Source organism: Streptomyces sp. NPDC058637 (assembly GCF_042717325.1).
In the GTDB taxonomy this organism is placed as follows: domain Bacteria; phylum Actinomycetota; class Actinomycetes; order Streptomycetales; family Streptomycetaceae; genus Streptomyces.
The window spans coordinates 1-56,283 of sequence record NZ_JBHXRD010000019.1; the positions used below are offsets into that span (position 1 = coordinate 1).

General features: G+C 70.0%; 51 protein-coding genes and 1 tRNA gene (1 of these 52 only partly in view). 29 read left to right on the top strand and 23 right to left on the bottom strand.

Annotated features, from left to right (window positions below):
- Positions 1-74 precede the first annotated feature (74 nt).
- A complete protein-coding gene (locus tag ACFWVP_RS20175) occupies positions 75-854 on the bottom strand; it encodes an SURF1 family protein (RefSeq protein WP_384498394.1) in 780 nt (259 codons plus the stop codon).
- Between the two features lie 62 nt (positions 855-916).
- A complete protein-coding gene (locus ACFWVP_RS20180) occupies positions 917-2,731 on the bottom strand; it encodes a S9 family peptidase (protein ID WP_384498395.1) in 1,815 nt (604 codons plus the stop codon).
- A gap of 90 nt (positions 2,732-2,821) precedes the next feature.
- Between ACFWVP_RS20180 and ACFWVP_RS20185 the strand changes: the two genes are divergently transcribed.
- Complete coding sequence (locus ACFWVP_RS20185) at positions 2,822-3,658, top strand: class I SAM-dependent methyltransferase (RefSeq protein WP_384498396.1); 837 nt, start codon at positions 2,822-2,824, stop codon at positions 3,656-3,658.
- Between the two features lie 71 nt (positions 3,659-3,729).
- Positions 3,730-4,158, top strand: coding sequence for a nuclear transport factor 2 family protein (locus ACFWVP_RS20190; protein WP_384498603.1), 429 nt, complete (start codon positions 3,730-3,732; stop codon positions 4,156-4,158).
- Between the two features lie 82 nt (positions 4,159-4,240).
- Here the strand turns inward: ACFWVP_RS20190 and ACFWVP_RS20195 are convergent, their stop codons facing one another.
- The 3 genes from ACFWVP_RS20195 to ACFWVP_RS20205 all read right to left on the bottom strand — a co-directional run bounded on the left by ACFWVP_RS20195 (position 4,241) and on the right by ACFWVP_RS20205 (position 8,097).
- Positions 4,241-5,035, bottom strand: coding sequence for an SGNH/GDSL hydrolase family protein (locus tag ACFWVP_RS20195; protein ID WP_384498397.1), 795 nt, complete (start codon positions 5,033-5,035; stop codon positions 4,241-4,243).
- Positions 5,036-5,393: 358 nt separating this feature from the next.
- The gene (gene htpG, locus ACFWVP_RS20200) at positions 5,394-7,310 is read right to left on the bottom strand and encodes a molecular chaperone HtpG (RefSeq protein ID WP_384498399.1); all 1,917 of its coding nucleotides are present in this window, start codon (positions 7,308-7,310) and stop codon (positions 5,394-5,396) included.
- 61 nt (positions 7,311-7,371) lie between these two features.
- Complete coding sequence (locus tag ACFWVP_RS20205) at positions 7,372-8,097, bottom strand: TetR/AcrR family transcriptional regulator (RefSeq protein WP_384498401.1); 726 nt, start codon at positions 8,095-8,097, stop codon at positions 7,372-7,374.
- 116 nt (positions 8,098-8,213) lie between these two features.
- Here ACFWVP_RS20205 and ACFWVP_RS20210 point away from each other — a divergent pair, with 116 nt between their 5' ends.
- Positions 8,214-8,771 (top strand): NAD(P)H-dependent oxidoreductase, encoded by a 558-nt coding sequence (locus ACFWVP_RS20210; protein ID WP_384498402.1) that lies wholly within the window; start codon positions 8,214-8,216, stop codon positions 8,769-8,771.
- A gap of 152 nt (positions 8,772-8,923) precedes the next feature.
- On the opposite strand, the gene ACFWVP_RS20215 is transcribed toward ACFWVP_RS20210, so the two are convergent.
- Both ACFWVP_RS20215 and ACFWVP_RS20220 read right to left on the bottom strand, forming a co-directional pair.
- A complete protein-coding gene (locus ACFWVP_RS20215) occupies positions 8,924-9,073 on the bottom strand; it encodes a hypothetical protein (protein ID WP_384498403.1) in 150 nt (49 codons plus the stop codon).
- A 75-nt stretch (positions 9,074-9,148) separates the two neighbouring features.
- On the bottom strand, positions 9,149-9,367 hold the full coding sequence (locus ACFWVP_RS20220) for a CYTH domain-containing protein (protein ID WP_384498405.1): 219 nt from the start codon (positions 9,365-9,367) through the stop codon (positions 9,149-9,151).
- A gap of 378 nt (positions 9,368-9,745) precedes the next feature.
- Here ACFWVP_RS20220 and ACFWVP_RS20225 point away from each other — a divergent pair, with 378 nt between their 5' ends.
- Positions 9,746-10,417 carry a hypothetical protein gene (locus ACFWVP_RS20225; protein WP_384498407.1) on the top strand — a complete coding sequence of 224 codons (672 nt, stop codon included), beginning with the start codon at positions 9,746-9,748 and terminating at the stop codon, positions 10,415-10,417.
- A 191-nt stretch (positions 10,418-10,608) separates the two neighbouring features.
- Here the strand turns inward: ACFWVP_RS20225 and ACFWVP_RS20230 are convergent.
- Positions 10,609-10,682: transfer RNA gene (locus ACFWVP_RS20230), tRNA-Pro, on the bottom strand.
- A 108-nt stretch (positions 10,683-10,790) separates the two neighbouring features.
- Entirely contained in the window at positions 10,791-11,729 is a 939-nt protein-coding gene (locus ACFWVP_RS20235) for a metallophosphoesterase (RefSeq protein WP_384498409.1), read from the bottom strand.
- Positions 11,730-11,808: 79 nt separating this feature from the next.
- On the opposite strand from ACFWVP_RS20235, the gene ACFWVP_RS20240 reads away from it, so the two are divergent.
- On the top strand, positions 11,809-12,273 hold the full coding sequence (locus tag ACFWVP_RS20240; protein WP_384498410.1) for a GatB/YqeY domain-containing protein: 465 nt from the start codon (positions 11,809-11,811) through the stop codon (positions 12,271-12,273).
- Positions 12,274-12,445: 172 nt separating this feature from the next.
- On the opposite strand, the gene ACFWVP_RS20245 is transcribed toward ACFWVP_RS20240, so the two are convergent.
- Positions 12,446-14,674 carry a transglycosylase domain-containing protein gene (locus ACFWVP_RS20245; protein ID WP_384498411.1) on the bottom strand — a complete coding sequence of 743 codons (2,229 nt, stop codon included), beginning with the start codon at positions 14,672-14,674 and terminating at the stop codon, positions 12,446-12,448.
- Between the two features lie 398 nt (positions 14,675-15,072).
- Here ACFWVP_RS20245 and ACFWVP_RS20250 point away from each other — a divergent pair, with 398 nt between their 5' ends.
- Entirely contained in the window at positions 15,073-15,420 is a 348-nt protein-coding gene (locus ACFWVP_RS20250) for a WhiB family transcriptional regulator (protein ID WP_384498412.1), read from the top strand.
- Between the two features lie 44 nt (positions 15,421-15,464).
- On the opposite strand, the gene ACFWVP_RS20255 is transcribed toward ACFWVP_RS20250, so the two are convergent.
- Positions 15,465-16,955: an ArsA-related P-loop ATPase gene (locus tag ACFWVP_RS20255; RefSeq protein WP_384498413.1), complete on the bottom strand. Its 1,491-nt coding sequence runs from the start codon at positions 16,953-16,955 to the stop codon at positions 15,465-15,467.
- Entirely contained in the window at positions 16,952-17,983 is a 1,032-nt protein-coding gene (locus ACFWVP_RS20260) for an ArsA family ATPase (protein ID WP_384498415.1), read from the bottom strand. The genes ACFWVP_RS20255 and ACFWVP_RS20260 overlap by 4 nt, the downstream gene beginning before the upstream one ends.
- A gap of 71 nt (positions 17,984-18,054) precedes the next feature.
- Here ACFWVP_RS20260 and ACFWVP_RS20265 point away from each other — a divergent pair, with 71 nt between their 5' ends.
- The 4 genes from ACFWVP_RS20265 (at position 18,055) to ACFWVP_RS20280 (ending at position 20,583) form a co-directional block, all read left to right on the top strand.
- Positions 18,055-18,213, top strand: a complete 159-nt coding sequence (locus ACFWVP_RS20265) for a DUF4177 domain-containing protein (RefSeq protein WP_014155446.1) — start codon at positions 18,055-18,057, stop codon at positions 18,211-18,213.
- Entirely contained in the window at positions 18,213-18,683 is a 471-nt protein-coding gene (locus ACFWVP_RS20270) for a RidA family protein (protein ID WP_384498417.1), read from the top strand. Before ACFWVP_RS20265 ends, ACFWVP_RS20270 begins: the two co-directional genes overlap by 1 nt.
- Before the next feature lie 158 nt (positions 18,684-18,841).
- A complete protein-coding gene (locus ACFWVP_RS20275; RefSeq protein ID WP_384498418.1) occupies positions 18,842-19,756 on the top strand; it encodes an NUDIX hydrolase in 915 nt (304 codons plus the stop codon).
- Positions 19,753-20,583, top strand: coding sequence for an MBL fold metallo-hydrolase (locus ACFWVP_RS20280; RefSeq protein ID WP_384498419.1), 831 nt, complete (start codon positions 19,753-19,755; stop codon positions 20,581-20,583). Before ACFWVP_RS20275 ends, ACFWVP_RS20280 begins: the two co-directional genes overlap by 4 nt.
- A gap of 83 nt (positions 20,584-20,666) precedes the next feature.
- Here the strand turns inward: ACFWVP_RS20280 and ACFWVP_RS20285 are convergent, their stop codons facing one another.
- Positions 20,667-21,341, bottom strand: a complete 675-nt coding sequence (locus ACFWVP_RS20285; RefSeq protein WP_014046869.1) for a Crp/Fnr family transcriptional regulator — start codon at positions 21,339-21,341, stop codon at positions 20,667-20,669.
- Positions 21,342-21,744: 403 nt separating this feature from the next.
- Between ACFWVP_RS20285 and nth the strand changes: the two genes are divergently transcribed.
- The 3 genes from nth to ACFWVP_RS20300 all read left to right on the top strand — a co-directional run bounded on the left by nth (position 21,745) and on the right by ACFWVP_RS20300 (position 24,859).
- Positions 21,745-22,743, top strand: a complete 999-nt coding sequence (nth, locus tag ACFWVP_RS20290; RefSeq protein WP_384498421.1) for an endonuclease III — start codon at positions 21,745-21,747, stop codon at positions 22,741-22,743.
- Between the two features lie 81 nt (positions 22,744-22,824).
- The gene (locus ACFWVP_RS20295; RefSeq protein WP_384498422.1) at positions 22,825-23,562 is read left to right on the top strand and encodes an NUDIX hydrolase; all 738 of its coding nucleotides are present in this window, start codon (positions 22,825-22,827) and stop codon (positions 23,560-23,562) included.
- Between the two features lie 91 nt (positions 23,563-23,653).
- Entirely contained in the window at positions 23,654-24,859 is a 1,206-nt protein-coding gene (locus tag ACFWVP_RS20300) for a MarP family serine protease (protein ID WP_384498424.1), read from the top strand.
- A gap of 249 nt (positions 24,860-25,108) precedes the next feature.
- Here ACFWVP_RS20300 and ACFWVP_RS20305 read toward each other — a convergent pair whose 3' ends face one another.
- The 7 genes from ACFWVP_RS20305 to ACFWVP_RS20335 all read right to left on the bottom strand — a co-directional run bounded on the left by ACFWVP_RS20305 (position 25,109) and on the right by ACFWVP_RS20335 (position 34,390).
- Positions 25,109-25,312 carry a hypothetical protein gene (locus ACFWVP_RS20305; protein ID WP_384498426.1) on the bottom strand — a complete coding sequence of 68 codons (204 nt, stop codon included), beginning with the start codon at positions 25,310-25,312 and terminating at the stop codon, positions 25,109-25,111.
- A 104-nt stretch (positions 25,313-25,416) separates the two neighbouring features.
- Positions 25,417-26,394 (bottom strand): alpha/beta fold hydrolase, encoded by a 978-nt coding sequence (locus tag ACFWVP_RS20310; protein WP_384498428.1) that lies wholly within the window; start codon positions 26,392-26,394, stop codon positions 25,417-25,419.
- Positions 26,391-26,921, bottom strand: coding sequence for a phage holin family protein (locus tag ACFWVP_RS20315; RefSeq protein ID WP_384498430.1), 531 nt, complete (start codon positions 26,919-26,921; stop codon positions 26,391-26,393). Before ACFWVP_RS20315 ends, ACFWVP_RS20310 begins: the two co-directional genes overlap by 4 nt.
- Positions 26,922-26,960: 39 nt before the next feature.
- Positions 26,961-28,361 (bottom strand): Na+/H+ antiporter NhaA, encoded by a 1,401-nt coding sequence (gene nhaA / locus ACFWVP_RS20320; protein ID WP_384498431.1) that lies wholly within the window; start codon positions 28,359-28,361, stop codon positions 26,961-26,963.
- Between the two features lie 308 nt (positions 28,362-28,669).
- A complete protein-coding gene (locus ACFWVP_RS20325; RefSeq protein ID WP_384498433.1) occupies positions 28,670-29,521 on the bottom strand; it encodes a hypothetical protein in 852 nt (283 codons plus the stop codon).
- Between the two features lie 140 nt (positions 29,522-29,661).
- Entirely contained in the window at positions 29,662-31,656 is a 1,995-nt protein-coding gene (gene acs, locus ACFWVP_RS20330; protein ID WP_384498435.1) for an acetate--CoA ligase, read from the bottom strand.
- A gap of 154 nt (positions 31,657-31,810) precedes the next feature.
- Complete coding sequence (locus tag ACFWVP_RS20335; protein ID WP_384498437.1) at positions 31,811-34,390, bottom strand: SulP family inorganic anion transporter; 2,580 nt, start codon at positions 34,388-34,390, stop codon at positions 31,811-31,813.
- 284 nt (positions 34,391-34,674) lie between these two features.
- On the opposite strand from ACFWVP_RS20335, the gene ACFWVP_RS20340 reads away from it, so the two are divergent.
- The gene (locus ACFWVP_RS20340) at positions 34,675-35,970 is read left to right on the top strand and encodes a hypothetical protein (RefSeq protein WP_384498439.1); all 1,296 of its coding nucleotides are present in this window, start codon (positions 34,675-34,677) and stop codon (positions 35,968-35,970) included.
- A gap of 78 nt (positions 35,971-36,048) precedes the next feature.
- Here the strand turns inward: ACFWVP_RS20340 and ACFWVP_RS20345 are convergent, their stop codons facing one another.
- Positions 36,049-37,050: an ATP-binding protein gene (locus ACFWVP_RS20345; RefSeq protein ID WP_384498441.1), complete on the bottom strand. Its 1,002-nt coding sequence runs from the start codon at positions 37,048-37,050 to the stop codon at positions 36,049-36,051.
- 102 nt (positions 37,051-37,152) lie between these two features.
- Here ACFWVP_RS20345 and ACFWVP_RS20350 point away from each other — a divergent pair, with 102 nt between their 5' ends.
- A complete protein-coding gene (locus ACFWVP_RS20350) occupies positions 37,153-37,977 on the top strand; it encodes an oxidoreductase (RefSeq protein WP_384498443.1) in 825 nt (274 codons plus the stop codon).
- 431 nt (positions 37,978-38,408) lie between these two features.
- On the opposite strand, the gene ACFWVP_RS20355 is transcribed toward ACFWVP_RS20350, so the two are convergent.
- Positions 38,409-39,248, bottom strand: coding sequence for an HAD family hydrolase (locus tag ACFWVP_RS20355; RefSeq protein WP_384498445.1), 840 nt, complete (start codon positions 39,246-39,248; stop codon positions 38,409-38,411).
- A 497-nt stretch (positions 39,249-39,745) separates the two neighbouring features.
- On the opposite strand from ACFWVP_RS20355, the gene ssd reads away from it, so the two are divergent.
- From ssd to ACFWVP_RS20390, 7 genes are all read left to right on the top strand, one after another.
- A complete protein-coding gene (gene ssd / locus ACFWVP_RS20360; RefSeq protein WP_384498447.1) occupies positions 39,746-40,885 on the top strand; it encodes a septum site-determining protein Ssd in 1,140 nt (379 codons plus the stop codon).
- Positions 40,882-42,030: a TadA family conjugal transfer-associated ATPase gene (locus ACFWVP_RS20365; RefSeq protein WP_384498449.1), complete on the top strand. Its 1,149-nt coding sequence runs from the start codon at positions 40,882-40,884 to the stop codon at positions 42,028-42,030. Before ssd ends, ACFWVP_RS20365 begins: the two co-directional genes overlap by 4 nt.
- A gap of 44 nt (positions 42,031-42,074) precedes the next feature.
- Positions 42,075-42,899, top strand: coding sequence for a type II secretion system F family protein (locus ACFWVP_RS20370; protein WP_384498604.1), 825 nt, complete (start codon positions 42,075-42,077; stop codon positions 42,897-42,899).
- The gene (locus ACFWVP_RS20375; RefSeq protein ID WP_384498451.1) at positions 42,896-43,699 is read left to right on the top strand and encodes a type II secretion system F family protein; all 804 of its coding nucleotides are present in this window, start codon (positions 42,896-42,898) and stop codon (positions 43,697-43,699) included. The genes ACFWVP_RS20370 and ACFWVP_RS20375 overlap by 4 nt, the downstream gene beginning before the upstream one ends.
- 162 nt (positions 43,700-43,861) lie before the next feature.
- Complete coding sequence (locus ACFWVP_RS20380; protein WP_384498605.1) at positions 43,862-44,062, top strand: DUF4244 domain-containing protein; 201 nt, start codon at positions 43,862-43,864, stop codon at positions 44,060-44,062.
- The gene (locus ACFWVP_RS20385) at positions 44,049-44,501 is read left to right on the top strand and encodes a TadE family type IV pilus minor pilin (protein WP_384498453.1); all 453 of its coding nucleotides are present in this window, start codon (positions 44,049-44,051) and stop codon (positions 44,499-44,501) included. Before ACFWVP_RS20380 ends, ACFWVP_RS20385 begins: the two co-directional genes overlap by 14 nt.
- A 59-nt stretch (positions 44,502-44,560) precedes the next feature.
- A complete protein-coding gene (locus ACFWVP_RS20390) occupies positions 44,561-45,091 on the top strand; it encodes an Rv3654c family TadE-like protein (RefSeq protein ID WP_384498455.1) in 531 nt (176 codons plus the stop codon).
- Between the two features lie 95 nt (positions 45,092-45,186).
- On the opposite strand, the gene ACFWVP_RS20395 is transcribed toward ACFWVP_RS20390, so the two are convergent.
- Positions 45,187-47,676, bottom strand: a complete 2,490-nt coding sequence (locus ACFWVP_RS20395) for a DEAD/DEAH box helicase (protein WP_384498457.1) — start codon at positions 47,674-47,676, stop codon at positions 45,187-45,189.
- Positions 47,677-47,755: 79 nt separating this feature from the next.
- On the opposite strand from ACFWVP_RS20395, the gene ACFWVP_RS20400 reads away from it, so the two are divergent.
- The 7 genes from ACFWVP_RS20400 to topA form a co-directional block, all read left to right on the top strand.
- Positions 47,756-48,109 carry an STAS domain-containing protein gene (locus tag ACFWVP_RS20400; RefSeq protein ID WP_003967428.1) on the top strand — a complete coding sequence of 118 codons (354 nt, stop codon included), beginning with the start codon at positions 47,756-47,758 and terminating at the stop codon, positions 48,107-48,109.
- A gap of 201 nt (positions 48,110-48,310) precedes the next feature.
- Positions 48,311-48,766: an ATP-binding protein gene (locus tag ACFWVP_RS20405; RefSeq protein ID WP_384498459.1), complete on the top strand. Its 456-nt coding sequence runs from the start codon at positions 48,311-48,313 to the stop codon at positions 48,764-48,766.
- A gap of 305 nt (positions 48,767-49,071) precedes the next feature.
- The gene (locus ACFWVP_RS20410; protein WP_384498461.1) at positions 49,072-51,495 is read left to right on the top strand and encodes a sodium-translocating pyrophosphatase; all 2,424 of its coding nucleotides are present in this window, start codon (positions 49,072-49,074) and stop codon (positions 51,493-51,495) included.
- A gap of 284 nt (positions 51,496-51,779) precedes the next feature.
- Positions 51,780-52,418 carry a small secreted protein gene (locus ACFWVP_RS20415; RefSeq protein ID WP_384498462.1) on the top strand — a complete coding sequence of 213 codons (639 nt, stop codon included), beginning with the start codon at positions 51,780-51,782 and terminating at the stop codon, positions 52,416-52,418.
- Between the two features lie 94 nt (positions 52,419-52,512).
- Positions 52,513-54,036, top strand: coding sequence for a methyltransferase (locus tag ACFWVP_RS20420; RefSeq protein WP_384498464.1), 1,524 nt, complete (start codon positions 52,513-52,515; stop codon positions 54,034-54,036).
- A 459-nt stretch (positions 54,037-54,495) separates the two neighbouring features.
- Positions 54,496-54,693: a hypothetical protein gene (locus tag ACFWVP_RS20425; protein ID WP_384498465.1), complete on the top strand. Its 198-nt coding sequence runs from the start codon at positions 54,496-54,498 to the stop codon at positions 54,691-54,693.
- Positions 54,694-54,961: 268 nt separating this feature from the next.
- On the top strand, positions 54,962-56,283 hold the beginning of the coding sequence (topA, locus tag ACFWVP_RS20430) for a type I DNA topoisomerase (RefSeq protein WP_384498467.1). It continues 1,543 nt past the right edge of the window; 1,322 of the gene's 2,865 nt are visible here — the first part of the coding sequence; it begins with the start codon at positions 54,962-54,964; its stop codon lies off the right edge, out of view.

Consider the following 56,283-nt stretch of genomic DNA (forward strand, 5'->3'; position numbering starts at 1 on the left):
CCCGCCGGATCCGGCGGGCCTCTTCGCGTCGTCGTCCGGGTCGTCCGGTGTCCCGGGCCGGCCGGCGTCCCGTGTCAGTCGGCGTCGGCCGCGAGTCCGAGCTCCACGTCGCGTGCCGCCTCCGCCTCACGGCGCATCAGCCGGAACCACATGAAGAGCACGAAGCCGCCGAAGACGAACCACTCGCCCGTGTAGCCGAGGTTCTGGAAGGCCTTCAGGTCCAGCCCGCTGCCCTGTGCCGCCGCGGCGGGCACGGGCTCCATCGCCCCGCCCGTGCCGCCCGCCTCGGGCTCGGTCAGCGTCACCCAGGCGTCGTACATGTCGTACGGGACGAGGTTCACCAGCGATGCCGCGCTGATCATGCCGAGCTGGCCCTCGGGCAGCCCGCCCCGGAGGTCGACGCCGTCGCTGCCGGTGTTCTCGGAGGCCTGCAGATCGCCGGTCACCGTGACCTCGCCGGCCGGTGCCGCGGGCGCCTCGGCGGTGTCCGGGGTGCCGGGCAGCCAGCCCCGTACGACCGGCAGCGCCTTGCCGCCGTCGGTACGCAGCAGGTTCAGCACGTAGAAGCCGTCACGGTCGTCCAGTGTGCGTCCGGGGACCAGGAACTGGTCGGCGTACGTGCCCGTGGCCACGGCTGGACGGCCCGAGGTCTCCGTGCTCACCGGCAGCAGCTCGTCGAGCGGCTTCGCGGTCCGGGTGCCCGGACCGGGCCTCTCCTCCGCCTCCTCGTGCGACCGCACACGGTCCTCGAAACGGCCGAGCTGCCAGGTGCCCATGAACACGCAGAACGGGATGGCCAGCACGACGAAGAGGTTGATCCCCCACCATCGCGGGGTCAGCAGGAACCTGTACACCCCTCCACGGTACGGTTCCCCGCTCCGGCCGGACGGAGCGGGGTGCACCGTTTATCCGGTCCTTACGCCTGTCCCAGGTGCCGCAGGGCGAAGTCCAGCTCCAGCCGGACCTGCTTGATCCGCTCCTCCACGACGAGCGAACCGTGGCCCGCGTCGTAGCGGTACACCTCGTGGACCGCGCCGCGCGCCGCGAGGCGGTCCACGTAGTTGTCGACCTGACGGATCGGGCAGCGTGGATCGTTGACGCCGGCGGAGATGTAGACCGGGGCGCGCACCGCGTCCACGTACGTCAGCGGGGACGAGGCCTCGAACCGCTCCGGCACCTCCTCCGGAGTCCCGCCCAGCAGGGTCCGGTCCATCGCCTTCAGGGCCTCCATCTCGTCGTGGTACGCCGTCACGTAGTCCGCGACCGGGACGGCCGCGAGCCCCAGCGCCCAGGAGTCCGGCTGCGTGCCGAGGCCGAGGAGGGTCAGATAGCCGCCCCACGAGCCACCGGCCAGGACCAGCCGTGCCGGATCCGCGAGACCCGACTCCACCGCCCAGTCCCGGACCGCCGCGATGTCCTCCAGCTCGATCAGCCCGACCCGGTGCTTGAGCGCGTCCGTCCACGCGCGGCCGTAGCCCGTCGACCCGCGGTAGTTGACCCGCACGACGGCGAATCCGTGGTCCACCCAGGCGGCGGGACCGGAGGCGAAGGCGTCGCTGTCGTGCCAGGTGGGCCCGCCGTGTATCTCGAAGACGGTGGGGAACGGGCCGTCACCCGTCAACGGCGTCTGCACCAGGGCGTGGACACGGCCCCCCGGACCGTCCACCCACGCGTCCCGCACCGGCACGGATGCGGGAGCCTTCGCCCCCGGCGGATCGAGGACGACGCCACCCGTGGTGGACCGCACGACGGGCGGCCGCGCGGCCGACGACCACAGGTACTCCACGGTGCCGTCGGGGCGGGCCGTGGCGCCCGACACCGTCCCGGCGGGCGTGTCGACCCGCACCGGCCCCTCGGCACCCGGCTCGTACCGCCACAGCTCGCTGCGGGCCTCGAAGCCGTGCTCGATCAGCAGCGCCGACCCGTCCGGATACCACTCGGCACCCGCGTCGCCGGGCAGGTCGACCGGCAGGTCGGTCTGCGTCCCCGCGACCGGATCCCAGATCATCGGCTCCCAGCGCCCACGGCGCTGGTGCCCGACGAGCAGCCGGGTGTCACCGGCCACCGGTGCGAAACCCAGCACCGACAGTCCCAGCTCCTTCGTGCCGCCCTCGGTGTCGTCCAGCTCGGCGACCGTCGAACCGTCCGGCCGCACCACCCGCACCGCGGAGTGCATCGCGTCGCCGTGTTCGGTGTGCTCCAGGGCGATCAGCGTGCCGTCGTGGGACAGATCGCCGACTCCGGCGGACTCCCGGTGCCGGTAGATCTCGCGCACCGCGCCGTCGCGGACGACGTGCACCGTCGTGCCGTCCTCGTCCGTCGACCGGCCGACCACCGCGGTCCCGTCGCGTCCGATGGCCAGCCCGGCGGGATACGAGGGCTCCAGACCGGGCACGGCCGGCTCGTCCGGGCCGCCGCCGAAGGGCTGCCGCATCCACACACCGAACTCGTCGCCGTCGGTGTCCGCGAACCACCACACGGCCTCGCCGTCCGGAGTCAGCACCCCGTCGGTCGTCCCGTTGGGACGGTCCGTGACCTGGCGCTGCCCCCCGGTCGACCGGTCCCACGCGTACAGCTCGTACGTACCCGTGGCGTTGGAGACGAACAGCGAACGGTCGGGAGCGTCCTCCGCCCAGTCGGGCAGGGACACACGGGCCGCGCGGAAACGCTGCTCCCACTCGGGCAACCGCTCCCGCTCCGGTACGGACGCTTCGTTCTGTGTGTCGCTCATGCCCCCATCAAACCCGATGCGGCGACGGCACCGGGCGGCCTGTGGACAACTGTTCGCGCGCACCCACGGCCTGTGGGTAACTTTTCCGGCATGTACGCACCGACGCCCGACGACTGGCACGCCGCCAACCGCGCACGCTGGGACGAACGCGTGGCCATCCACGCCGCCAGTGACTTCTACGACCTCGACGGCTTCCGCGCGGGCAAGGACGCGCTGCGCGGCTTCGAGCTCGCCGAGGTCGGTGACGTGACCGGCCTGACCCTGCTGCACCTGCAGTGCCACATCGGCCTCGACACCCTCTCCTGGGCCCGGCACGGCGCCGCGCAGGTCGTCGGCCTGGACTTCTCCGAGCCGGCCGTCGAGACGGCCCGCGGCCTGGCCCGCTCGCTGGGCCTGCCGCCCGGGCGCGCGGCGTTCGTCGCCGCCGATGTGTACGACGCGGCCCAGGCCGTGCCGGACTCCTCGTACGACATCGTCTACACCGGGCTCGGCGCGCTGAACTGGCTTCCCGACCTCGACCGTTGGGCCGAGACCGCGGCCTCGCTGGTCGCACCCGGCGGCTTCCTCTACCTCGCCGAGTTCCACCCGCTGACCGAATGCCTGGACGACACGACCGGCTCGACGGTCACCTACGACTACTTCAGCCGTGACCCCTGGGTCGACGAGACGCCCGGGACGTACGCCGACTTCGACACCGCGACCGTGCACAACCGCAGCGTGGAATGGCAGCACCCGGTGGGCGAGGTGGTCTCGGCGCTGGCGGCGGCCGGGCTGCGGATCGAGTTCCTGCACGAGCACGACACCACCCTCTTCGCGCGCTACCCCGCGCTTCGGCGGCACGCGGACGGCTCCTACCGCTTCCCGGCGGACCGTCCGCGCATCCCGATGATGTACTCGGTCAAGGCGTCACGTCCGGCCGGCGGCTGACGGGCCCGGCGGCCCACGGCCGATTGTCAGTGGCGGGGGCCACACTCGGTCCCATGACTGACAGGGCCGACATGGCCGGCAGGACAGAGCAGGGCGGCAGGGCCGCCACCCCGTACGGAACGGCCGAGGTGCGGACCGCCGTGGAGGCCTACTGGGCCGCGGCGGACACCCGCGACTGGGACGCGTTCGCCGCCACCCTCGCCGACGACGTGGTCTACGACCTCCCGCAGAGCCGGGAGCGGATCCGCGGCAAGGAGCGGTACGTGCGCTTCAACCGTGAGCACCCGGGCGACCGGCACGTCCGGGTCGAACAGCTCGTGGCGGACGGGGAGGGGCGGCAGGCCGCCGCCCGGACACTGGTCACGGTCGGCCCCGACCGGATGGACGCCATCCATTTCTTCACCTTCGACGCCGAGGGACGGATCGCCACGGTCACGGACTTCTGGCCCGATCCGTACGAACCCCCGGCGGGCCGGGACCACCTGGTCGAGCGGTACTGACCGCTCCCGGCAGGGGTGCGGCGGCACCGCCGGAACCCTCCCGGTGGCACCGCCGCGTGTGCGCCTGGATGATCTACGCGCGTTACGCCGCAGAGCGGAAGGCGGGCAGATAGCCGCCCGACTGCCCGACGGCCTTGGGGTGGTACGAGTTGGTGATCGGGATCGTCACGCTGTGGAGCCAGGCGTCACCCGAGCAGAGCTCGTGCCCGGTGAACTCGTCCGCCACACCGGAGAAGGTGAACCCGGCGTCCGCCGCCCGCTTGGCCAGCACGTCGTTCAGGATGTCCGAGGCGTTGTTGATCGCACCGCGCTCGGTCTCGGTGAGCCCGGCGATGCAGCTGCCCGAGAGCTTGTAGAAGCGCGGGTACCCCAGCACCACCACCCGGGCCTGAGGTGCCCGTGAGGTGATGCCGCCGTAGAGCGAGTCGAGCTTGCCCGGCAGCGTGGTCCGCACCTGTGAGATCGCCGTGTTCACCCGGTTCACACAGGCGGCCTCGCTCTGCAGCACGCAGGTCTGCATGACGTCCACGAACCCGACGTCGTTGCCGCCGGCCGTGACGCTGACGAGCGTGGTCGACGAACTCAGCGCGCTCAGCTGGCCGCTGGACACGCTGGTGGTGGTGGCACCCGAGCAGGCGACGAACTTGAACGACGACGGCGCGTTCGCGGCGGCCCAGAGGTAGGGGTAGGCCTTGGTGCTCCGCTTGCAGTCACCGCTCTCCGAGGTGTAGTTGCCCGCGCCGACCCCCGAGGAGTAGGAGTCACCGAGAGCGACGTAGTTGGCGCCCGCGGCGGAGGCGGGCTGTGCGACGCCGAGTGCGGCCACGGCGGCGATGGCGAGAGTGGAGAGGGATGCCCAGAAGGTACGTACTGACATGGGGCTGCCAGCCCTTCGAAGTGTGGGGGACGGGTGGGGAGTTCATGGAGCGAGCTCGTTTTTAGCAGCCCGCGGTACCCGTCGGTAATAGCCGCGGAAAAAGTCGTCTGATATGCCCGAATGATCGTTCGGTGGCCGATGCTCCGCGCGTAGATAAACCTCCGACGGGCCCTCGAAAAGTTGAAGTCACGGATTCTCCGCGCCACCCCCGTGACTTTTCTGAGTCACCGTCAGGGGTGTGCCGTGTCCGGTCCGCGGCCCTGTCCGGCAGCCGAGGAGTGCCTCCGCATCCGCCCCTCCGGGCACGCGGAAGCGGCCGCCGGGAATCCCCGGCGGCCGCTTCGGTGGTGCGGGTCGGCTACAGCGTGCGTTCCAGGCGGTCCGCCATCAGCCTGCTGAATCGGGCGGGATCGGTCAGTTCGCCGCCGTCCGAGAGGACGGCCAGCCCGTGGACGAGCTCGGCCGCCTCGGCCAGGCCGTCGTCGGCGCCCTGCTCCGTGCCCCGTTCGGTGTAGGCCTTCTTCAGGCCGCCGATCAGGGCGTGCGAGGGGTTGAGTTCGAGGATGCGCTTGATCTGCGGCACTTCCTGGCCCATGGCGCGGTACATGTTCTCCAGCGCCGGGGTGACATCGTGCGTGTCCGAGACGATGCAGGCCGGCGAGACGGTGAGGCGCGAGGAGAGCCGCACCTCCTTCACGCTCTCACCCAGCTGCCCGGTCATCCAGGTCAGCAGACCGGCGTAGTCCTGCTGCTGCTTCTCGCGCTCGGCCTCGACCTCCTTCTTCTCCTCGTCGGTGTCCAGGTCGACTTCGCCCTTCGCGATGGACTGCAGCTGCCTGCCGTCGAACTCCGGCACGGACTGCACCCAGACCTCGTCGACCGGATCGGTCAGGAGAAGGACCTCGAAGCCCTTGGCGCGGAAGGCCTCCATGTGGGGCGAGCTCTCCATGGCGGCGCGCGACTCGCCCGTCATGAAGTAGATCTGCTCCTGCCCCTCCTTCATCCGCTCCACGTACGAGCGCAGGGTGGTCAGCCCCTCCTCGTCCTGGGTCGAGGCGAACGAGGAGATCTCCAGGAGGGTCTCGCGGTTCTCGAAGTCGTCGAGGAGGCCCTCCTTGAGGACGCGGCCGAATTCCTTCCAGAGCGTCCCGTACTTCTCCGGCGCGGCGGACATCATGTCCTTCACCGTCGACAGCACCTTCTTGACCAGGCGGCGCCGCATCAGCTCGATCTGGCGGTCCTGCTGGAGGATCTCCCGCGACACGTTGAGCGAGAGGTCCTGGGCGTCGACCACACCCTTCACGAAGCGCAGGTACGTCGGCATGAGCGCTTCGCAGTCGTCCATGATGAACACGCGCTTGACGTAGAGCTGGACCCCGCGCTTGTGCCCCTGCATGAACAGGTCCTGCGGCGCGTGGGACGGCAGGAAGAGCAGCGCCTGGTATTCGAAGGTGCCCTCCGCCTGCATGCGGATCGTTTCGAGCGGGTCGGTCCAGTCGTGGCTGATGTGCTTGTAGAGCTCGCTGTACTCCTCGTCGGTCACGGAGCTCCTGGACCGGGCCCACAGCGCCTTCATCGAGTTGACCGTCTCGGTGCCGGGCTCGGCGCCGTCCTCGTCCGCCGTCGTGGCGGCCATGCGGATGGGCCAGGTGATGAAGTCCGAGTACCGCTTGACGATCTCCCTGAGCTTCCAGGGCGACGTGTAGTCGAAGAGCTTGTCCTCGGCGTCCTCCGGCTTGAGCCGCAGCGTGACCGTGGTGCCCTGCGGGGCGTCGTCGACCGATTCGACGGTGTACGTGCCCTCGCCGCTGGAATTCCAGCGCGTGCCCTGGCTCTCGCCCGCGCGACGGGTCAGCAGCGTGACCTCGTCGGCCACCATGAAGCTCGCGTAGAAGCCGACTCCGAACTGCCCGATGAGCTCCTCGGAGGTCGCGGAGTCCTGGGCCTCCTTCAATTCCTTCAGGAACTTGGCCGTGCCGGAGTTCGCGATCGTTCCGATCAGCTGCACGACCTCGTCGTGCGACATCCCGATCCCGTTGTCGCGAACGGTCAGCGTGCGCGTCTCCTTATCGGCCTCGACGGCGATGTGGAGGTCGGACGTGTCCGCCTGGAGTGTGTCGTCGCGGAGAGTTTCCAGTCGCAGCTTGTCCAGCGCGTCCGAGGAATTGGAAATGAGCTCGCGCAGGAATACATCCTTGTTCGAATAAATCGAATGGATCATCATCTGCAGGAGCTGGCGCGCTTCTACCTGGAACTCGAATGTCTCGGCCGGCATGGGTGCGGGTTCCCTTTCTGGGGTCGGTCGTCTGGGCCGGGACAATCGTAGCCAGCCCGAGTCATTCCCCGTGCGGGTTCGGGGTGCCGGTGAAGTCGCCCTGCGAGGACGGTCGTTCATGGCCGGGGCCGGACGGGGGCGCCGCCCCGAGGCGGGTGACCAGGTCGTGCCAGCCCTGGTCCAGTTCCTCGATCGGCACGCCCCGTCGCCTGGTCAGGTGGTGGACCAGGGCGGCGTCGACCGATCCCAGCAGGGTGTGCGCGAGGAGTTCCGTGTTGCCTTCCACGCGGGCCCCGCGCAGCAGCATGGCGACATGACTGAGGCGCAGGCGGTGCGCCGGGACGGTGTAGGCGCGCAGCGGGTCGGTCCGGGAGGCCAGGATCAGCTCGTGGTGATCGCGTTCGTGGCGCATGACCGCGGGACCGAAGGCGTGCAGCCGCGCCGCGGCGGGGGCGTCCGGGCCCATGGGCGGCGGCCCCGACAGGAAGGCGGCCTGGAGCAGTGCCTCGCGATGGTCGAGCAGGGCGATGAGCAGGCCGGTGCGGTCGCCGAAGCGCCGGAAGACGGTGCCCTTGCCCACTCCGGCGGCGGCGGCCACCGATTCCATGGTCAGGTTGGCGGCCCCGCGGTCGGCCATGAGGCGTGAGGCGGCGTCCAGCAGGCGGGTGCGGTTGCGGGCGGCGTCCGATCGCAGCTGCTCGGGTTCGCCGGCGGTGGAGAGAGTGAGACGCGGCCGCGCCTCGCCTGGGTCGGGCGGCCTGGGCAGCGGTGGAACGGAACCGGTCATGGCCTCAGGGTAGCGCCCGGGGAACATAAGTGGACCGTGGTCCGTTTAGGTGGTAGAAATTTCAACGGACTTTGGTCCGCCCGCTTCCGCAGTCTCCGTCTCCCCTGGAGTTACCCATGTCTGTACGCATCCTCGCCCTCGTCGGCAGCCTCCGCGCCGGCTCCCACAACCGTCAGCTCGCCGAGGCCGCGGTCAAGCACGCTCCCGCGGACGCCGCTGTCGAGCTGTTCGAGGGCCTGGCCGACGTGCCCTTCTACAACGAGGACATCGACGTCGAGGGCAGCGTCCCGGCCGCTGCCGCCCGCCTTCGTGAGGCGGCCGGCCGCGCCGACGCCTTCCTGCTCTTCTCGCCCGAGTACAACGGCACCATGCCGGCCGTTCTGAAGAACGCCATCGACTGGCTGTCCCGCCCCTACGGCGCCGGCGCCTTCACCGGCAAGCAGGTCGCCGTCGTCGGTACCGCCTTCGGCCAGTTCGGTGGCGTGTGGGCCCAGGACGAGGCCCGCAAGGCCGTCGGCATCGCGGGCGGAGCGGTCCTGGAGGACGTCAAGCTCTCCATCCCCGGCTCCGTGGTCCGCTTCGCCGAGACCCACCCGGCCGACGACGCCGAGGTCGTCGCCTCGCTCACCGAGGTCATCCGCAAGGTCGCCGAGCGCCCCGTCGCCGCCGCCTGACACACCCCACCCCCGGCGGCGGCGTGCCGAGGATGCCGCGCCGCCGCCGGGCACGGGCAGGAGGCCCCTGCCACCCCGCCGGTGACGTGCCCCGGCGCTCCGTGTCCGCGCCCCTGCCGGTCCGGGTGCGACGCCCCGCGCCGAGCCGGAGATCATTCCGCCAGCGCGGCGTTCGAGTACACGCGCTCTCCCGTGACGTCCCCGGCGACCCAGCCGGGCAGGTCCGGACACGGGCCCTCGGCCTCGGCCCACTCGATCTCCAGGACGGTCAGGCCCCGATGGGCGCCCGTGTACTCGTCCACGACCCACTCGCCCGCACCCGGTGCCGGTGCTTCTCCACGAGCCGCCCCGCGCGGTGCGCCAGCAGTTCGAGGGCGTCACCCGACCGGGATCGGGTACTCGAACTCGGCGCGGACGGGACCCCGCCGCCCGGCCTTCACGGTGAGGAAGGCCCCGGTGTCGTCCACGACCCGGACCCGTACCTCACGGGCGGGGTCGGTGGACAGGTATCCCTGGCGCAGGCGGTGGCTCTCCCGGACCAGCGGGCGCCAGCCGTCGGTGCGCACGAGGTACTTCCGCTCGATCTCGGTCCCCATGCCCTCACTCCTCTCAGGTGGGTGATCAAGCCCCGCCCCTTGAGAGCGTGAGCGGTGGCGGCAAGTTCCGGGCTGTCTGAGGTAACAGGCTCCGTCCCCTCCCCGATGCGGGTGAGCAGGACCAGCTGGCGATCATTGAGTGGCGACCAACGGTGCATGGTCACGGTCGTACAGTGTGTGCTCGCGTCAGCACAACCTGTATCGGGAAATCGCTCAGGTGCCTGGGAAGGTGCAAGACCCGCGGCAGGATCCGAGCACATGACGCCTGGGCGCTGGAGCTGCCGGTGCTGCTGGACACGATGAACGCACAGGCAGTGGAGACGACCTAGGGCGGCACGGTATGCATGCGGCATTGACCGTCCTCTCAGACCGGACTGCGTGCTGGTGCGCCCCGGCCTCAGCGAGCATCAGCTGTCGGTCGCCATCCGGTCGCTTCTCGCTCGATACATCCACCGTCCTGGGCATCTGGTTCTCTGGCCACAGAGGGACGGGCAAGGCGTAATGGTGAAGGAGCCGGATGACGTGTCGTCGGACTTGGTGCTGGCAGACCCGCCGGACGCGACGGCCGATGTCCTTCATCTCTACGGGAACGGAAACTGGGCGCCCGAGAACGGGTGGCGGAGCGACGAAGAGGTCCTCACGGAGCTTCTGAAGCTTGCAGCCATTGAGCTGGAGGGCGTCGTGGAGGACATCCCTGAGGAGATGTACCCGTTGCCCGACGGGCTGGGCGCCGTTGTCGCCGCCGGCTACGACGGTGAGGGGCTGGCACACACACTGGTGTTCCTTCGCGGCGATCTAGCCGTTGGCCTGCGCGTCGACCTCCTCGGCTTCTGCCTCGCGTTGGCCGCCGGCGCCGAGTACGAGGACCGCGAGCCGGACGAGAACGGCCTGTTCTATGTCGGTACGGATGCGGGACCGGTGTGTGGCCCGGGGGCTGCGCTCCTCGGTGCTCTGATGGTCCAGCGCTTGGGGCGGCGTCCGGGAGACTGCGCTTTCAGGCTCCTCGACCCGCCGGAAGATTCCGCCCCGGGGGTGGAGTTTGCTGCTTGACAGCGGAGAGGCTCTGCCGGGCGTCCGTCCCGTAAGCGTCTCGACGAGGTTCTGCTCGGCAGGCTCATCGGCGGCTCCCCGGGAGCCGGATTCCAGGGTTGGCTCCCAAACGGCTCCCAAGATGGCCCCAGGAATGAGTCAGGGGCCTGATCCACTAAGTGGATCAGGCCCCTGACCTGGTATTTCAGCTGTCGGGGTGGCGGGATTTGAACCCACGACCTCTTCGTCCCGAACGAAGCGCGCTGCCAAGCTGCGCTACACCCCGATGTCCACCGATTGTCCCGGCGACATCGATTACTTTAGCCCACCGGCGCCCGGAGGCGAAATCCGGTTTTGTCGTGGACGGCGGGTGCGGCCCTCCGGCCCGGGGCCGTCAGTCGCGCGGCGTCAGCGTCAGCAGGGTCGCCTCCGGCGGGCAGGCGAAGCGGACCGGTGTGTAGCGGTTCGTGCCGCAGCCCGCCGAGACGTGGAGGTAGGCGCGCTTGTCGCCCACCGTGTGGCGGGACAGGCCCTTCACCCGGTCCGTGTCCAGGTCACAGTTGGTGACCAGGGCCCCGTAGAAGGGGATGCAGAGCTGGCCGCCGTGCGTGTGGCCCGCCAGGATCAGCGGGTAGCCGTCCGCGGTGAAGGCGTCCAGCGAGCGCAGGTACGGGGCGTGGACCACGCCGATCGAGAGGTCGGCACCCGTTTCCGGGCCGCCGGACACCTCGGCGTAACGGTCCCGCCTGATGTGCGGGTCGTCCAGGCCGGTGAACGCGATCTCCAGCCCGTCCTGTTTGAGGCGGCCCCGGGTGTTGGTCAGGTTCAGCCAGCCCGCCGCGTCGAAGGCGTCGCGCATCGGCTCCCAGGGGTTGTGGACGACACCGACCGCCGGCGCGTTCCCGTTGAGCCCGTGCTTGCCCCGCGTCTTCTCAAGGAGGTACAGGGCGGGGTTGCGGAGCTTGGGACCGTAGTAGTCGTTGGAGCCGAAGACGTACACCCCGGGGAACTCCATCAGCGGACCGAGCGCGTCGAGCAGCTCCGGTACGCCCTCGGGGTCGGAGAGGTTGTCACCGGTGTTCACGACGAAGTCCGGGCGCAGGCCGGCCAGCGACTGCAGCCAGGCACGCTTCTTGCGCTGGCCGCTCACCATGTGGATGTCGGAGACCTGGAGCACACGCAACGGGCGTGCTCCGTGCGGGAGTACGGGAACGTTGATCCGTCGCAGACGGAACGAGCGGGCCTCGAACCCGGCGGCGTACACGAGGCCGGCGGCGCCCACCGCTGCGCCGACTGCCGTGACTTTCAGGGGTACTCCGTAGCGTGCGCGCATGTGCCCATCGTCGCAGACACGGTGGGGCGAGCGGAAAACAGGAGGGCGGCGGGTGCCCCGTACCTGTCACAATCGCCGCATGACCACGCTCAAGTCCAAGCTCAAGGAAGACCTCACGACGGCCATGAAGGCGCGTGACGAGCTCACCTCGTCCACCCTCCGGCTCACCCTCACCGCGATCACCAAGGAAGAGGTCAGCGGCAGGTCCGCGCGCGAGCTCTCCGACGACGAGGTGCAGAAGGTGATCGCCAAGGAGGCGAAGAAGCGCCGTGAGGCCGCCGAGGCCTTCGCGCAGGGCGGCCGGACCGAGCAGGCCGAGCGGGAGAAGGCGGAGGGCGTGCTGCTCGACGCGTACCTGCCCAAGCAGCTCTCCGACGACGAGCTGGACGCGATCGTCTCGCAGGCCGTCGAGGAGGCGAAGGCCGCCGGCGCCGAGGGGCCGCGGGCGATGGGTGCGGTCATGAAGATCGTCAACCCGAAGGTGACGGGGCTCGCCGAGGGCGGCCGGGTGGCCGCCACCGTGAAGAAGCTCCTCGCCGGCTGAGCAGCGGGCCGAGCGGTCCCAGCAGGCCGAAGGACACCGCCGGAAGGCCGCCGGTACGCCGCACCGGTCCAGCGGTACGACGCGGGACGTGAAAGGAGGGGCGCTCCCGAACCTGGAGCGCCCCTCCTCTCATGCCTGGAACGCGTGGACCTTCAGAGCCCGGACCCGGCGATCAGGGACCGTTGCCACCGCCGCGCGGGCCACCGTCGCTGCCGCCGATGAAGCCGGGCGGAAGGGTGATGCCACCGTTGGCGTCGCCGTCGGACCCGTCGTTGTCGCCGCCGTTGTCCTCGTCGCGGCCCTCGTCCTTCTCCTCCTCCTTCTCCTTGGCGCGGGGCACCGAGATGGGGTTGAAGGAGGGAGTCTCCGAGGCGGTCAGCGCGCCGGTCATCGCGGTCTTCCAGATGGGACCGGGAAGGCAGCCACCGCAGACCTTCTCGTAGTACTGACCACCGATGTTGATGTCGTACATCGGCACCTTCTTGCCGACGTCGGCACCCACCCACACGGCCGTCGACAGGTTCGGCGTGTAACCGACGAACCAGGCATCCACACGCTCGTTGGTCGTACCGGTCTTACCCGCGTTGTCGCGGTCGGTCAGGCCGGCCAGCGTGCCGGTGCCGTCCTCGACGACACCCTTCAGCATCTGGTTGATGGTGTCGGCGGTGGGCTCGCTCATGGCACGGGAGCAGGCGCTCCTGGGCACCTTGAGCTTGTCGCCGTTCGCGTCGGTGATGGACTCGACGGCGACCGGCGTGCAGTACGTGCCGCGGTTCGCGAACGCCGCATACGCGGCGGCCATGGCGAGCGGCGTGCTCTCCGTACCGCCGAGGGTGATCGACGGGTGCTTGTCCGAGACGGGCTCGCCGTCTCCGCGCTCGTAACCCAGCTTCTTCGCCATGGTCACCGTCTCGCACAGCCCGGCTTTCTGCTCCAGCTTCGCGAAGTAGGTGTTGATGGACTTACCGAGCGCGCCGGTCATGTCATAGGCGCCCTTCTCGGATTCCATCTCGTTCTGGAGGTCCCAGGTGCCGCCGCCGGTGGGGGCACCCGAACAGTCCCGGAAGGAACTCATCGGCACCGAGATCTTCCAGTCGCTGGAGAAGCTCTGCGCCGGGCTGATGCCCTTCTCCAGGGCCGCGGCGGCGGTGATCGGCTTGAAGGTCGAACCGACCTGGAAGCCGTAGGTGCTGCCGCCCATCCTGCTGCTGACGGCGAGGTTCAGCACCGTCTCGTGCTGCTTCTGGTCCAGGCCGTACGGGCGGGACTGGCCCATCGAAAGGATCTTGCCGGTGCCGGGCTGGACCTGTACCACCGAGGCCGCGACCTTGTCGTCCTTGTAGACCCTCGACGTCGCCGCCTCGTTGGCCGCCTTCTGCGCACGCGGCGAGAGAGTGGTCTTGATGGTCAGACCGCCGAGGTTCCAGAGCTTGGAGCGCTCCTCCTCGGTCTTCCCGAAGGCCGGGTCGGTGAGGATGGTCTTCCGGACGTAGTCACAGAAGAACCCGGAGCCGCTGACGGCGGTGATGCAGCCGTTCTGCGGCTTCTTGACCTTCAGCGCGATCGGGGCGGCGACGGCCTTGTCGGCCTCGGCCTGCGAGATGTCGCCGACGGCCGCCATGCGCTGCAGCACGATGTTGCGACGCTTGGTCGCCTCCTCCGTGTCGTTGACCGGGTCGTAGCGGCTGGGCGACTGCACGAGACCGGCCAGCAGCGCGGCCTCCTCCAGCTTCAGGTCCTTGGCGTGCTTGGAGAAGTAGCGCTGCGAGGCGGCCTCGACGCCGTAGGCCTGCTGCCCGAAGAACGTGATGTTGAGGTAGTTCTCCAGGATCTTCTTCTTGCCGAGCTCTTCCTCGACCTGGATCGCGTACTTGAGCTCACGGACCTTGCGGCCCAGGGTCTGCTGCGTGGCCGCGGCGACCTTGTCCGGGTCGTCGCCCGCCTCCTCGACGAAGACGTTCTTCACGTACTGCTGGGTGAGCGTCGACGCGCCCTGCGCGGCACCGCCGGCCTGCACGTTGCGGTTCATCGCGCGCAGGATGCCCTTGAGGTCCACCGCGCCGTGCTCGTAGAAGCGGGAGTCCTCGATCGCGATGATCGCGTCCTGCATGTACGGCGACATTTCCTTGAGCGGGACGACGGTGCGGTCGCGCGAGTAGACCGTGGCGATCGCGCCGCCCTCGCTGTCCAGGATCGTGGTCCGCTGGCTCAGCGGCGGAGTCTTGAGGTTGGAGGGAATTTCGTCGAATCCCTCGACGGTTCCCTTCGCCGCCAGCCCCAGTGCACCGGCGGCCGGCAGCGCGATGCCCGCCAGCACAACTCCGGAAAGTGCGGCGACACCGAGGAACTTGGCGGCCTGCTGGGTCGTCGTAAGACCCCCGCCTGAGCGCTTCTTTGGCATGGGGGCAGCCTACGTTCTCATTCGCCGGACACACGTATAGGCCTTGGCCTAAGCTGCTCTCAACTGTCACAGCTGACCGATTTCGTATCAACCCCTGTGCACGGCCCCTGCGCAAATTCAGCCACCCGCCGAGGCGCTCCCGAATTCGCCTCACGTGTCACTGAATGTCCGTTGCGACCTGGGTATCCTGTCCCGATTTCGTCGGGATAGTCACGCATGTCCTCGCCTCACTCCTCTGGGTGATCTGCCGCTTACCCATAGTCCGTTCGGGCCATTCAAGATTGGGCCCGAAGGGGGTGTTGCGCTGTGCCTGCCTTCCGTAACGTCCTCAACTGGCAGCGGTGAATATGCCGCTGTCGCCGTGGGGGAGCCTCGATTCGGGAGAGGACGGCGCCGGCATGGGCTGGGTAACCGACTGGAGTGCGCAGGCAGCCTGCCGCACTACCGATCCGGATGAATTGTTCGTACAAGGGGCAGCGCAGAACAGGGCCAAGGCGGTGTGCACCGGTTGCCCGGTGCGGACCGAGTGCCTGGCCGATGCGCTGGACAATCGCGTCGAGTTCGGCGTGTGGGGCGGAATGACGGAGCGGGAGCGCCGCGCACTGCTGCGCCGACGGCCCACCGTCACGTCCTGGCGCCGCCTGCTGGAGACCGCGCGCAGTGAGTACGAGCGGTCCACGGGCATGCTGCCCGCTGCGGTGGGCCTGGACGACGAACTGCACGAGACGTACGCCGCCGTGGGGTAGACCCGCGTGGGGCGGCCCCCGTGAGGAGGAGCCCGGCGTCTGTCCTACACGGCTCCGGCCGGAGCAGGAGCGGAACCGGTCGCGAGTCGTTCCCCGACTGCCCGAAGGCCCGGGAGGTCGTGCACATCACCGGGGAGCGCGGCCACCTCGGTCACCGCGACCTCGGGGTGGAGCGCGGTGAAGCGGTCGCGTGTGCGCTGCTCGCGCGCGACGACCTGCATCCGCTCGGCGTGCAGCCGCAGCAGACCGGCGGTCAGCTGCTCGACGGACACCTCGGGAACGGTGACGGGTACGGCTGTGGTGTCCTCTTCCGTGTGGGTGGGGGGCCCGGACGGGTCAGGCGACTTTCGGTCATGCGGCTCGGGGTCGTGCGGTGCTCGGTCGTGCTGTTCGGGGGCAGGCGACTTCCGGTCGTGCTGTTCGTGGACGAGCGGCTTCGGGGGGTGCGGCTCGTGCGAGGTGGAATCGTGCGGCGTCGGCTCGTTGCTGTGCTCGGGGGGGAGCGGTGACTCGGGGGCTTCGGGAGGGGTGACGGCCGCCGGGTCCGCCGGGTCACAAGAGCCAGCCTTCCCGGCCGGCTGATCCACAATGCCGACGCCTTCAAGATTTTCTGCGGCGGCCAGGGCCCCTTCCGCGGAGAGCCGTGCGGCCTCGCTGCCGTGCACCCTGTTGAGGACCAGTCCGGCCAGCGGCATCTCCTCCGCGGCCAGCCGTTCCACGAAGTACGCGGCCTCACGCAGGGCGTCCCGTTCCGGCGTCGCGACCACGAGGAACGCCGTGCCGGGGGCCTGGAGCAGCTTGTACGTGGCATCGGCCCGGGTACGGAATCCGCCGAACATCGAGTCCATCGCCGCGACGAAGGTCTGTACGTCACGGAGGAACTGTCCGCCGAGCAGCTTGCCGAGTGTGCCCGTCATCATCGACATGCCGACATTCAGGAACTTCATGCCGGCCCGCCCGCCGATCTTCGCCGGCGCGATCAGCAGCCGGATGAACTTCCCGTCGAGGAAGGAGCCGAGACGTTTCGGCGCGTCCAGGAAGTCCAGTGCGGACCGGGACGGAGGGGTGTCGACGATGATCAGGTCCCACTCGTCGCGCGCCCGGAGCTGCCCCAGCTTCTCCATCGCCATGTACTCCTGCGTGCCCGCGAAACCGGCCGACAGGGACTGGTAGAAGGGGTTCTCCAGGATCGCGCGGGCCCGCTCGGCGTCGGTGTGCGCCTCGACGGTCTCGTCGAAGGTGCGCTTCATGTCGAGCATCATGGCGTGGAGTTCGCCGGTGCCACCGATGCCCTCGACCCGGCGGGGGATGTTGTCGAGCCGGTCGATGCCCATGGACTGGGCGAGCCGGCGGGCCGGGTCGATGGTGAGGACGACGACCTTGCGGCCGCGCTCGGCCGCCCGTACACCGAGCGCCGCGGCGGTCGTGGTCTTGCCGACGCCACCCGACCCGCAGCACACGACGATCCGGATCCCCGGGTCGTCGAGGAGCGCGTCGGTGTCCAGCCCCGGTGCGATGTCCGTGCCCGCTGTCATGACCCCACCCCTTGTCCGGAACGCGGCGCGTCCCCCGCGGATCCCTGCCCCGCCGCGTCCGCCGTGTCGTCGCCGACACCCTGTTTACGGAGCTCGATGGACAGGTCGTACAGCGCGGACAGGCTCACGCCCTCGCCCATCAGCGGCAGCTCGACGGTGGGCAGCCCGAGCCCGGCCAGCACCGCACGCTGTTCGCGTTCCAGGCCCACCCGCTGGGCGTGCTCGGCGGCCTGTTCGACCAGCGGCCGTACGAGTCCGGCCGAGCCCGTCACGCCCGACCTGGTCAGCGCCTTCGCGATCTCCCTGCGACGGCCCCCGGAAGCCGTGCGCAGCGCGTCCTCGTCCAGCAGGTGCGGTCGCACCATGTTCACGACGACGCGTCCCACGGGCAGGTCCGCGGCCCGCAGTTCCGCGATGCCGTCGGCGGTCTCCTGGACCGGCATCTCCTCCAGGAGCGTCACCAGGTGGACCGCCGTCTCGGGAGACTTCAGGACCCGCATCACGGCCTGCGCCTGATTGTGTATCGGGCCGATGCGGGCCAGCCCCGCCACCTCGTCGTTCACGTTGAGGAAGCGGGTGATGCGGCCGGTGGGCGGGGCGTCCATGATCACGTGGTCGTAGACGAACCTGCCCTGCTTGTCCTTGCGGCGCACGGCCTCACAGGCCTTGCCGGTCAGCAGGACGTCCCGGACACCGGGCGCGATGGTGGTGGCGAAGTCGATCGCGCCGAGCTTCTTCAGCGCCCGGCCGGCACTGCCCAGCTTGTAGAACATCTGGAGGTAGTCCAGGAGTGCGCGCTCGGCGTCGATCGCCAGCGCGTGGACCTCCCCGCCGCCGGGCGCCACGGCGATCCTGCGTTCCTCGTACGGGAGGGCCTCGGACTCGAAGAGCTGGGCGATGCCCTGTCTGCCCTCGACCTCGACGAGGAGAGTGCGCCTGCCCTCGGTCGCGAGGGCGAGCGCGAGTGCGGCGGCGACCGTGGTCTTACCGGTACCGCCCTTGCCGCTGACGACCTGGAACCTGCTCACGTCTTCGAGCCTAACCAGTCGGCAGGCAGGCTACGCACGAGGCCGCGTGTGCCAGGCATTACAGTCGGCTCATGACCAAGTGGGAATACGCGACCGTGCCCCTTCTCGTGCACGCGACCAAGCAGATTCTGGACACCTGGGGCGAGGACGGCTGGGAGCTGGTCCAGGTCGTTCCCGGCCCGAACAACCCCGAGCAGCTCGTGGCCTACCTGAAGCGGGTGAAGCCGTAGTGGCGGGCGCCGTCGAGGCGAAGCTCGCAGAACTCGGCCTGACGCTCCCGGACGTCGTACCGCCGCTGGCCTCGTACCAGCCGGCCGTGCGGTCGGGGGTGTACGTGTACACCTCCGGCCAGCTGCCGATGGTGGACGGCAAGCTCGCGGTGACGGGCAAGGTCGGCGCCGAGGTGACGGCGGACGAGGCCAAGGAACTGGCGAAGACCTGCGCGCTGAACGCGCTGGCGGCCGTGAAGTCGGTCGCCGGTGACCTGGACCGGATCGCCCGGGTCGTGAAGGTCGTGGGATTCGTCGCGTCGGCCTCCGACTTCACCGGGCAGCCGGGCGTGGTCAACGGCGCGAGCGAGCTGCTGGGCGCGGTCCTGGGTGACAAGGGCGTGCACGCGCGGAGCGCCGTGGGCGTCGCCGTACTGCCGCTGGACGCACCGGTGGAGATCGAGGTCCAGGTCGAGCTCGTCGAGGCCTGAGTCCGTAGCTTCGCCTTCGTACCTTCCGTCGAACCGCTGATCCCGCCCGGTCCTCCGTGACCGGGCGGGATCATGTGTGCCGGGATCATGTGTGTACGAGGCACCAACGAGGCCGGGCGCCCCTCGAACATCGACGCGGTTCCGGATAGCCTCCGGCCATGTCCAACGGTCAGTGGTACCCACCGGAATGGCCCGCCCGGATCAGGGCCCTCGCCAGCGGCGAGCTGACAGCCGTGACGCCCAGGCGGGCGGCCACGGTGATGCTGCTGCGGGACGACCCGGCCGGGACGGGTACCCCGGGTCCCGCCGTCCACATGCTGCGCCGGCGCACCTCCATGGCCTTTGCCGGCGGCGCGTACGCCTATCCGGGTGGCGGGGTCGACCCGCGCGACGACGACCACCTCGTCGAATGGGCGGGACCGTCCCTGGAGACCTGGGCGGAGCGGCTGGGCGTCGACACCGTCGCCGAGGCGCAGGCCGTCGTCTGCGCGGCGGTCCGTGAGACGTACGAGGAGGCGGGCGTCCTGCTGGCCGGGCCCACCGCGGACACCGTCGTGAGCGACACCACGGGCGCCGGATGGGAGGCCGACCGCGAGGCACTCGTCGCCCGCGAGCTGTCCTTCGCCGGGTTCCTCGACCGCCGCGGCCTGGTGCTGCGCTCCGACCTGCTGGGCGCGTGGGCCCGCTGGATCACCCCGGCGTTCGAACCGCGCCGCTACGACACCTGGTTCTTCGTCGCCGCACTCCCGGAGGGCCAGCGCACCCGGAACGCCTCCACCGAGGCCGACCGGACGGTCTGGATCCGGCCCGCCGAGGCCGCGGAACGCTACGACCGGGGTGAACTGCTGATGATGCCGCCCACAGTGGCCACGCTGCGGGCGCTGAGCCCGTACGGGACGGCCGCCGAGGCGCTGAGGGCAGCCGATTCCCAGAACCTCACCCCCGTGCTGGCAGAGGCCCGTATGGAGGGCGACGAACTGGTGCTCAGCTGGCCGGGGCACGACGAGTTCACCAAACACATCCCCTCCGCGTCGGGCGGCACCCCCGCGGGCGTGGAAGGCGGCACCGCGTGAGCGACGCGGCGGCACTGCCCGGACAGCCCCGCGGCGGGGTGCTCTCCGGCCCCGCCACCACCCGTACGGTCAACGTCCTGGCGCCCAACGCCTCGGCGATGACACTGGACGGCACCAACACGTGGATCGTCGCGGAGCCGGACTCCGACCTCGCGGTCGTGATCGACCCGGGGCCGCTCGACGACGCGCATCTGCGGGCCGTCATCGACACCGCGGAGCGGGCCGGGCGGCGGGTGGGCCTCACCCTGCTCACCCACGGCCACCCCGACCACGCGGAGGGCGCGGCGCGCTTCGCCGAGCTCACGCGCACGAAGGTGCGCGCCCTGGACGCGGCCCTGCGCCTCGGGGACGAGGGCCTGACGGCGGGGGACGTCATCACCACCGGAGGCCTCGAACTCCGGGTGGTCCCCACCCCGGGCCACACCGCGGACTCGCTCTCCTTCCACCTGCCCGCCGACCGGGCCGTGCTGACCGGCGACACGATCCTCGGACGCGGCACCACCCTCGTCGCACACCCGGACGGCAGGCTCGGCGACTACCTGGACACCTTGCGGCGGCTGCGCTCGCTGACCGTCGACGACGGGGTGCACACGGTGCTTCCCGGCCACGGGCCGGTGCTGGAGGACGCCCAGGGCGCCGTCGAGTACTACCTCGCCCACCGCGCGCACCGGCTCGCCCAGATCGAGACGGCCGTGGAGGCCGGACACCGGACCGCCGCCGAGGTCGTGGCGGCGGTGTACGCGGACGTGGACCGTTCCCTGTGGCCGGCGGCGGAGCTGTCCGTACGGGCCCAGCTGGAGTACCTGACCGAGCACGGCCTGATCTGAGGCACGGCGCGCACACCGCCCCCGGGCGCACGAAGGGCCCCACCGCAGGGTGGGGCCCTTTCGTCGAGCTACGGGACAGTGCGTCAGCGGGACCGCTTCGCCAGCCGTTCCACGTCCAGCAGGATCACGGCCCGGGCCTCGAGCCGCAGCCAGCCACGGCCCGCGAAGTCCGCGAGGGCCTTGTTGACCGTCTCGCGGGAGGCGCCGACCAGCTGGGCCAGCTCTTCCTGCGTCAGGTCGTGCACCACGTGGATGCCCTCCTCCGACTGGACGCCGAAGCGACGCGACAGGTCCAGGAGCGCGCGGGCGACACGGCCCGGTACGTCGGAGAAGACCAGGTCGGACATCTGGTCGTTGGTCTTGCGCAGCCTGCGCGCGACGGCCCGAAGCAGCGCGGTGGCCACCTCGGGGCGGGCGTTCAGCCAGGGCTGGAGGTCGCCGTGACCGAGGCCGAGCAGCTTGACCTCGGTGAGCGCCGTCGCGGTCGCGGTGCGCGGGCCCGGGTCGAAGAGCGACAGCTCACCGATGAGCTCGCCGGGGCCGAGGACGGCCAGCATGTTCTCCCGGCCGTCGGGGGAGGTGCGGTGGAGCTTCACCTTGCCCTCGGTGACCACGTACAGGCGGTCGCCCGGGTCGCCCTCGTGGAACAGCGCGTCACCGCGTGCGAGGGTCACCTCACTCATCGAGGCGCGGAGCTCCGCGGCCTGCTCATCATCGAGCGCCGCGAAAAGCGGGGCGCGCCGCAGAACGTCGTCCACGAGTTCTCTCCTTGTCGGCCTGTTCAGGGAAGCGTGGTCCCCATGATGCCGGACGGTAAAACAGTGCGATCGATCACAAACCAGTTTGACGCACGGGCGTGCCGGACCCTACGGCAGGGGGCCGATCGGGCGTGGATAGGTGGTGACCGGGGCGGATGTCAGCCGCTGGCTCTAGGCTGACCGGATGTCCGGAACGCCGGTGAGAGCGCAGGCCGAGGGGGCTGATGAGGTGTCGGAAGACGAGAATTCCGCTGTGGGCGAACAGTCTGCGCGAGGCCGGAGAAATGGGACAGAACGACTTGCGGGAGGGTCGGGCGGGTCCGCCGGGCCGAACGCGCGGGAAGCCGGCGCGGCTCGGGCCCGGACGGCTCGGGAGCCCGCGAAGAAGGCTGTGAAGAAGTCAATGAAGAGGTCCGTGACGGAGACCGCGAAGAAGACGGCGGCCAAGCCCGCGACCGGGACCGGGACGGCGAAGAAGGCCGTGAAGAAGGCCGCGAAGAAGGTGGCGACCGGGCCCGCGACCGGGACCGGAGCCGGGAAGAAGGCAGCGGACAAGCCCGCAGCCAGGACCGGCGCCGCGAAGAAGACGGCGACGGAGCCCGCGACCGCGACCGGCACCGCGAAGAAGCCCGGGAAGCCGGAATCGCATCTCGCCATGGTCCGTCGCGCCCGCCGCATCAACCGTGAGCTCGCCGAGATCTATCCGTACGCCCACCCCGAGCTGGACTTCCGTAATCCGTTCGAGCTCCTGGTCGCCACGGTGCTCTCCGCACAGACCACCGACCTGAGGGTCAACCAGACCACTCCCGCGCTCTTCGCCGCCTATCCGACCCCCGAGGACATGGCCGCCGCCGTCCCCGAGGAACTGGAGGCGATCATCAGGCCGACCGGGTTCTTCCGGGCCAAGGCGCGGTCCCTGATGGGGCTGTCGGCGTCCCTCCGGGACGACTTCGGGGGCGAGGTCCCGGGCCGCCTCGCGGACCTCGTGACCCTGCCCGGAGTAGGCCGCAAGACGGCCAACGTCGTGCTCGGCAACGCGTTCGGCGTGCCCGGCATCACCGTGGACACCCACTTCGGCCGACTGGTCCGCCGCTGGAAGTGGACCGAGCAGGAGGACCCGGAGAAGGTCGAGGCGGAGGTTGCCGAGATCTTCCCGAAGAGCGAGTGGACGATGCTCTCGCACCGCGTCGTCTTCCACGGCCGACGCATCTGCCACTCCCGCAAGCCGGCCTGCGGGGCCTGTCCGATCGCCCCGCTCTGCCCCGCGTACGGCGAGGGCGAGACGGACCCCGAGAAGGCCAGGAAGCTCCTGAAGTACGAGATGGGCGGCTATCCGGGCCAGCGGCTCAGCCCGCCCCCGGACTACCCCGGCAGGCCGGCCCCGCCACTGGGAGCCGGATGAACTGCACCACTCCCACGAGTGGTGCACGGGCAGCGCGGAACGAAATCGCCGACGACAGGCGTTGGAACGACGGGGGTGTCCATGACGCACGCACAGAGCACACGGGCCGCGAGGGACGCGGCCACCACAGGGACGGGCGCGCCCCAGGACAGCGCGATCACCGTCACCACCGACGGACTGCCCGGCTGGCTCGACCCCGTCGCCCATGCGGCGCGGAGCGTCCGGGCCCAGCAGCTCAGCCGGTTCCTGCCGCCCGAGAGCGGCGCCGGACGCCAGTCCGCGGTGCTGATCCTCTTCGGTGAGGGCGAGCGCGGACCCGAACTGCTGCTGATGGAGCGCTCCAGCTCCCTGCGCTCCCACGCGGGCCAGCCGTCCTTCCCCGGAGGCTCCCTCGACCCCGCGGACGGCGACCGTGCCACCACCGGGCCGCTCAGGGCCGCGCTGCGGGAGGCCGAGGAGGAGACCGGTCTCGATCCGAGCGGCGTCCAGATCTTCGGTGTGCTGCCCCGGCTCTACATCCCGGTCAGCAGCTTCGTCGTCACGCCCGTCCTCGGCTGGTGGCGGGAGCCGAGCCCGGTGGGCGTGGTCGATCCGGCCGAGACCGCCAGGGTCTTCACCGTCCCCGTGGCGGATCTCACGGATCCGGCCAACCGCGCGACGGCCGTCCATCCGAGCGGGCACCGAGGCCCGGCATTTCTGGTCGAATCCGCACTCGTATGGGGCTTCACGGCCGGTGTGATCGACCGGATCATCCACTTCGCGGGGTGGGAACGCCCCTGGGACCGGACCAAGCAGGTGCCGCTCGACTGGCGCGCATGACAGGCTGACTCCCGTGCTGCGCTGTTCCGGGTCTGGCCCGGACCCCGTCGAACCGGACGGGCCAGGTGACGAATCTGCGAGGCTATAGACGGTGAACGTGCTGGACATCCTGCTGCTGGTCGGTGCCGTGTGGTTCGCGGTCATCGGCTACCGCCAGGGTTTCGTCGTCGGGATCCTGTCCGTGATCGGCTTCCTCGGGGGCGGCCTCGTCGCCGTCTACCTGCTGCCGGTGATCTGGGACCAGCTGACCGACGGATCGCAAGTCTCCTCCACCGCGGCGATCGTCGCGGTCGTGATCGTGATCGTCTGCGCCTCCGTGGGCCAGGCCTTCACCACGCATCTGGGCAACAGACTCCGCAGATACATCACGTGGTCGCCGGCGCGCGCCCTGGACGCCACCGGAGGTTCCCTGGTCAACGTGGTGGCCATGCTGCTCGTCGCCTGGCTGATCGGTTCCGCACTCGCGGGCACGACCCTGCCGACGCTGGGCAAGGAGGTCCGCAGCTCCTCGGTCCTGCTCGGGGTCTCCCGGGTGATGCCCGATCAGGCCTCCAACTGGTTCACGGACTTCTCCTCGGTCCTCGCGCAGAACGGCTTCCCGCAGGTCTTCAGCCCGTTCGCCAACGAGCCCATCACCGAGGTCGAGCCCCCCGACCCGGCCCTGGCCGGCAGCCCCGTCGCCGCCCGCGCCAAGAAGTCCATCGTCAAGGTCGTCGGCATGGCACCGAGCTGCGGGAAGGTCCTCGAAGGCACCGGCTTCGTATTCTCGGACCGCCGCGTGATGACCAACGCCCATGTGGTGGGCGGCGTCGACGAGCCGACCGTCCAGATCGGCGGCGAAGGCCGGCTGTACGACGCGAAGGTCGTCCTCTACGACTGGGCGCGGGACATCGCGGTCCTGGACGTCCCGGACCTCGACGCGGAGCCGCTGCGCTTCACGGACACGGACAACGACGCGAAGAGCGATGACGACGCGATCGTCGCCGGCTTCCCGGAGAACGGCGCCTACGACGTACGCTCCGCGCGCATCCGCGGCCGCATCGACGCCGACGGGCCGGACATCTACCACCGGGGCACCGTGCAGCGCGATGTGTACTCGCTGTTCGCGACCGTCCGCCAGGGCAACTCCGGCGGCCCGCTGCTCACTCCGGACGGCAAGGTGTACGGCGTGGTGTTCGCGAAGTCGCTCGACGACCCGGACACGGGATACGCGCTGACGGCCGACGAGATCCGTGAGGACATCGAGCTCGGCAGGTCCGCGGCCCAGCAGGTCGACAGCCAGGGCTGCGCGCTGTAGGGGCGTCCCACCGGGTCCCGACGGGCGCGCGCCGCCCGGCGGCATCCGAGTCGCGCTGCACGGCCGCCTACCCGGGCCGCGCCGCCCGGCGCGCGTCCAAGCGGCGAAGCAGCAGCGAAGCCCGGAATCCTGCGGGCCCGTCACCCCGTGGAAGCCTCCGCGCCGGGATGCGGGAACGGGCCACGTACGGCCCCGCGTCCCCAGAGGCCGAGAGGTCCGTGCGTGGCGTTCCGGACGAGGGTCGGCGCGTCAGCCTCGGGGATGGCGCAGCCGCGCCGAGACCCAGCGGGCCCGGCGGTGGAGGATGCGCGGAATGCCCAGTCGAAGACCATGAGAACCACTCACATCGTGCACCCGGCTCACGGAGCCGTCCCCCTCATGAGAGCTCTGACCAGCAGGAGCGGTCGAGCGGTGGTTGCGTGCTGCGTCATTGAAGTCGCGCGTCCAGCCCATACCCCGACGTCTGCCCGTGACCCAAGGTCGGTAATCGTGTGCGAGTCAGCCAATTGGCTTATGCGGCAGGCAATTGGCTGTTCGTCGGACACCTGTTCCCTCGGCTACCGGTCGGGCTCGGGATCCTTGAGCCAGCTGATGAGTTCGGTCGAGAAGCCGACCGGATCCTCCTCGTGGGGGAAGTGCCCCAGACCGTCGAAAAGTCGCCACCGGTACGGCGCCTCGACGTACTCGCCCGACCCCGCGGAACTACGGGTACGGACAGCCGGGTCGAGCGAACCGTGCAGGTGCAGCGTGGGGACGCGCACCGGGCGCTTCATCCGGCGGTTGAACTGGATGCCGTCCGGACGCGCCAGGGAGCGCACCATCCAGCGGTACGGCTCGATCGCGCAGTGCGCCGTCGACGGGATGCACATCGCACGCCGGTAGACGTCCACCGTCCCGTCGTCGGGGAAGTCCGTGGTGCGCGGCCCCGACCAGTCCCGGATGAGTCTGCCGACCAACGCCGCGTCGTCCGCGACGAGCTGACGCTCCGGGACCCACGGCCGCTGGAATCCCCAGATGTGCGAGCCGGCCCGGGACTGAGCGGGGTCGGAGAGCATCGAGGACCGCCAGCGACGCGGATGCGGCATCGAGGACACCACAAGCCGCCGCACCAGCTTGGGCCGCATGACGGCGGCCGTCCACGCGAGATAGCCCCCCATGTCGTGACCGACCAGCGCCGCGTCCGGTTCGCCGAGCGAGCGGATCACGCCGGTGACGTCGAGCGCCAGGTTGGCGGGGTCGTACCCCCGGGGCGTGCGGTCGCTGCCGCCGACGCCGCGCAGGTCCATCGCGACCGCGCGGAACCCGGCGTCGGCCAGCGCGGTGAGCTGGTGGCGCCAGGTCCACCAGAACTGCGGGAAGCCGTGCAGCAGCAGCACCAGCGGCCCGTCCCCGAGCTCGGCGATGTGGAAGCGCGCACCGTTGGCGGCCACGTCGCGGTGGGTCCAGGGGCCGTCGAGACGTACGGGACCGCCGGAACCGGCAGCCGGTCCCACCGGTCCGGCCCGGTCGGGCGCGTTGACATCAGGGTCGGTCATGTGGACGAGCGTGCCACAGAGGCCGCCTTGTCCTGGACCGGACGGTTCTCGATGGCCTTGTCCGAGAGCGTGCTGCCCTGCGTCCGGCCGATCACACGCGCGGTGACGGCGGGCCGGGGATGCGGCTTGACGCCCTGCAGGACGGCGGCGGTCTGCTTGGCCGAAGCGATGGACTTCTCCGGCGGCTTGACCTTCTTGAACTTGGCGATGGCGATCAGGGCGAGCAGGACCGCCAGCAGGATGAACGCCAGGCCCACGATCCCGAAGCACCAGGCGAGCCCGAGCCCCGACGTGTGGATCCAGTAGGCGGCGGCGAAGCTCAGCACGGGCAGCGAGAACAGGATCAGCACACCCGCGACGATGAACGCCACGCTGCCGATCACACCGCGTTTGACGTCCTGGCGCACCTCCGCCTTGGCCAGGGCGATCTCGTCGTGCACCAGCGCGGACATCTCTGCCGTCGCCGAGGCGAACAGCTGGCCGATACTACGGTCGGTACTGCCCGCGTAGTTGCCGGGGTCGCTCATCCCTGACTCCCTCTCCTCTTCCGTACATCCGATGTCAGATCATGCCGGACTGTCCGGCTTGTTGCTCGCTGCCCCCGCCAGTTCGGCAAGGCGGCGATGCTCGGCAGCCTTCCGCTCGTATATGGCGACCATGCGCAGGTGGTACTGCGGGTCGTCCTGCTCGTAGACGTCCGGCACACCCGACTCGTCCTCGTCCCGCTCCTCCGCCTCGTACAGGGCTCTGTATCTGCGTACCCGGAGTCTGAGCAGTACACCGGAGAGTACGGCGGCGATCAGCGATCCGAGCAGGACCGCTGCCTTGACCTCGTTGATCATGTCCTCGTCGCCGGCGAAGGCGAGCTCTCCGATGAGCAGCGAAACGGTGAACCCGATACCCGCGAGGGTGGCGACCGCGAAGACATCGGCCCAGGCCAGCTCCTTGTTCAGCTCCGCCTTGGTGAAGCGGGCGACGAGCCAGGTGCCGCCGAAGATCCCGATCGTCTTGCCGACCACCAGGCCGAGAACCACACCGAGCGTTTCGGGCCGGGTGAATACGCCCGCCAGGGCGTCGCCCTTGAGAGTGACACCGGCCGAGAAGAGCGCGAACAGCGGCACCGCGAGGCCGGCCGACAGCGGACGCACCAGGTGCTCGATGTGCTCACCGGGGGAGTGCGCCTCACCCTCGCGCCGGGTGCACCGGAGCATGAGGCCCATGGCTACGCCGGCGATCGTGGCGTGGACACCGCTGTTGTACATCAGGCCCCAGATGACCAGGGCGAGCGGAACGTAGACGTACCAGCCCCGGACTCCCGTGCGCAGCAGTACGTAGAAGACGACCAGGCCGGCGAAGGCCCCGCCGAGCGCCAGGAAGTCGATGCCCTCGGTGAAGAAGACCGCGATGATCAGGATCGCGAACAGGTCGTCGACGACGGCGAGCGTGAGGAGGAACGCGCGCAGTGCCGCCGGAAGCGAGGTGCCTATCACCGCCAGGACGGCGAGGGCGAACGCGATGTCCGTCGCGGTGGGAACGGCCCAGCCGGCCGTGGAACCGCCGCCGAGCACGGCGGTCAGCGCGTAGACGACGGCGGGTACGGCCATTCCGCACAGTGCGGCTGCGACGGGCAGGGCCGCAGCCCTGGGGTCACGCAGTTCGCCCGCGACCAGCTCGCGCTTCAGCTCGACGCCCGCGACGAAGAAGAACACCGCGAGCAGGCCGTCGGCCGCCCAGTGGGCCACGGAGAGGTTGAGCCCCAGGCTTTCGGGACCGAAGTGGAAACGGCTGACGGACGCGTAACCGGAGCCGAAGGTGTTAGCCCAGATCAGCGCCGTGACGGCCGCGACCAGCAGGAGGATGCCGCCGACCGTCTCGGTGCGCAGGGCATCGGCGACGTAGTTCCGCTCGGGCAGCGACAGACGGCCGAACAGGGTGCGGCGGGAGTGAGGGGGGACGGGTGCGGCCACTGGGTGGACCTCCGGGTCGGGTACGGCTGCGACGGCATGGCAGTTACACGTGCCGACCAGACTTCCCGGCGCCCCTGTGGAGTTCTCTTTGTGAATTTGTCGCTGACGCACTCATGTGCCTGATGACGAAGCCACCACTCTACCCGGGGCGTCCGGGAACGGGCCCGGACGTCTGCCCGGATCCAGAGTCCGTCGCCCGTCGACGCCGGTCGCAGAACAAGCATCGTCGCCGCCCGCCCGGGCGGCACCCGGAGCGTTGCCGGGTGCCCCTCGGAGCCGTACGAGAAACAGCCCGTGAGCCGGGCCCGTCAGCCGGGCAGGCGCACGTTGTCCCACTTGGTGTTGCGCTCCGGCCGGACACCGGTCCGGACGAGCGGTCCGATGCGCTGCCCGGAGCAGCCGTCGCTCCCCGTCCGGCCGCAGACCAGCCGGTACTGCGGCCCCCAGAGCCCGTCCCCGTTCCACCTGACCATTTCCGCGCCGCACACCGGGCACGGGTCGTACGGTCCGTCCGGGACCTTCCGCACCGGGTGCAGGAACGTCCTCGGCTCGGTGAAGACCACCGGCAGGGACCGGGTTTCCACCGCCTGCCGGGGCAGGGAAAGGCCGTAGTGCTCCCCCAGTACCCGATGGATGTCCGCATCGTCGGGGATGAACAGCTCCCCGCCGTCGGGATCGTCCCCGTCCCCGTCCTCGCTCGCGACGACCCGGCCCAGGCCCACCTCGTCGGCCAGGCGGCGGGTGAGGGGATGATTCTCCTGCCCTTCGCCGACCTCGCCCTCGTGGTACGACCAGTCGTGCTCGCCGTCGACGGTCACCCCGATGATGCCCGGGTCCATCATCGTGTCCTCGACCGAGACGGCCGTGCAGGTGGACCACATGCGGCGCAATGCCGCGTGCCGGTACCACTCGTGCGCGGCACCCGGCGGTTCGATGGCGAACGCCCAGCCGGTACCGGTCTCGCCGAGCATCGCACTGGCCGGCAGCGTCCCGAACGGAGCGGCCGCGTCGAGGCGTCCGAACGTGTCCGCCTCCATGACGGTGTCGGGGTCCCCGCCGATCATCCACGCCAGCTCCTGGTGGGTGACGCCGCGCACGAACGTCACGGCGTAGTCCTCGCCGAGCACGCCGCTCATCCATCCGATGCCGTGATCGCTCATACCAGGCAACGTATCCGGGCCCGCCGACAAGCGGCGCCCGGCCACGACAGGTGCGCGTTCCCCCGTCCGCCCCACCTCGACAGCGGGCATGCGAACGACCGAAGCCCCCGCACGGGCGGGGGCCTCGGTCCTACGGCCGGCTAGGCCGGGTCGGCGGGCTTCAGGCTGTCGGCGATGCGTCGGACGCTGTCCGAATCCGTGAGTGTGGTGACGTCGCCCAGCTCGCGGTTCTCGGCGACGTCGCGCAGGAGGCGTCGCATGATCTTGCCGGAGCGGGTCTTGGGGAGTTCTGCCACCGGCAGGACCCTCTTGGGCTTGGCGATCGGGCCGAGTGTGGTACCGACGTGGTTGCGGAGCTCGGCGACCAGTTCCTCGGAGGCGGTGGCGGTGCCGCGCAAGATGACGAAGGCGACGATGGCCTGGCCGGTCGTCTCGTCGTTCGCCCCGACCACGGCCGCCTCGGCGACCGCCGGGTGCGACACGAGGGCGGATTCGACCTCGGTGGTGGAGATGTTGTGCCCGGACACGAGCATGACGTCGTCGACCCGGCCGAGCAGCCAGATGTCGCCGTCCTCGTCCTTCTTCGCGCCGTCGCCGGCGAAGTACCTGCCCTCGAAGCGTGACCAGTAGGTGTCGATGAAACGCTGGTCGTCGCCCCAGATGGTGCGCAGCATCGACGGCCAGGGCTCGGTGAGGACGAGATAGCCGCCCCCGCCGTCGGGTACCTCGCGGGCTTCGTCGTCGACGACGGTGGCGGAGATACCGGGCAGCGCCCGCTGCGCGGAGCCGGGCTTGGCCGCCGTGACGCCGGGGAGCGGCGAGATCATCATGGCGCCGGTCTCGGTCTGCCACCAGGTGTCCACGACCGGGCAGTTGTCGGCGCCGATGTGCTTGCGGTACCACATCCATGCCTCGGGGTTGATCGGCTCACCGACCGAACCCAGGACCCGGAGGGAGGTGAGGTCGAACTTCGCGGGGATGTCGTCGCCCCACTTCATGAACGTGCGGATCGCGGTCGGGGCGGTGTAGAGGATCGTGACGCCGTACTTCTGGACGATCTCCCAGAAGCGCCCCTGGTGCGGGGTGTCGGGCGTGCCCTCGTACATGACCTGGGTCGCCCCGTTGGCCAGCGGCCCGTAGACGATGTACGAGTGACCGGTCACCCAGCCGATGTCGGCGGTGCACCAGTAGACGTCGGACTCGGGCTTGAGGTCGAAGACCGCGTGGTGCGTGTACGCCGTCTGCGTGAGGTACCCGCCCGAGGTGTGCAGGATGCCCTTCGGCTTGCCCGTGGTCCCCGAGGTGTAGAGGATGAAGAGCGGGTGCTCCGCCTCGAAGGCCTCGGGGGTGTGCTCGGCCGGCTGCCGGGCGGTGATCTCGTGCCACCACACGTCCCGGCCCTCGGTCCAGGCGGTGTCCTGGCCGGTGCGCCGGACCACCAGGACGTGCTCGATGCTGTCGATGCGCGAGACGGCGTCGTCCACGGCCGGTTTGAGCGCGGACGGTTTGCCCCTGCGGTAGCCGCCGTCGGCGGTGATGACGACCTTGGCGTCCGCGTCGCGGATGCGGGCGGCGATCGCGTCCGCGGAGAAGCCCCCGAAGACCACCGAGTGCGCGGCGCCGATGCGGGCGCAGGCCAGCATCGCGACCGCGGCCTCCGGGATCATCGGCAGATAGACGGCGACCCGGTCACCCTTGCCCACACCGAGCTCGGTGAGGGCGTGGGCGGCGCGGGAGACCTCGTCCTTCAGCTGGGCGTAGGTGATCGCACGGCTGTCGCCGGGCTCGCCCTCGAAGTGGATGGCGACCCGGTCGCCGTTGCCGGCCTCGACATGGCGGTCCACACAGTTGTACGCGACGTTGAGCTTCCCGTCCGCGAACCATTTCGCGAAGGGCGGGTTGCTCCAGTCGAGCGTCTCGGCCGGCTCCGTGGCCCAGGTCAGGCGACGGGCCTGCTCGGCCCAGAAGCCCAGCCGGTCCGCGTCGGCCTGCTCGTACGCCTCCACTGTCACGTTGGCGTTCGCGGCCAGATCGGCAGGCGGTGCGAACCGCCGCTCCTCCTTGAGCAGATTGGCCAGGCTTTCGTTGCTCACGACATCTCCCATTCCCAGGGTGTCCGTTGTGTCCCGGGGCATAGCTCATCAGTCCACAGGCCGGGTGACAAGTGTCTGCCGGGAATTGGTTTAGACCTGTGCTTCGTGTATAGGAGCACACGCCCCGCTTCCGCGTGCGTGTGGTGCGTTGCGGAAGCGGGACCACAAGGTCTCACGGACCGGGGGCGCGTACGGTTCAGGCGCCGACCACTGTGTCGGGGGTTGGGCGAAGGCTTCCGGGACAGGGAAACGCGCCGGAGTGGACGCCGGAGCCGATGTCGAACTCGCTGCCCGGCCGTGTGCTCCGTTCCGTGCCGGGCTCGGTGCCGGGATCCGCTGCGGGGGCGACCCGGGCGAAGACCTCGTCGGGGCCGGTACCCGAACTGGCGCCTTCAGTCAGCAGATAGGCCTGTGCCTCACCCACGTGGAAGTACATGCCGTGCAGCTGCAACGTGCCCGCCGCGAGTCGACGGGCCACCGAGTCATGTGCCCGCAGGTGCTCCAACTGCTGGACCACGTTGGTCAGGCAGAGCTGCTCCACCGCATCGGTGGGCAGCCGACCGGAAATTCTGGCCCAGGAATGATCGCGGGAACCCATGCGCTCCAGGCTCGGCAGACCGTGCCGCAGCCAGCGCCACAGCGGGGTACTAGGGGCCTCCGTCCCGGGCGCGGCACCCAGCAGGGCCTGCATGGCCCCGCATCCAGAGTGCCCGCAGACGGTGATGGACTCGACCTCCAGCACATCCACGGCGTACTCGATCGCGGCGGCCACGGAGTCGTCATTGCTCGCAGCGCCTTCGGTGTCCGGCGGCGGCACCAGATTGCCGACATTCCGTACCGTGAAGAGGTCGCCGGGCCCGCTCGCGGTGATCATGCTGGTGACCAGGCGGGAGTCGGCACAGGTGATGAACAGCTGAGAGGGCTGTTGGCCCTCGGCGGCCAGCCGGGCGAGCTCCTCGCGCACCAGAGGGGCGGTGGTGCGCTGAAAGGAACTGAGGCCGCTGAGCAGCCGATGAGCACCCTGCCGGTCCGCTCCGGCGCCGGACGAGACGTCGGGAGAGACGACGGCGACCGCTGAGCCGGTGACTGCGGTGGTATCGGTACCTCCGGTCTTGTCGTGGCAGTGGTGGTTGCGCCACGGCGTCCACGGACGACAGCAGGAGTGCGCGGCCGACGAAGGCTCGCCGATCCGGCCGCCTGAGCGCCCGGTGAAGACGATCCGCCCACCCAGGGCGGTCTGTGCCGTACGCCATTCCTGAATCGCCTCGTACGCCGCGTGATCCATGAAGAACCCGTCCAACTCGACGACGGCGTCCGCTCCTTGCGGGAGACCTCCGAGCAGTCGGCTGAGCCGGGGGACAGCCAGGAAGGTCAACTGACCTCGGACGGTCACCAGATACCTGCCGTCCCGCTCCGACACCGTGATCCTGGTGCGGGCCAGCCGGTGCAGGGCGACGCCCACCGCGACGACGATGCCGAGCGCCACGCCCTCGAGGACTCCCGCGGTGATCACGCCGGTGATCGTGGCTCCGTACACCAGGAATTCACGATGTCTGTGGACATTACGGATGTGCGCGAAGCTGACCATCTGGATGCCGACGACCATCACCAGGGCGGCGAGCGCCGCCAGCGGGATCCACTCGAGGACCGTGACCAGCATTACCGCGGCGAGCAGCACCCACACACCGTGCAGCACCGTGGAGGCGCGACTCGCCGCCCCGGCTCGTACGTTGGCCGAACTGCGCACCGCTCCACCGGAGACGGGGAGCCCGCCGAAGAGTCCGGCCAGTGCGTTGGCCGCCCCCTGGGCGCGCAGCTCCCGGTCGAGATCGGAGCGCTTGACCGGCACGGGCGGTGTGGCACCACCGTCCCTGTGCTGGGCCGCTGTCCGGTCGGCGGTCAGCTTGTCCACGGCGACGGAGGCGAGGAGGGATTCCAGGCTTGCCACGAGCATGACCGTGAACACGGCGGTGGCCAAGGCGGCCACGGGGCCCTGAGGCAGCTCGGGCAGGGCGTGCGAACGCCAGGACGGCAGGTCGACCCGGGCGATACCGGGTGTCGCCGCGGCGGCCACGGCGGTCGCGATGGCCACGGCCGCGAGCGCGGCCGGGATCCGGCGGAGGCCCGAGCCGATGCGTCCGGGCATCCGCGGCCACAGGACGAGAACCGCGATGGTCAGGACGCCGATGAGCGGGGCGGCCGGACTGAGCCGGCCCAACAGGTCGGGCAGGGCCCGGACGTTGTCGAGGACCGAGCTCTGCGGGAACCCGCCGAGCATGATGTGCAGCTGGGCCAGGGCGATGGCCACGCCGATGCCCGCGAGTGTGCCGTGCACGATGGCGGGGCTGACGGCAAGCGCACCGCGGGCCGCTCTCAACGAGCCGAGCAGGATCTGCAACAGGCCGGCGCCGATGGTGATCGCACAGGTGGTGCGCCAGCCGTAGATCTGGATCAACTCGGCTGTGACCACGGTCAGCCCGGCGGACGGGCCGCTGACCTGGAGGGGTGTGCCGCCGAGCAGACCGGCGACGATGCCGCCGATGACCGCGGAAACCAGTCCGGCTGCGAGCGGGGCGTCCATGGCGACGGCGAGGCCGAGCGACATGGGGACGGCAATCAGGAAAACGGTGAGGGATGCGGACAGATCGGCGCCCGAGATGCGGAAGCGGCGGCCGTCCGGAGGCGGCGGACTGTGTGGGCGCTTGATTCCCGAGGCGCGGGGAGGGCGCGAACTGCGGGATGAACGGTCGTTTCGGGTAGGGACGCAGGCAGACATGTTCCCGTCTCCTCCGGGGCAGCGCGGTCGCGGAATGTGAGTGACGCGGCCGTGGGTCACGGCGTGCAGCGGCGGGATTTCTCAACTCTCGGTAAATGAATCGTAATGGAGAGTAAAGAAAGGTGTCCATGTTTTCGAGCAAATAGAGTATTGAAACACTCATTCAGGTGAATAAGCATCTTTTCATCTGTCTTGTCGTACTGATTCCTCGCAACTGCGTGCGACGTTGACCGCGCCTCGTCGGCACTTCAACGCATGACTCCTGCAAGGAAGAGGGTGGACGGATGATGGCCGCCACGAAGAGGATCGCCCTGGGCGCCGTGGCCACAGCACTGGTTGTCGGCCTGGCGGGCTGCTCCGGAACCGCCGGGAAGGAGGCGGCGCCCGGCAAGGAGGAGCACTCCCCGGCGGCGGCGCCCAAGGGCGCGGTCAAGCTCATCGGTGACGGGTCCACCGCCTTCACCGGGGCCCAGCCGAAGCTTCCCGTGGCGAAGCGCCTGAAGCCTGGCCAGAAGCCGCCACAATTCGTGGTGTTCTCCTGGGACGGCGCGGGGGAGGACAGTCAGAAGCTCTTCTCGCACTTCCGTGGAGTCGCGAAGAAGTACAACGCGAACATGACGTACTTCCTCAGCGGTGTGTACCTGCTCCCGGAGGACAAGAAAGCGCTCTACGCGCCGCCCCAGCATGCGGTGGGCCGCTCCGACATCGGGTTCAACGACACCGAGGGCATCCGTGACACGCTGACGGAACTGCGTGCCGCCTGGCTGGACGGCAATGAGATCGGCACGCATTTCAACGGCCACTTCTGCGGGCCTGACGGAGGTGTCGGGACCTGGTCGGTCGAGGAGTGGAAGAGCGAGATCGCCCAGGCGAAGGCTTTCGTGAAGAATTGGAAGACCAACGCTCCTGCCCTCAAGGCCGAGGCGCCCCTGCCCTTCGACTACGACAAGGAGCTGGTCGGCGCCCGAACCCCGTGCCTGGAGGGACAGAAGAACATGGTGGCGGCGGCCCGGACCATGGGCTTCCGCTACGACTCCAGCGGTGTCGGCAACCAGGTATGGCCCGCGAAGAAGGACGGATTGTGGGACCTCCCGCTTCAACTCGTCCCGGTCCCGGGCCGAGCCTTCGAGACCCTCTCGATGGACTACAACTTCATGTTCAACCAGTCCGGCACGACGCAGGGGGACCCGAGCCGCCACAGCTACTGGGGCAACCAGATGAGGGACGGTCTGCTCCAGGCGTTCGGCCGCGCGTACAACGGGAACCGCGCACCGTTGATCATCGGCAACCACTTCGAGTCCTGGAACGGTGGCACTTATATGCGTGCCATCGAGGAGACCGTCAAGACGGTGTGCACCCAGAAGGACGTGCGCTGTGTCTCCTTCCGGCAGCTGGCCGACTGGCTCGACGCACAGGGCCCGGCGACGCTCGCCAGGCTCGGGACGCTGAAGGTCGGGCAGGAGCCCGAGCAGGGCTGGTCGGCCTTCATGGCCGGGACGGCTCCGGGCAAGCCCGCCGGCAGCCCCGTGCCCGCCAGGCCGGCGGACCAGCCGGCGGCCAAGGGCGCGGACGCGGACTAGGCACCACCGTCCGGCTTCGGAGGTGCGGCCCGGCACCGGCCTAGGGGCGTACCGGCTGGTCATGAACGAGCCGTCCGGTCAGGCCGGCTGGGCGGCGCCGGTGTCGGTGTCGACGCAGTGCTCATTCAGCACGAAGGCGGGGTCGACCTGGGCAGCCAGGTCGGCGCCCGTTTTCTCGTTGCCCCAGCTCTCCGCGTTCTTCAGATGGAAATGGACCATCTGTCGCGTGTAGCGCTCCCAGTCGCGGTGCTGGTAGGAGTCCTCCGCGGCGTCCTGCAGAGCCTGCAGGGCCATCCGGTTGTCGGCCTCCAGCAGCTCGAACGGGGCCGGCCTGCCCTTTTCCATGGTGCGGACCCAGTCCGACTGGCCGACTCCGACCAGCAGGTCGTCGCCGACCTCCGCGCGCAGGAAGTCGAGGTCGTCCCGCCCCTGAATCTTGTTGCCGACCACTCTCAGGGCGACGCCGAAGTCCCGCGCGTACTCCTTGTACTGGCGGTAGACGGAGACGCCCTTCCGGGTCGGCTCGGCGACCAGGAACGTCATGTCGAACCGGGTGAACATTCCTGACGCGAACGAGTCCGATCCCGCCGTCATGTCCACCACGACGTAGTCGTCCGGGCCGTCCACGAGGTGGTTGAGGCACAGCTCCACCGCCCCGACCTTGGAGTGGTAGCAGGCCACCCCCAGATCGGACTCGGTGAACGGGCCCGTGACCATCAGCCGGATGTCCCCGTCATCCAGGCGCACCGTGCGCGCGCAGGCGTCATAGACCGGATTGTCCTCGCGGACGCGCAGCAGCCGTGAGCCCTCGCCCGGAGGCGTCGTCTTGATCATCGTCTCGGTGGATGTGATGCGGGGGTTGGTGCCGCGCAGGTAGTCCTTGATGAGGGGCAGCCGGGCGCCCATGGCAGGCAGAGCGGCGGCTTCCTTTTCGTCGAGGCCGAGAGCGGACCCGAGATGCTGGTTGATGTCGGCGTCCACCGCGACGACATGGGCTTCATTGGCGGCGAGGTGGCGGATGAAGAGCGAGGACAGCGTTGTCTTGCCGCTGCCGCCCTTCCCTACGAAAGCGATCTTCATGTTCACCTAGGGTAGCGGTGTCATCGCTCAGTGCTGTCACGCTTCGTGAAGAAGACCACTCCTGGGGGGCATCCGGGCGGGGTGCGCGTAGCCTCCCTACCTATGAGTACGACTTCCTCGGACCCGCTTTCCACCCTGGGCGCACTGCCGGGGGTGACCGACGCGGTGGACTCCGTGCGCACGGCCGTGGACCGGGTCTACGGCCACCGGGTCATGCGGCGGCGCAGCAATGAGGTCACCGCGGAGGCGGCCCTGCGCGGTGCCCGCGGTTCGGCGGCGCTCTCGGGCGCGGACTGGAATCTCGAGGAGGTGCGCCGACGTACCGACTTCAGCGGCGAGGACGAGGCGCGCATCGTCGGGGCGGCCTTGAGGCTGACGGCGGAGGCGGGTCAACTCCTCTCCATCTGGCGGCAGTCCCCGCTGCGGGTCCTGGCCCGGCTGCATCTGGTGGCGGCCGGCGGGGCGACCCCTGACGATGCCGTCGGCCGTCCCCGACTGGCGGGTGAACCGGTCGACGAGCCGTTGGTCGAGGCGCTGCTTCCGGATTCCGACGAGGTTGCGGGGAGGCTTGAGGGACTGTCGCAGCTGATCATCGCCGGGAGTGCGGCGCCCGCGTTGGTGACGGCCGCGGTCGTGCACGGTGAACTGCTGGCTCTGCGGCCCTTCGGATCGCACAACGGTCTAATCGCCCGAACCGCCGAGCGCATCGTGCTGATCGGCAGCGGTCTCGACCCGAAGTCGATCTGCCCCGCCGAGGTGGGACACGCTGAGCAGGGGCGAGCGGCCTACGTCGAGGCTTTCGAAGGCTACCTCTCCGGGAAGCCCGAAGGCGTGGCGGCCTGGATCGCGCATTGCGGGCGTTCGGTGGAACTCGGTGTCAGGGAGTCGACGGCGGTCTGCGAGGCGCTGCAGCGCGGCGCGGCCTAGGCGGGAGCGGCGGGGCGGCAGGACTCGTCACAGTGCCGGAAAGGGGTGCGGCGGTACCGGATCCGGTACCGCCGCTGGCATGTCCGCCCAGTTACCAAGCGTCCTCGATGTATGCCCATCAGGTCGGGTTCTTTGCCCGTCACCTGGTGTGGCTGGCCCGTAATCGACGGGTCGACGTCGCGTGGGTGCTCGGCTTTCATGCGCGGTCCGTGGGGCCGTCTGTGCGTGTGAAGGTGATCCTCTCGGATGTCCTTGGTCTCGCGGGCCGTTGAATCCTTTGTACTCCAGGACCGTTGGTAGCGGAAGCCCTGGCCGCACTTCTTTACTTTTGGTTTCAAATAGGCATGAATCGGATGCCGCTGGGGCGGGTTCGGCTGCAGCTGTGCAGCTCTGACGGTGGGGGCCCTGGCGGGCAGGCCGTGCCCGAGGAGTCAGGCGGTGAGTGCGGCAGCGCGGCGACGGTTGGCATACCAGACGAGTCCGGCTGTCAGGGCCGCCGCACCCACTGCCGCGGCGGCCACGAGGGCCGGGCGCGGAGGCATGGAGAACGCGGGCAGGCGCTGCTTGAGGCGGACCGGACGGTCGAAGACGAGAATCGGCCATTCCCGGAGAGTGGCCTCGCGCCTGAGCGCTCGGTCCGGGTTGACCGCATGCGGATGACCGACGGACTCCAGCATCGGTACGTCGGTGGCGGAATCGCTGTAGGCGTAGCAGCGCGAAAGGTCGTACCCCTCCGACACGGCAAGAGCCCTCACGGCCTCGGCCTTGGTGGGCCCGTAGGCGTAGTACTCGATCTCGCCGGTGAAGCAGCCGTCGTCGCCGACGACCATCCGTGTCGCGACGACCCGGTCGGCGCCGAGCAGCTCTCCGATCGGCTCAACGACTTCGGCGCCCGAGGTCGACACGATGACGACATCACGCCCGGCGGTGTGATGCTCCTCGATAAGGGTCGCGGCCTCGTCGTAAATGATCGGATCGATCAGATCGTGCAGCGTCTCGGCGACGAGCTCCTTGACCTGCTGGACGTTCCATCCCTTGCAGAGCGCGGAGAGATATTCGCGCATCCGCTCCATCTGGTCATGATCGGCGCCCCCGGCGAGGAACACGAACTGTGTGTACGCGGTGCGCAGCACGGCACGGCGGTTGATCAGCCCGCCTTGGTAGAAGGACTTGCTGAAGGTCAGTGTCGAAGACTTCGCAATGACCGTCTTGTCCAGGTCAAAGAAGGCTGCTGTACGCGGCGAGAAGCAGTTTTCCACAAAGGTGAGCATAGGGGCCCACCATTCGGCGTAAACCCCGGCGGGTGGGTTTGCCTGAGGAGACGCTCGGGTACACCATGGAAGTCACGGATCGTTCGCGACCGTGTTAACCCGGTCCGACTCCTCCCCCCCCGAGTCGGCCGTGGGGACGACCCCCGCTCTCCCCCCCGGCGGGGGTCGTCGCATGTCCGGACGCGGTTCTTCCCTCCGGGATCCAGGGGCCCCTTTCTCTCTCGATCGTGCCGACCGGTTCTGCCGTGGACTCATCCGAGCATGACTCGTCACGGTGTGTAGCGGAAGGGCTGCGCTCCGAATGTCGCCTGTACGAGCTACCGGGATATTCACAATGCTGAAGTTGTCCACAGATTCTGAGCAAGATCCACATGTTTTTCCGATGCGCTGCATGTTGATTCCACCTGCGAAGTCCGCAGGTTCCGGAATCGCGCATCTCGGTTAGGCCCGAGACCGCCGCGAACCGCACTGAAGGGGCAGTGGGAAGGAGCGGGGTCATGGCTGGATCCATCGCACGGGAAGGTCTGTCGATCGGCGAAGGGCCGCGGGGCGGACCGTTGATCGTGACCGAGGACGTGCTTTTGCTGGACGATCTGCTGAGGCTGTGCGCGGCGGCAGGGACGGTGCCCGAGGTACATCACGGACCACCGGCCCAGAGAAGCGGATGGGAACGGGCCCCGATGGTCCTGGTGGGCGACGACGCCGCATCGAGGTGCCGAGGTGCCGCACGCAGGCGCGGGGTGATGCTGGTCGGCCGGGACCAGGACGACCCTCAAGTCTGGCGCCGGGCGGTGGAGATCGGGGCCGAGTACGTGCTCCGGCTGCCCGAGTCCGAGGGCTGGCTCGTCGATCAGATCGCCAATGCCGCGGAAGGTGTCGGGCGTCCCGCGCTCACCGTCGGGGTGATGGGAGGGCGCGGTGGCTCCGGCGCGTCCACGCTGGCCTGTGCGCTTGCCGTGACGGCGGCCAGGTCCGGCCGGCGGACCCTGTTGGTCGACGGCGATCCGCTGGGCGGCGGGATCGACGTGCTGCTGGGTGGTGAGGAATCCGAAGGAATGCGATGGCCGGATTTCGCCCGTTCCAGAGGGAGGGTGGGCGGTAGCGCCCTGGAAGAGTCCCTGCCCGCACTGCACGGATTGCGCGTGCTCAGCTGGGGACGGGACAACGATGTGATCGTCCCTCCGCCGGCCATGCAGGCGGTTCTCGCGGCTGCTCGGAGGCTTGGCGGAGTGGTCGTCGTGGACCTGCCGCGTCGGGTCGACGAAAGCGTGGCCGAGGCGCTGGCACAACTGGACGTAGGGCTGCTGGTCGTGCCGGGGGAGCTGAGGGCGGTGGCGGCGGCCAAACGCGTGGCAGCGGCCGTCGGCGCGGTCCTGGAGGATCTGAGGGTCGTCGCGCGCGGGCCCTACACGGCCGGGCTGGACGAGCAATGGGTGGCGCAGGCGCTGGGGCTTCCCCTCGTCGGCGATCTCCCCCTGGAATCGGGACTTTCGGCGGCCCAGGACAGAGGCTTGCCCCCCGGCGGCAATTCCCGAAGCCCGCTTGCCCGTTTCTGTGGGGCCTTCTGGGATCGGGCGGACTCCTCGGCCGGAGCGCCGGCAATGGCGGCAGGGCGCCCCGGTGGAGGCATGCCATGACCGAGGCCCTGCTCGATGCCGTGCGGCAGCGGCTGGCCCGCAGCGGTGCCGCACCCACTCCCGCCGGAGTGGCGGCCGCTCTCAGGGCACAGGGCCGCCTGCTCGGAGACGCGGAAGTGCTCGGCGCGGCCGAGGAATTGCGTGGGGAGCTGGTCGGGACCGGGGTGCTGGAGCGATTGCTGGCCGACCCTGCTGTGACCGACGTGCTGGTGTCCGCGCCCGACCGGGTCTGGGTGGATCGCGGAGCCGGACTCGAACTGACCCGGGTCACCTTCCGGGATGCGGCGGCGGTCCGCAGGCTGGCCCAGCGGCTCGCCGCGGTGGCAGGGAGACGGCTGGACGATGCCCGGCCCTGGGTGGACGCACGACTGCCGGACGGGACACGGATGCACGCCGTCCTTCCTCCGGTATCCGTCGGCACGACCTGTCTGTCGCTGCGTGTGGTGCGCCCCCGGGCCTTCACGCTGGCGGAGCTCGTCGAGGCCGGGACGGTCCCTCCCGGAGGGGACCACTTCCTGAGAGCGCTGGTCGAGGCCCGGGTCTCCTATCTGATCAGCGGGGGGACCGGCGCAGGGAAGACGACCCTGCTGTCGAGCCTGCTGAGTGCCGTCGGCGAGCGGGAGCGCATCGTGCTCGCCGAGGATTCTGCGGAACTGCGCCCGGACCACCCGCATGTGGTGCGCCTGGAGTCCCGTCCCGCCAACCAGGAGGGGGCGGGCAGGGTGACTCTCCGGGACCTGGTGCGTCAGGCATTGCGTATGCGGCCCGACCGGCTGGTGGTGGGGGAGGTGCGGGGTGCCGAGGTGACGGAGCTGCTGGCCGCGCTGAACACGGGACATGAAGGGGGCTGCGGCACGGTGCACGCCAACGCGGCGGAGCACGTACCGGCCCGCCTGGAGGCGCTGGGGACGGCGGCGGGTCTCGACCGGGCCGCACTGCACAGCCAGTTGGCGGCCGCCCTGTCCGTGGTGGTTCACCTCGTGCGGGATCGGGGAGGGCGACGCCGTCTGGCCGAAGTGCATGTGCTCGAACGCGATGCGGCGGGCCTTGTGGTGACGGTGCCCGCGTTGCGGTGGGGTGCTGAGGGGTTCGTCCCGGAGCGGGGCTGGGAGCGGTTGGGGTCGCTGATCGGAGAGGCGCGGTGACAGTGGCGGGGGCTGACGCCTTGAGGTGGGCGCTGTCTCTGGTGATGGCGGTGTGCGCGGGACTGGCTGGCGCACTGGCTGTGGTTCGGAACCCCGGCGTGCGGCGAGCGAAGACGTTGTTCGCGGGAGCGAGCGCGGACCTGTGGGGGCCGGGGGCGGGATGGGCCACGGTGCAAACCTTCCTGGAACGGCGGCGCGAATGGCTGTGTGCCCCTGTGGCGGCACTTCTCGCCGTGTTGGGTGAATCGGTGCTGCCTCTGCTCGCGGGGGCCGTGGCGGTGCCCCTGACGCGTCGCTGGATGCGTCGGCGGGCGCTGCGGAGCGAGCGCGAACGGGCGGCCGACGCGGTTACGGCACTTTGCGGGGCCGTGGTGGGTGAGCTGAGGGCGGGGCATGAGCCGGGTCAGGCCCTGGCCGTCGCTTGGCGTCGTACGGGATCTCTGGGTGTCTCCGAGTCCGCTGTGGTGGCGGCCGCGCGGTTCGGCGGTGACGTGCCCGGCGCACTCAGGCAGGTGGCGACGGGACCCGGCCTCGAAGGGCTCGCCGGGGTGGCGGCCTGTTGGCGGGTGGCGGTGGACGGCGGAGCCGGGCTCGCGGCGGGTCTCACTCGCCTGGAGAGCGCACAGCGTGCTGAGCGGCGCCGGCGGGAGGAGCTGCGGGCGCAGTTGGCGGGTGCGTGGTCGACGGTCGTGGTGCTGGCATTGCTGCCGGTGGTGGGGCTGGGGCTCGGAGCAGCGCTCGGCGCGGACCCGCTGAGAGTGTTGCTGCACAGTCCGGGAGGGCTGGCCTGCCTGGTGACGGGCGGCCTGCTGGAGGCTGCTGGACTGTTCTGGGCGGCACGGATCGTGCGGGCCGGGGAGGCGGAATGAACGGTCTCCCCGGCGAGGGGTACGGGATGGGTGTCGTGGGCGCGGTGCTGGGTGTGGCCGCGTACCTGGCCCTCGCCCTGGCCGGACTACGGCGAGAGCGTGCGACCCGTGGGCGCGGGGCGAGGTTGTCCGGGACCTGCTCCGGCGACCCGGGGATCGGCTGGCGGCGTCTGCGGACTGGAGGCCTGGACCGCGCCCCGCGATGGGCGGCACCTCTTGGTGCCTGTGTGGCCGGCTGGATCCTTGTCGGAGGTGCGGCCGGGTGCGGGGTCGGTCTGGCGGCCGCCTACGGAGTTCGGCGATGGCAGAGGTCCGGGCGGCGGCGTGGGGGTGCCGCGCAGGGGGCAGACGCCGCGTGGGCAGCCCGGCAGTTGCCGCTGGCCGCGGATCTGCTGGCGGCTTGCCTCTCGGCAGGCGCCGGCCCCTGGGAGGCGGCCGAGGCCGTCGGTGAATCCATGGGTGGGCCGGTCGGTGACCGGCTGGCCCGCACGGCCGCGGAGATCCGGCTCGGCGGCGAACCGGCCGACGCGTGGGGGCGGTTCGCGGAGATACCGGGCGCGGGTCCGCTGGCCCGTTGCCTGGAACGGGTCGGCTCGACGGGCGCTCCGGCGGCGGGACCGGTCTCCGGACTGGCCGACGAGATACGTGCCGAGCGGGCGAGCGCGGCTGTGGCGCGTGCCCAGCGAGCAGGCGTGTTGATCACAGCGCCCGTCGGACTCTGCTTCCTGCCCGCCTTTCTGGCGGTGGGAGTGGCACCGGTGGTCATCGGGCTGGCGTCAGGGCTGCTGCACACCGAGTGACAGGGATCCGCGGGTGCCTTCTTCCGGATGCCCAGCACGCCCACCGCGATCCGAATGTCCGAACCGAGAATCCGCGAACCTCGCAATCCGAATCTGAATCCGAAATCCGAACCGAACGGGGCCGAGATGGGAAAGAACGTCATGGGACAGGTGATGTGCGCGATGCGCCGCACCTGGGGGGACAGGTACGACAGGCTTGTGAGGTCCGTCAGAGCGGACCGGGGCATGACGACGTCCGAGTACGCGGTGGGGACCATCGCCGCATGTGCGTTCGCGGCGGTGCTCTACAAGGTGGTGACGAGCGGGGCGGTGCAGTCGGCACTGCAGTCGCTGGTCAAGGACGCGCTCGATGCGAAGTTCTGAAGCGAGGGCGGGAACCCGGGCTCGGTCCCGAACTCTCGCCGGCGCGGGTGCCGGAGCCGGGCCCAGGGCGCCGGTCCGGCCGTCGGCCATGTCCGGTGACAGAGGTGCTGTGACGGCTGAGGCCGCTATGGCCGTTCCGGTGCTGGTGGCTTTCGCCCTGGCCCTTGTCTGGGCGCTGGTAGCGGCAGCGGACCAGATCCGTTGCGTGGACGCCGCCCGGGCCGGAGCACGAGCGGCTGCCCGATCGGAACCGGAGGCCGCAGTGCTGTCCGCGGCGCTGGAGGCGGCACCGGATGGAGCCCGGGTCGACCTGTCGCGCACGGGGGAGTTGTGGCGCGTCAGGGTCGAGTCACCTACGCCCGGTCCGGACCGGCTTGCTCTGACGCTCAACGCGGAGGCGGTCGCACTGGCCGAGGACACGGTGGGGGCGGAGCCGTGAGAGCTGTGCGGAAGAGATCGCCGACCGGGGATCGCGGTCTGGCGACGGTGTGGGTGGCCATGACGACGCTGACACTGTGCGCGGTGTTCGCCACGGTGCTCGCGCTGGGACAGGCCGTGGCGGCCCGGCACGAAGCCGGCGGGGCCGCGGACCTGGCCGCTCTGGCAGCCGCCGATCGGGCACTGCGAGGGGAGGTGGCCGCCTGCGAGGCAGCGAAGGAGGTGGCCGGGGAACAGGAGGCGGAGGTGATCCGATGCGTTCTCCAGGGCGAGATCGCCGATGTGACGGTCCGCGTGCGCTTCGGTCCCTACCGACCGGAGGTCAGGTCGAGGGCCGGCCCTCCGACCGCCGGAACGTCCGGAGCGGCAACGGCATCGCCACCAGGTGGGCGGTCGGTGACAGTGCCCACGGGGAAGCGGGCACCAACGGCCCCGGCGGCAGCGACATCACCACCGAGCACGGTGACGCCGACGGGCCGGGAGGCAGCGGCTGAACCGCCGGGGGTGGAGGTGCCAAGGCACACGCATACATCCCGTATCGGTTCACGTCAGGGCCGGGCAACCCTACTCGGTGAGGCGGTGAGGCGGTGAGGCGGTGAGGCGGTGAGGCGGTGAGGCGGTGAGGCGGTGAGGCGGTGAGGCGGTGAGGCGGTCGGCCGGGGTGGTGGACGTGCCAAGGCTTGTGTCTAGGTTCCTGGGTCCTTTGGCAGCGGGTTCTCCTCGGGGTCCGGCGTTGCGGTTCTGAGGAGTTCGGTCAGGAGGCGTACCGCGCCCCGCTTGTGCAGCGGTTCGTTGCCGTTACCGCATTTGGGGGACTGGATGCAGGACGGGCAGCCCGCCTCGCACTCGCAGGACGCGATGGCCTGGAGGGTCGCCGTCAGCCACGTACGGGCCGTGTGGAACGCCCGTTCGGCGAATCCGGCGCCGCCGGGGTGTCCGTCGTAGACGAAGACCGTCGGGAGCAGGGTGTCCGGGTGCAGGGGCACGGACACCCCGCCGATGTCCCAGCGGTCGCAGGTGGCGAAGAGGGGCAGCATCCCGATCGACGCGTGTTCGGCGGCGTGCAAGGCGCCGCCGAGGATCTCGGGATTGATCCGGGCGGCATCCAACTGGTCCTCGGTGACCGTCCACCACACGGCGCGGGTGCGCAGGGTGCGGGGCGGCAGGTCCAGCTTGGTCTCGCCCAGGACCTCTCCGGTGATCAGCTTGCGACGCAGGAAGGAGACGACCTGGTTGGTGACCTCGACGGAACCGAAGCAGAGCCGCCCGTCACCCCACGGGATCTCGGTGTCGGTCTCCAGCACGGTGATGGCGGTGGTGTCGCGAGCGTTGGTCGAGTACGGCGGTACGGCTTCCTCCACGAGGGCGACCGAGTCCTCCAGGTCCAGCTTCCGGACCAGGTACGTGCGGCCCTGGTGGAGGTGGACCGCGCCCTCGTGCACGGCGGTGTGCGCCGCCGACTCGTCGACCGTGCCCAGCAGCCGGCCGGTGCCCTCCTCGACGATCTGGACCGGACGGCCTCCCCCGCCACGGATGTCCGTCAGGTCGGCGGCCCGTTCGCGGCGAGTCCAGTGCCAGCCCGTCGCCCGCTTGCGCAGCAGCTTCGCGGCTTCGAGCTGCGGCAGCAGATCGGGCACCGCGGGGCCGAAGAGAGCGATGTCGGCTTCGGTGAGCGGGAGTTCCGCCGCCGCGGCGCACAGGTGCGGGGCGAGGACGTACGGGTTGTCCGGGTCCAGGACGGTCGACTCCACGGGCTGCTGGAAGAGCGCCTCGGGATGGTGGACGAGAAAGGTGTCCAGCGGGTCGTCGCGGGCCACCAGGATCGCCAGCGCGCCCTGTCCGGCGCGTCCGGCGCGGCCCGCCTGCTGCCACAGCGACGCCCGGGTGCCCGGGTAGCCGGAGATGACGACGGCATCCAGGCCCGACACGTCGATGCCGAGTTCCAGGGCGGTGGTCGCGGCCAGCCCGAGCAGTTCGCCGGAGTGCAGCGCGCGTTCCAGGGCCCGGCGTTCCTCGGGCAGGTATCCGCCACGGTAGGCGGCGACCCGTGCGGGCAGGGAACGGTCCACCTCGGCGAGCCGCTCCTTGGCGATGACGGAGATGAGCTCCGCGCCGCGCCGGGAGCGCACGAAGGCGACCGAGCGGACGCCCTGGAGGGTCAGGTCGGTCAGGAGGTCGGCGGTCTCGGCCGTGGCGGTACGGCGCACCGGAGCGCCCTTCTCGCCGTGCAGATCGGTCAGTGGCGGTTCCCAGAGGGCGAACACCATCTCGCCGCGGGGCGAGGCGTCGTCGGAGACCTCCTTGACGGGCAGGCCCGTGAGACGGCCCGCGGCGACCGACGGCTGTGCCGCGGTGGCCGAGGCGAGGAGGAACACCGGATCGGAGCCGTAACGCGCGCACAGGCGGCGCAGGCGGCGCAGCACCTGGGCGACGTGGGAGCCGAAGACGCCCCGGTAGGTGTGGCACTCGTCGATGACGACGAAGCGCAGGGCGCGCAGGAAGGAGGCCCAGCGGGGGTGGGACGGGAGTATCCCCCGGTGCAGCATGTCGGGGTTCGTCAGGACGTAGTTGGCGTACTGGCGTACCCATTCGCGCTCTTCGACCGGCGTGTCGCCGTCGTAGACCGCAGGCCGCACCGCGGTTCCCAGGGGGGCGGACAGCTCCTTCACGGAGCGCCGCTGGTCGGCGGCGAGGGCCTTGGTCGGGGCGAGGTACAGGGCGGTCGCGCCGCGCCCGTTCGGTGCCTGCGAGCCGTCGAGGAGAGCGCTCAGGACCGGGGCCAGGTAGGCGAGCGACTTGCCGGACGCCGTTCCGGTGGCGATGACGACGGACTCACCGTCCAGGGCGTACTCGGCGGCCGTGGCCTGATGTTCCCACGGATGGTCGATCCCGGCCCGGCCGATCGCCGAGATCACTTCCGGTCGGATGCGATCAGGCCAGATGGCATGGGTTCCCGCTCGCGGGGGCAGGTGCTCCGTATGAGTGATGCGCGCGGACCGGCCCGCCCCTGCGGCGAGCCGGTCGAGGACCGTGGCGGGAGAGGGGCGCGGGCCCGCGTTCCCGGGCGGTCGACTGGGGCGGTGATTCTTGGCCATCGGCACCGAGTGTGTCACCGGCATGACGGACAATGGTCCCAAGGCGTCGTGCATGGCTGCTGGTAAGTGATTGAATGCCATCGCGGCTGGCGATCCGTCCCCTGGCCTCCGTCGGGGAGACCGAGGGGCGACCGCTCGATAGCAAGGTGCTGGAGGATCCGTGGACCTGTCCCTGTCGACTCGCAATGTGTCCGGCCCTGGTGGCGACCGTACGGTCGTCGAGGTCGGTGGCGAGATTGATGTGTATACCGCGCCCAAGCTGCGCGAGCAGTTGGTCGAGTTGGTGAATGACGGCAGCTACCACCTGGTTGTCGACATGGAAGGTGTCGACTTCCTCGACTCCACCGGCCTCGGCGTGCTCGTGGGTGGCTTGAAGCGTGTCCGGGCCCATGAGGGCTCGCTGCGCCTGGTGTGCAACCAGGAGCGCATTCTCAAGATCTTCCGGATCACAGGTCTGACCAAGGTGTTTCCCATTCACACCACGGTCGACGAGGCTGTCGCGGCCACCGACTGAGTCGTCGGACCAGGCTTGCCGTCCTCGGGCGGCAGGCAGCGACAGGCCGACAGGCGGCAGCAGGCGGGCCGCTGCGGGCAGGTGGCCGACCCATGGGTCGGCTGCCGGCTTCGTCGGTTCCGGAGGAGCATGGAGAGCAGGGGTACCGGGCGTCACGCCCGGGCCCCTGAGACGCACGCCCGTACGTTCGAGGGGGATGGCATGCCAACCGTTGAACTCCGCTTCAGCGCTCAGCCCGAACACGTCAGGACGGCCCGCCTCGTGGCAGCCGCCGTGGCTCGCCGGGCCGGCGTCGACGAGGCGGTGCTCGACGAGGTGAGACTCGCCGTCGGCGAGGCGTGCAGCCGTGCGGTAGGTCTGCATCGCAGCCATGACATCACCGCTCCGGTCACGGTCGTGCTCACCGAGGAGGAGAAGGCGTTCTCCATCGAGGTCGGCGACGGAGTCCCCGGCCCGGGAAGCGATCCTTCGCTGTCAGGAGCCTCCGGCGGCGTGCGTGCGAGGCCGGACGAACCGGACACCGACGCGGACAGCGAGGACGAGATGGGCCTCGCGGTCATCAGCGGCCTCGTCGACGACGTGGAGGTCCGGTCGGGTGTGGACGGCGGAGTCATTCGGATGACCTGGCCGACCGCCCCGGCAGTTGTCGTGCCCTGAGGCGTGCCGCTCCCCGCGGGCGGCGGCAGGTCCGCGGGGAGCGGTTCCGCCACGGACGCGCCGGTGCGTGTGATCAGTTTTCGGCCCTGCTGAGCAGGGCCTTTTTCATGTGTATGTGATCAATTTCCTGTGGCTTTCCATACGCGCCATGCCTCTGCCCCATTACTGTATTCGGGTGCAATGCCGGTGAGATCATTTGTCATTGGATGGACGAAAGCCCATTTCATTGACCACCCACTGTTTTGATCGGGCTCCGCTCCCTACAATCCGTCCACGTCTTGAGCGCTGAGCGTCAAGGAGGACGTATGGCGGAGTTCTTCAACACCCCACTGGCAGAACTGACGCACGTTTCCGTACCTTCCGGCCGGCCCACCCCACTCGCAGCCGCGGTTCTCACCGACGGCAACAGGCTGATCGTCGTCGTCGTCGCAGTCGTCTCCCTTGCCGCGCTGGTCGTCGCCCAGCTGCTGGTACGCCAGGTCCTGGCGGCCGGAGAGGGCACCGCCCGCATGAAGGAGATCGCGGCAGCCGTCCAGGAAGGCGCGAATGCCTATCTGGCCCGCCAGTTGCGCACCGTCGGCATCTTCGCCGTGATCGTGTTCTTCCTGCTTCTGCTGCTTCCGGCCGACAACTGGTCGCAACGCGCGGGACGTTCGGTGTTCTTCCTGGTGGGTGCGCTCTTTTCGGCAGCCACCGGATACATCGGTATGCGACTGGCTGTGCGCAGCAATGTCCGTGTGGCTGCTGCTGCGCGCGAGGCGACTCCGGCGGAAGGCGAACCGGAAAAGGATCTCGCCGTCGTATCGCACAAAGCGATGAAGATCGCTTTTCGTACGGGTGGCGCGGTCGGCATGATCACCGTCGGGCTCGGTCTGCTCGGTGCCTCCTGTGTCGTCCTCGTCTACGCCGCCGACGCGCCCGAGGTGCTGGAGGGATTCGGGCTGGGCGCAGCGCTGATCGCCATGTTCATGAGGGTCGGGGGCGGCATCTTCACCAAGGCCGCCGACGTGGGAGCGGACCTCGTGGGCAAGGTGGAGCAGGGCATCCCGGAGGACGACCCGCGCAACGCCGCCACCATCGCCGACAACGTGGGGGACAACGTCGGCGACTGTGCGGGGATGGCGGCCGATCTCTTCGAGTCGTACGCGGTGACCCTCGTCGCCGCGCTCATCCTGGGCAAGGTCGCCTTCGGGGACTCGGGGCTGGCCTTCCCGCTCATCGTTCCGGCGATCGGCGTCGTCACCGCGATGATCGGGATCTTCGCCGTCGCTCCCCGCCGGGCGGACCGAAGCGGGATGACGGCCATCAACCGTGGATTCTTCGTGTCGGCCGTGATCTCGCTCGTCCTGACGGCCGTGGCGGTCTTCGTCTACCTGCCCTCCTCGTACGCCGAGCTGGACGGGGTCACCGACAGTGCCATCACCTCCCACGGGGGCGACCCGCGTGTCTTCGCGCTCGTCGCCGTGGCCATCGGCATCGTGCTCGCCGCCCTGATCCAGCAGCTCACCGGCTACTTCACCGAGACCAACCGGCGCCCTGTCCGGGACATCGGGAAGTCCTCGCTGACGGGCCCGGCGACGGTGGTCCTCGCCGGCATCTCCATCGGGCTGGAGTCGGCCGTCTACACCGCGCTCCTGATCGGTCTGGGCGTCTACGGGGCGTTCCTGCTCGGCGGGACGTCGATCATGCTGGCCCTCTTCGCGGTTGCCCTGGCGGGGACCGGCCTCCTCACCACCGTGGGGGTCATCGTCGCGATGGACACCTTCGGCCCTGTCTCGGACAACGCCCAGGGCATCGCCGAGATGTCGGGCGACGTCACGGGTGCCGGGGCGCAGGTCCTCACCGACCTGGACGCCGTCGGCAACACCACCAAGGCCATCACCAAGGGCATCGCGATCGCCACCGCCGTCCTGGCGGCGGCGGCACTCTTCGGCTCGTACCGCGACGCCATCGCCACGGCGGTCGACGACGTGGGGGCCGGGGCGGGGGAACTGGGGCTGAGCCTGGACATCTCCCAGCCGAACAACCTCGTCGGTCTGATCCTCGGTGCCGCCGTCGTGTTCCTCTTCTCCGGCCTGGCCATCAACGCGGTCTCCCGTTCCGCGGGGGCCGTGGTGTACGAGGTGCGGCGGCAGTTCCGCGAGCATCCCGGGATCATGGACTACACGGAGAAGCCGGAGTACGGCCGCGTCGTCGACATCTGCACCAAGGACGCCCTGCGTGAACTGGCCACGCCCGGACTGCTCGCGGTGCTGGCGCCGATCGCGGTCGGGTTCAGCCTGGGGGTCGGGGCGCTCGGCTCGTATCTCGCGGGTGCGATCGCCACGGGCACCCTCATGGCCGTCTTCCTCGCCAACTCCGGTGGCGCGTGGGACAACGCCAAGAAGCTCGTCGAGGACGGCCACCACGGCGGCAAGGGCAGCGAGGCCCACGCGGCGACCGTCATCGGGGACACGGTCGGCGATCCGTTCAAGGACACCGCGGGCCCGGCCATCAACCCGCTCCTCAAGGTGATGAATCTCGTGGCGCTGCTCATCGCCCCCGCGGTCGTGCAGTTCAGCTACGGGGACGACGCGAACGCGGGGGTGCGGGCCGCCGTGGCCGTGTTCGCCCTCGTCGTCATCATCGGCGCGGTGTACGTCTCCAAGCGGCGCGGGATCGCCATGGGCGACGAGGACGGTTCGGGAGGCGACGGCGACAAGACGGCCGACCCGGCCGCCGTTTCGTGAGACAGCTGGGAGCAGATGGCCCCCACATGGGGTGATACCCGATCAGGGAGCGGGCGGACGACCGGTACTGACGCCTCGTCCGTCCGCTCGTCCCGGACCGTCGGTGTCATGGGTGCGAGGGAGTTGTCCGTGCGTCTGCCCCAGTCCGTAGGTGAGTTGTATCTCCCTCACTTCCCTTGGTGCAAATGGCTGCAAAAGCACGCACATCGGAAACCTGGCGCCTGAATGTCGCTCACTTGGCGTGTAAGTTCCGGGGCCGAGAGCCTTGGAAGGGACCCAATCCGGTGAACAAGAAGCTTGCAGCCGCACTGTCCGGCGGTGCGGTACTCGTACTGACGCTGTCGGGCTGCAGCGACGACAGCGACAACAAGGTGAACGACTGGGCGAAGAAGGTCTGCGACCAGGTCCAGCCGCAACTGCAGAAGATCGCGAACGCCAACGCCGCGATCCAGCAGCAGACGGCCGACAACAGCAAGCCCGCCGACGTCCAGGAGACCGACTCGGCCGCCTTCCAGCAGATCTCGCAGGCCTACAAGGCGCTGGGCACAGCCGTGGACTCGGCGGGCCCGCCGCCCGTGGACGACGGCGAGACCACGCAGAAGGAAGCGGTGAAGGAGCTCAACGCCTCCTCCGTGGCGTACGCGGACCTGAAGACGAAGGTCGACGCGCTCGACACGAAGGACCAGGCGGAATTCGCCGACGGGCTCAAGGGAATCGCCGACGAGCTGAACAAGATCAGCACCAATGGCGACCAGGCGCTGAAGAAGCTCCAGTCCGGTGAGGTCGGTTCGGCGATGGCGAAGCAGAAGGGTTGCCAGAGGCCCACGGCCTCCGCCCCGCCCGCCTCCGCCCCGGACGCGAAGCCGTCGACGTCGGCGTCGAAGTCGGCGTCGCCGTCGGCCTCGGCGAGCGAGAAGTCGTAGAGAAGCCGCAACCGCGGCACGTTCACAGCGGTCCGGCAGCCCTCACGGGTGCCGGGCCGCTGCCGTTGTCGGCGGGAGCGGACACAATGGGCGGGTGAGTACGACCAGCCTTCCCGCATCCGCCCGCACGTCCCTGCTCCGCGACGCCCTGATCGCGGCCGCCTTCACCGCCGACGGGCTCCTCGACCGGCTCGGAGCGCCCGCCTACGCCGCGCTCGCCCGCAGCGAGACCGTCCCGGCGCTCCGGGCCACGCGCGGGGACGCGCCGCTCGACACGCTGGTGCGGCTGTTCCTCCTGCAACGCTCCGTCCCGGCCGCCGCCGCCGCCCTCGCACTCCCGCTGGAGGAGTGCCTGGAGGACGGCTGGGTGGTCCGTGAGGGCGATCTCGTCGGAGCGTCCGTCGACGTCCGGCCGTACGGCGGGCCGGAGGGCCAGGACTGGTTCATCGTCTCCGACCTGGGGTGCGCGGTCGGCGGGGCCGGTGGGATCGGATCGCACGAGGAAGGCGTCGTCCTCGGCGTCGGCGGGGCGTCCACCACGCTCGCCGGGATCACCGTCCGCAGGCCCGTGGCCTCTGCCCTGGACCTCGGTACGGGCTCCGGCATCCAGGCCCTGCACGCCGCCCGGCACGCGATCCGGGTCACGGCCACGGACGTCAACCCACGCGCCCTCGAATTCACCCGGCTCACCCTCGCCCTGTCCGGCGCGGCCCCGGCCGATCTGCGGGAAGGCTCCCTGTTCGAGCCGGTGGGCACGGAGACGTACGACCTGATCGTCTCCAATCCGCCCTTCGTGATCTCTCCCGGAGCCCGGCTGACCTACCGCGACGGCGGCATGGGCGGCGACGACCTGTGCCGGACCTTGGTGCAGCAGGCGGGCGACCGGCTGAACGAGGGGGGGTACGCGCAGTTCCTCGCCAACTGGCAGCACGTGGACGGCGAGGAGTGGCAGGACCGGGTGCGTTCCTGGGTGCCGCGGGGCTGTGACGCCTGGATCGTGCAGCGCGAGGTGCAGGACATCACGCAGTACGCCGAGTTGTGGCTGCGCGACAGCGGTGACCACCGTGCGGACCCCGCCGCGTACGCCTCCCTGTACGAGGCCTGGCTGGACGAATTCGAAGCCCGCGGCACCAAGGCCGTCGGCTTCGGCTGGATCGCGCTCAGGAAGTCCGCGGCGGCCGCCGCCGGGGATGCCTCGGTCGTGGCCGAGGAGTGGCCGCACCCGGTGGAACAGCCCCTCGGACCGGCTGTCGAGGCCCATTTCGTACGCCAGGACTATCTGCGCCGGCACGATGACGCGGCGCTGCTGGCCGCGCACTTCACCCTCGCCGAGGAGGTCGTGCAGGAGCAGGTCGGCCTGCCGGGAGCCGAGGATCCCGAGCATGTGGTGCTGCGTCAGAACCGGGGGATGCGACGGGCGACCAAGGTCGACGCGGTCGGCGCGGGGTTCGCGGGTGTGTGCGACGGATCACTGCCCGCCGGCCGGATCCTGGACGCCATCGCCCAGCTGATGGCCGAGGATCCCGTCCTCCTGCGCGACCGCACCCCGCAGGCGATCCGCCTGCTGGTGGAGGAAGGTTTCCTGGAGCCGGTACGGGACGCCGCGCAGGAACGCTGACCGCGCGACGCGACGGGACATCACCGACCGCACGGTGGGGGGCGTGGAGGTGCGGGACGCCATCGCGGCCCGGCCCGTACTCCATCGCGGTCGTGCCGCGTGCCCGGCCCGTGCCCCACCGTGGTCGTGCCACGTGCACGGCCCGTACTCCATCGCGGTCCTGCCACGCGCTCCACTCCTGTGCCGACAGACCGCGCGGCTCACCGTCGACAACCCTCTGAACAGGCATGTTCCGCTCCCCCGAACCGCTGGCCCCGTGCCGTCCGCGGATTCCGCTCGGGGTCGTTCCCGGGACGGCTGCGACACGTTCACCCGAGGTTCGTGCAGGCGTCGCCCCGGCGTGGCAGCCTCCCCTCTGCCGGGCGGTACGGATGGCATGGGCGGCGCGGGCACACGGGCCGCCCGCACGGACGGGCGGCGTGGGCGACAGCCGGCGCGCAGAGGTTGAGGGGTACGGACATGGAGAGCGTCACCGCGGTCTTCGCCGGTACGGCATTCGCACTGTTCGGTGCCGCCCTCCTCATCTGGACGGGGGCGCGCACCATCCAGCGTGCGCCGGTCGCCCACGGTGTGAGCCCCGTCGCCTCCACCGCTCTCGCCACGGTCTTCGGCGTACTCTTCCTCGTTCTCGGCGTGTGGTGTTTCACCCGCGTCTGATCCGCCTCGCGGGCAGGGCCGGCGGCCGTCCCGCACACGCCCCGGCGGTGGCCCGAAACCCCGGGGCGGCAGCCGTGTGATGCGCGGACCGGGCAGTCCGGGCGGCAGGAATGGCGGAAGTCGGGTTACCGTTCGAGTGGCCGTTGCGGGCTTTTGCCGTTTGACACGGGGGCGGGTTGTACCGTCACACTCCGCAGCGACAGCACCGCGGGCAGCGTCACTGCGCTGCCCGGATGCCCACGAGTGCCGACCGGAGAGAAGAGCGAAGTTGTCCCCGACCAGCGAGACCGCAGGCCGCCGACTCGTCATTGTCGAGTCGCCTGCCAAGGCGAAGACGATCAAGGGCTATCTCGGCCCCGGATACGTCGTCGAGGCGAGCGTCGGGCACATCCGCGACCTGCCGAACGGCGCCGCCGAGGTGCCGGACGAGTACACCGGAGAGGTACGCCGTCTCGGCGTGGACGTCGACAACGACTTCCAGCCGATCTACGTCGTCAACGCCGACAAGAAAGCCCAGGTCAGGAAGCTCAAGCAGCTCCTCGCCGAATCCGACGAACTCTTCCTCGCCACCGATGAGGACCGCGAGGGCGAAGCCATCGCGTGGCACCTGCAGGAAGTCCTCAGGCCCAAGGTCCCGGTCCACCGGATGGTCTTCCACGAGATCACCAAGGACGCGATCCGGGCCGCCGTCGCCAACCCGCGCGAGCTGAACCAGCGCATGGTCGACGCCCAGGAGACCCGTCGCATCCTCGACCGTCTGTACGGCTACGAGGTCTCGCCGGTCCTGTGGAAGAAGGTCATGCCGCGGCTCTCCGCGGGCCGTGTCCAGTCCGTCGCCACCCGGCTCGTCGTCGAGCGGGAACGCGAGCGCATCGCCTTCCGTTCCGCCGAGTACTGGGACCTGACCGGCACGTTCGCCACCGGCCGCACCGGTGACGCCTCCGACCCCTCGACGCTCACCGCCCGCCTCAGCGCGGTCGACGGGCGCCGTATCGCCCAGGGCCGCGACTTCGGCCCGGACGGCCTGCTGAAGGCGGCGTCCGGCCAGACGCTGCACCTGGACGAGGCGAACGCCCGCGCCCTGGCCGCCGCGCTCGCCGACTCCACCTTCGCGGTCCGGTCGGTCGAGTCGAAGCCGTACCGGCGCTCCCCCTACGCCCCCTTCCGTACGACGACCCTCCAGCAGGAGGCGAGCCGCAAGCTCGGCTTCGGGGCCAAGGCCACGATGCAGGTGGCGCAGAAGCTGTACGAGAACGGCTTCATCACCTACATGCGTACGGACTCCACGACGCTCTCGGACACCGCGATCTCCGCGGCCCGGGCGCAGGTCACGCAGCTGTACGGGGCGAACTACCTCCCGGACAAGCCCCGCACCTACGCCGGGAAGGTCAAGAACGCGCAGGAGGCGCACGAGGCGATCCGCCCCTCCGGCGACCGCTTCCGCACCCCGGCCGAGACGGGCCTCACCGGTGACCAGTTCAGGCTGTACGAGCTGATCTGGAAGCGGACCGTCGCCTCCCAGATGAAGGACGCCGTCGGCAACTCCGTCACCGTGAAGATCGGCGGCCGGGCGAGCGACGGCCGGGACGC

Excerpts from the sequence above, each read along its gene's own strand:
- ACFWVP_RS20180 (WP_384498395.1), bottom strand. The coding sequence starts at position 2,731 with ATGAGCGACACACAGAACGAAGCGTCCGTACCGGAGCGGGAGCGGTTG.
- ACFWVP_RS20185 (WP_384498396.1), top strand. The coding sequence starts at position 2,822 with ATGTACGCACCGACGCCCGACGACTGGCACGCCGCCAACCGCGCACGC.
- ACFWVP_RS20190 (WP_384498603.1), top strand. The coding sequence starts at position 3,730 with ATGGCCGGCAGGACAGAGCAGGGCGGCAGGGCCGCCACCCCGTACGGA.
- ACFWVP_RS20195 (WP_384498397.1), bottom strand. The coding sequence starts at position 5,035 with ATGTCAGTACGTACCTTCTGGGCATCCCTCTCCACTCTCGCCATCGCC.
- htpG (WP_384498399.1), bottom strand. The coding sequence starts at position 7,310 with ATGCCGGCCGAGACATTCGAGTTCCAGGTAGAAGCGCGCCAGCTCCTG.
- ACFWVP_RS20205 (WP_384498401.1), bottom strand. The coding sequence starts at position 8,097 with ATGACCGGTTCCGTTCCACCGCTGCCCAGGCCGCCCGACCCAGGCGAG.
- ACFWVP_RS20210 (WP_384498402.1), top strand. The coding sequence starts at position 8,214 with ATGTCTGTACGCATCCTCGCCCTCGTCGGCAGCCTCCGCGCCGGCTCC.
- ACFWVP_RS20220 (WP_384498405.1), bottom strand. The coding sequence starts at position 9,367 with ATGGGGACCGAGATCGAGCGGAAGTACCTCGTGCGCACCGACGGCTGG.
- ACFWVP_RS20235 (WP_384498409.1), bottom strand. The coding sequence starts at position 11,729 with ATGCGCGCACGCTACGGAGTACCCCTGAAAGTCACGGCAGTCGGCGCA.
- ACFWVP_RS20240 (WP_384498410.1), top strand. The coding sequence starts at position 11,809 with ATGACCACGCTCAAGTCCAAGCTCAAGGAAGACCTCACGACGGCCATG.
- ACFWVP_RS20245 (WP_384498411.1), bottom strand. The coding sequence starts at position 14,674 with ATGCCAAAGAAGCGCTCAGGCGGGGGTCTTACGACGACCCAGCAGGCC.
- ACFWVP_RS20250 (WP_384498412.1), top strand. The coding sequence starts at position 15,073 with ATGGGCTGGGTAACCGACTGGAGTGCGCAGGCAGCCTGCCGCACTACC.
- ACFWVP_RS20255 (WP_384498413.1), bottom strand. The coding sequence starts at position 16,955 with ATGACAGCGGGCACGGACATCGCACCGGGGCTGGACACCGACGCGCTC.
- ACFWVP_RS20265 (WP_014155446.1), top strand. The coding sequence starts at position 18,055 with ATGACCAAGTGGGAATACGCGACCGTGCCCCTTCTCGTGCACGCGACC.
- ACFWVP_RS20275 (WP_384498418.1), top strand. The coding sequence starts at position 18,842 with ATGTCCAACGGTCAGTGGTACCCACCGGAATGGCCCGCCCGGATCAGG.
- nth (WP_384498421.1), top strand. The coding sequence starts at position 21,745 with ATGAAGAGGTCCGTGACGGAGACCGCGAAGAAGACGGCGGCCAAGCCC.
- ACFWVP_RS20295 (WP_384498422.1), top strand. The coding sequence starts at position 22,825 with ATGACGCACGCACAGAGCACACGGGCCGCGAGGGACGCGGCCACCACA.
- ACFWVP_RS20305 (WP_384498426.1), bottom strand. The coding sequence starts at position 25,312 with ATGGGCTGGACGCGCGACTTCAATGACGCAGCACGCAACCACCGCTCG.
- ACFWVP_RS20310 (WP_384498428.1), bottom strand. The coding sequence starts at position 26,394 with ATGACCGACCCTGATGTCAACGCGCCCGACCGGGCCGGACCGGTGGGA.
- ACFWVP_RS20315 (WP_384498430.1), bottom strand. The coding sequence starts at position 26,921 with ATGAGCGACCCCGGCAACTACGCGGGCAGTACCGACCGTAGTATCGGC.
- ACFWVP_RS20325 (WP_384498433.1), bottom strand. The coding sequence starts at position 29,521 with ATGAGCGATCACGGCATCGGATGGATGAGCGGCGTGCTCGGCGAGGAC.
- acs (WP_384498435.1), bottom strand. The coding sequence starts at position 31,656 with ATGCCCCGGGACACAACGGACACCCTGGGAATGGGAGATGTCGTGAGC.
- ACFWVP_RS20335 (WP_384498437.1), bottom strand. The coding sequence starts at position 34,390 with ATGTCTGCCTGCGTCCCTACCCGAAACGACCGTTCATCCCGCAGTTCG.
- ACFWVP_RS20340 (WP_384498439.1), top strand. The coding sequence starts at position 34,675 with ATGATGGCCGCCACGAAGAGGATCGCCCTGGGCGCCGTGGCCACAGCA.
- ACFWVP_RS20345 (WP_384498441.1), bottom strand. The coding sequence starts at position 37,050 with ATGAAGATCGCTTTCGTAGGGAAGGGCGGCAGCGGCAAGACAACGCTG.
- ACFWVP_RS20350 (WP_384498443.1), top strand. The coding sequence starts at position 37,153 with ATGAGTACGACTTCCTCGGACCCGCTTTCCACCCTGGGCGCACTGCCG.
- ACFWVP_RS20355 (WP_384498445.1), bottom strand. The coding sequence starts at position 39,248 with ATGCTCACCTTTGTGGAAAACTGCTTCTCGCCGCGTACAGCAGCCTTC.
- ssd (WP_384498447.1), top strand. The coding sequence starts at position 39,746 with ATGGCTGGATCCATCGCACGGGAAGGTCTGTCGATCGGCGAAGGGCCG.
- ACFWVP_RS20365 (WP_384498449.1), top strand. The coding sequence starts at position 40,882 with ATGACCGAGGCCCTGCTCGATGCCGTGCGGCAGCGGCTGGCCCGCAGC.
- ACFWVP_RS20370 (WP_384498604.1), top strand. The coding sequence starts at position 42,075 with ATGGCGGTGTGCGCGGGACTGGCTGGCGCACTGGCTGTGGTTCGGAAC.
- ACFWVP_RS20375 (WP_384498451.1), top strand. The coding sequence starts at position 42,896 with ATGAACGGTCTCCCCGGCGAGGGGTACGGGATGGGTGTCGTGGGCGCG.
- ACFWVP_RS20380 (WP_384498605.1), top strand. The coding sequence starts at position 43,862 with ATGCGCCGCACCTGGGGGGACAGGTACGACAGGCTTGTGAGGTCCGTC.
- ACFWVP_RS20385 (WP_384498453.1), top strand. The coding sequence starts at position 44,049 with ATGCGAAGTTCTGAAGCGAGGGCGGGAACCCGGGCTCGGTCCCGAACT.
- ACFWVP_RS20390 (WP_384498455.1), top strand. The coding sequence starts at position 44,561 with ATGACGACGCTGACACTGTGCGCGGTGTTCGCCACGGTGCTCGCGCTG.
- ACFWVP_RS20395 (WP_384498457.1), bottom strand. The coding sequence starts at position 47,676 with ATGGCATTCAATCACTTACCAGCAGCCATGCACGACGCCTTGGGACCA.
- ACFWVP_RS20405 (WP_384498459.1), top strand. The coding sequence starts at position 48,311 with ATGCCAACCGTTGAACTCCGCTTCAGCGCTCAGCCCGAACACGTCAGG.
- ACFWVP_RS20410 (WP_384498461.1), top strand. The coding sequence starts at position 49,072 with ATGGCGGAGTTCTTCAACACCCCACTGGCAGAACTGACGCACGTTTCC.
- ACFWVP_RS20425 (WP_384498465.1), top strand. The coding sequence starts at position 54,496 with ATGGAGAGCGTCACCGCGGTCTTCGCCGGTACGGCATTCGCACTGTTC.